The organism is Streptomyces xanthochromogenes (assembly GCF_014650455.1).
GTDB classification, from domain to species: domain Bacteria; phylum Actinomycetota; class Actinomycetes; order Streptomycetales; family Streptomycetaceae; genus Streptomyces; species Streptomyces xanthochromogenes.
The window spans coordinates 1-57,671 of record NZ_BMUZ01000018.1 but is presented as its reverse complement, the minus strand read 5'-3'; the positions used below and the strand labels follow the sequence as shown (position 1 = coordinate 57,671).

50 protein-coding genes and 1 riboswitch (1 of these 51 running past the window's edge) are annotated in these 57,671 nt (G+C 71.5%); of the genes, 15 read left to right on the top strand and 35 right to left on the bottom strand.

Going from position 1 to position 57,671, the window contains the following annotated elements:
• On the bottom strand, positions 1-379 hold the 5' end (the start) of the coding sequence (gene ribD, locus IE267_RS35600; protein WP_373304629.1) for a bifunctional diaminohydroxyphosphoribosylaminopyrimidine deaminase/5-amino-6-(5-phosphoribosylamino)uracil reductase RibD. Its footprint begins 683 nt before the window's first position; 379 of the gene's 1,062 nt are visible here — the first part of the coding sequence; the start codon lies at positions 377-379; the stop codon falls past the left edge of the window.
• 190 nt (positions 380-569) lie between these two features.
• Positions 570-700, bottom strand: a riboswitch (FMN riboswitch).
• Positions 701-985: 285 nt separating this feature from the next.
• Between ribD and IE267_RS35595 the strand changes: the two genes are divergently transcribed.
• On the top strand, positions 986-3,367 hold the full coding sequence (locus IE267_RS35595; RefSeq protein ID WP_189766066.1) for a chitinase C-terminal domain-containing protein: 2,382 nt from the start codon (positions 986-988) through the stop codon (positions 3,365-3,367).
• Between the two features lie 111 nt (positions 3,368-3,478).
• Here IE267_RS35595 and IE267_RS35590 read toward each other — a convergent pair whose 3' ends face one another.
• Positions 3,479-4,618 (bottom strand): ROK family transcriptional regulator, encoded by a 1,140-nt coding sequence (locus IE267_RS35590; protein WP_167155010.1) that lies wholly within the window; start codon positions 4,616-4,618, stop codon positions 3,479-3,481.
• A 123-nt stretch (positions 4,619-4,741) separates the two neighbouring features.
• Between IE267_RS35590 and IE267_RS35585 the strand changes: the two genes are divergently transcribed.
• The 4 genes from IE267_RS35585 (at position 4,742) to IE267_RS35570 (ending at position 9,255) form a co-directional block, all read left to right on the top strand.
• Positions 4,742-5,953 (top strand): MFS transporter, encoded by a 1,212-nt coding sequence (locus IE267_RS35585; RefSeq protein ID WP_167155007.1) that lies wholly within the window; start codon positions 4,742-4,744, stop codon positions 5,951-5,953.
• A 113-nt stretch (positions 5,954-6,066) separates the two neighbouring features.
• The gene (locus IE267_RS35580; protein ID WP_161246701.1) at positions 6,067-7,446 is read left to right on the top strand and encodes a uracil-xanthine permease family protein; all 1,380 of its coding nucleotides are present in this window, start codon (positions 6,067-6,069) and stop codon (positions 7,444-7,446) included.
• A 132-nt stretch (positions 7,447-7,578) separates the two neighbouring features.
• Positions 7,579-8,316 (top strand): DUF5995 family protein, encoded by a 738-nt coding sequence (locus tag IE267_RS35575; RefSeq protein ID WP_268251629.1) that lies wholly within the window; start codon positions 7,579-7,581, stop codon positions 8,314-8,316.
• Positions 8,317-8,325: 9 nt separating this feature from the next.
• Complete coding sequence (locus IE267_RS35570; protein ID WP_189766065.1) at positions 8,326-9,255, top strand: LLM class F420-dependent oxidoreductase; 930 nt, start codon at positions 8,326-8,328, stop codon at positions 9,253-9,255.
• A 127-nt stretch (positions 9,256-9,382) separates the two neighbouring features.
• On the opposite strand, the gene IE267_RS35565 is transcribed toward IE267_RS35570, so the two are convergent.
• From IE267_RS35565 to IE267_RS35550, 4 genes are all read right to left on the bottom strand, one after another.
• Complete coding sequence (locus tag IE267_RS35565; RefSeq protein ID WP_167155001.1) at positions 9,383-11,074, bottom strand: flavin monoamine oxidase family protein; 1,692 nt, start codon at positions 11,072-11,074, stop codon at positions 9,383-9,385.
• Between the two features lie 98 nt (positions 11,075-11,172).
• Complete coding sequence (locus IE267_RS35560) at positions 11,173-11,970, bottom strand: carbon-nitrogen hydrolase family protein (RefSeq protein WP_167154998.1); 798 nt, start codon at positions 11,968-11,970, stop codon at positions 11,173-11,175.
• A gap of 763 nt (positions 11,971-12,733) precedes the next feature.
• Complete coding sequence (locus IE267_RS35555; protein WP_053724485.1) at positions 12,734-13,189, bottom strand: Lrp/AsnC family transcriptional regulator; 456 nt, start codon at positions 13,187-13,189, stop codon at positions 12,734-12,736.
• Between the two features lie 10 nt (positions 13,190-13,199).
• Entirely contained in the window at positions 13,200-14,669 is a 1,470-nt protein-coding gene (locus tag IE267_RS35550; protein WP_161246707.1) for an amino acid permease, read from the bottom strand.
• A gap of 389 nt (positions 14,670-15,058) precedes the next feature.
• Between IE267_RS35550 and IE267_RS35545 the strand changes: the two genes are divergently transcribed.
• On the top strand, positions 15,059-16,123 hold the full coding sequence (locus tag IE267_RS35545; protein ID WP_189766064.1) for a GDSL-type esterase/lipase family protein: 1,065 nt from the start codon (positions 15,059-15,061) through the stop codon (positions 16,121-16,123).
• A 115-nt stretch (positions 16,124-16,238) separates the two neighbouring features.
• On the opposite strand, the gene IE267_RS35540 is transcribed toward IE267_RS35545, so the two are convergent.
• The 3 genes from IE267_RS35540 to IE267_RS35530 all read right to left on the bottom strand — a co-directional run bounded on the left by IE267_RS35540 (position 16,239) and on the right by IE267_RS35530 (position 18,579).
• Positions 16,239-17,681, bottom strand: a complete 1,443-nt coding sequence (locus IE267_RS35540) for a GuaB1 family IMP dehydrogenase-related protein (protein WP_161246711.1) — start codon at positions 17,679-17,681, stop codon at positions 16,239-16,241.
• Positions 17,682-17,809: 128 nt separating this feature from the next.
• Positions 17,810-18,148, bottom strand: coding sequence for a barstar family protein (locus IE267_RS35535; protein WP_189766063.1), 339 nt, complete (start codon positions 18,146-18,148; stop codon positions 17,810-17,812).
• On the bottom strand, positions 18,145-18,579 hold the full coding sequence (locus IE267_RS35530; RefSeq protein WP_189766062.1) for a guanyl-specific ribonuclease: 435 nt from the start codon (positions 18,577-18,579) through the stop codon (positions 18,145-18,147). The genes IE267_RS35535 and IE267_RS35530 overlap by 4 nt, the downstream gene beginning before the upstream one ends.
• A gap of 71 nt (positions 18,580-18,650) precedes the next feature.
• Here IE267_RS35530 and IE267_RS35525 point away from each other — a divergent pair, with 71 nt between their 5' ends.
• The 3 genes from IE267_RS35525 to IE267_RS35515 are packed head-to-tail and all read left to right on the top strand — an operon-like array spanning position 18,651 to position 22,639.
• Entirely contained in the window at positions 18,651-20,195 is a 1,545-nt protein-coding gene (locus IE267_RS35525) for an ATP-dependent DNA ligase (protein ID WP_189766061.1), read from the top strand.
• Positions 20,196-20,200: 5 nt separating this feature from the next.
• Positions 20,201-21,550: a glutamine synthetase family protein gene (locus tag IE267_RS35520; protein ID WP_189766060.1), complete on the top strand. Its 1,350-nt coding sequence runs from the start codon at positions 20,201-20,203 to the stop codon at positions 21,548-21,550.
• Complete coding sequence (locus tag IE267_RS35515) at positions 21,551-22,639, top strand: amidohydrolase family protein (RefSeq protein WP_229861615.1); 1,089 nt, start codon at positions 21,551-21,553, stop codon at positions 22,637-22,639.
• Positions 22,640-22,678: 39 nt separating this feature from the next.
• Here the strand turns inward: IE267_RS35515 and IE267_RS35510 are convergent, their stop codons facing one another.
• The 4 genes from IE267_RS35510 to fmt form a co-directional block, all read right to left on the bottom strand.
• Positions 22,679-23,728: a sugar-binding transcriptional regulator gene (locus IE267_RS35510; RefSeq protein WP_100577311.1), complete on the bottom strand. Its 1,050-nt coding sequence runs from the start codon at positions 23,726-23,728 to the stop codon at positions 22,679-22,681.
• A 92-nt stretch (positions 23,729-23,820) separates the two neighbouring features.
• Positions 23,821-24,504, bottom strand: coding sequence for a ribulose-phosphate 3-epimerase (gene rpe / locus IE267_RS35505; RefSeq protein WP_161246723.1), 684 nt, complete (start codon positions 24,502-24,504; stop codon positions 23,821-23,823).
• 269 nt (positions 24,505-24,773) lie between these two features.
• Entirely contained in the window at positions 24,774-26,231 is a 1,458-nt protein-coding gene (locus IE267_RS35500) for an RsmB/NOP family class I SAM-dependent RNA methyltransferase (RefSeq protein ID WP_167154986.1), read from the bottom strand.
• Between the two features lie 38 nt (positions 26,232-26,269).
• Entirely contained in the window at positions 26,270-27,214 is a 945-nt protein-coding gene (gene fmt / locus IE267_RS35495; protein WP_167154983.1) for a methionyl-tRNA formyltransferase, read from the bottom strand.
• A 394-nt stretch (positions 27,215-27,608) separates the two neighbouring features.
• Between fmt and IE267_RS35490 the strand changes: the two genes are divergently transcribed.
• A complete protein-coding gene (locus IE267_RS35490; RefSeq protein ID WP_167154981.1) occupies positions 27,609-28,148 on the top strand; it encodes a hypothetical protein in 540 nt (179 codons plus the stop codon).
• 70 nt (positions 28,149-28,218) lie between these two features.
• Here IE267_RS35490 and IE267_RS35485 read toward each other — a convergent pair whose 3' ends face one another.
• Positions 28,219-30,366: a primosomal protein N' gene (locus IE267_RS35485; RefSeq protein WP_167154979.1), complete on the bottom strand. Its 2,148-nt coding sequence runs from the start codon at positions 30,364-30,366 to the stop codon at positions 28,219-28,221.
• A gap of 212 nt (positions 30,367-30,578) precedes the next feature.
• Between IE267_RS35485 and IE267_RS35480 the strand changes: the two genes are divergently transcribed.
• The 4 genes from IE267_RS35480 to IE267_RS35465 are packed head-to-tail and all read left to right on the top strand — an operon-like array spanning position 30,579 to position 35,695.
• Positions 30,579-31,865 (top strand): helix-turn-helix domain-containing protein, encoded by a 1,287-nt coding sequence (locus IE267_RS35480; protein WP_189766059.1) that lies wholly within the window; start codon positions 30,579-30,581, stop codon positions 31,863-31,865.
• Positions 31,866-31,890: 25 nt separating this feature from the next.
• Entirely contained in the window at positions 31,891-32,646 is a 756-nt protein-coding gene (locus tag IE267_RS35475; RefSeq protein WP_189766058.1) for a toll/interleukin-1 receptor domain-containing protein, read from the top strand.
• The gene (locus IE267_RS35470; RefSeq protein WP_189766057.1) at positions 32,643-34,595 is read left to right on the top strand and encodes a hypothetical protein; all 1,953 of its coding nucleotides are present in this window, start codon (positions 32,643-32,645) and stop codon (positions 34,593-34,595) included. Before IE267_RS35475 ends, IE267_RS35470 begins: the two co-directional genes overlap by 4 nt.
• Before the next feature lie 23 nt (positions 34,596-34,618).
• A complete protein-coding gene (locus IE267_RS35465) occupies positions 34,619-35,695 on the top strand; it encodes a hypothetical protein (RefSeq protein ID WP_189766056.1) in 1,077 nt (358 codons plus the stop codon).
• Between the two features lie 87 nt (positions 35,696-35,782).
• Here IE267_RS35465 and metK read toward each other — a convergent pair whose 3' ends face one another.
• From metK to pyrR, 13 genes are all read right to left on the bottom strand, one after another.
• Positions 35,783-37,006 (bottom strand): methionine adenosyltransferase, encoded by a 1,224-nt coding sequence (gene metK, locus IE267_RS35460; RefSeq protein ID WP_167154976.1) that lies wholly within the window; start codon positions 37,004-37,006, stop codon positions 35,783-35,785.
• A 212-nt stretch (positions 37,007-37,218) separates the two neighbouring features.
• Complete coding sequence (coaBC, locus tag IE267_RS35455; RefSeq protein WP_189766055.1) at positions 37,219-38,451, bottom strand: bifunctional phosphopantothenoylcysteine decarboxylase/phosphopantothenate--cysteine ligase CoaBC; 1,233 nt, start codon at positions 38,449-38,451, stop codon at positions 37,219-37,221.
• A gap of 105 nt (positions 38,452-38,556) precedes the next feature.
• Positions 38,557-38,829 (bottom strand): DNA-directed RNA polymerase subunit omega, encoded by a 273-nt coding sequence (gene rpoZ / locus IE267_RS35450; protein ID WP_005319902.1) that lies wholly within the window; start codon positions 38,827-38,829, stop codon positions 38,557-38,559.
• An 84-nt stretch (positions 38,830-38,913) separates the two neighbouring features.
• Positions 38,914-39,507, bottom strand: a complete 594-nt coding sequence (gene gmk, locus IE267_RS35445; protein WP_189766054.1) for a guanylate kinase — start codon at positions 39,505-39,507, stop codon at positions 38,914-38,916.
• Between the two features lie 38 nt (positions 39,508-39,545).
• Positions 39,546-39,869, bottom strand: a complete 324-nt coding sequence (locus tag IE267_RS35440) for an integration host factor (protein ID WP_053724505.1) — start codon at positions 39,867-39,869, stop codon at positions 39,546-39,548.
• A gap of 384 nt (positions 39,870-40,253) precedes the next feature.
• Positions 40,254-41,087: an orotidine-5'-phosphate decarboxylase gene (gene pyrF / locus IE267_RS35435; protein ID WP_189766053.1), complete on the bottom strand. Its 834-nt coding sequence runs from the start codon at positions 41,085-41,087 to the stop codon at positions 40,254-40,256.
• Positions 41,084-42,196 (bottom strand): quinone-dependent dihydroorotate dehydrogenase, encoded by a 1,113-nt coding sequence (locus IE267_RS35430; protein ID WP_189766052.1) that lies wholly within the window; start codon positions 42,194-42,196, stop codon positions 41,084-41,086. The genes pyrF and IE267_RS35430 overlap by 4 nt, the downstream gene beginning before the upstream one ends.
• 94 nt (positions 42,197-42,290) lie before the next feature.
• Complete coding sequence (gene carB / locus IE267_RS35425; protein WP_167154964.1) at positions 42,291-45,599, bottom strand: carbamoyl-phosphate synthase large subunit; 3,309 nt, start codon at positions 45,597-45,599, stop codon at positions 42,291-42,293.
• A complete protein-coding gene (carA, locus tag IE267_RS35420) occupies positions 45,592-46,767 on the bottom strand; it encodes a glutamine-hydrolyzing carbamoyl-phosphate synthase small subunit (protein WP_167154961.1) in 1,176 nt (391 codons plus the stop codon). Before carA ends, carB begins: the two co-directional genes overlap by 8 nt.
• Entirely contained in the window at positions 46,764-47,351 is a 588-nt protein-coding gene (locus IE267_RS35415; protein ID WP_189766051.1) for a PH-like domain-containing protein, read from the bottom strand. Before IE267_RS35415 ends, carA begins: the two co-directional genes overlap by 4 nt.
• Positions 47,348-48,661: a dihydroorotase gene (locus tag IE267_RS35410; RefSeq protein WP_189766050.1), complete on the bottom strand. Its 1,314-nt coding sequence runs from the start codon at positions 48,659-48,661 to the stop codon at positions 47,348-47,350. The genes IE267_RS35415 and IE267_RS35410 overlap by 4 nt, the downstream gene beginning before the upstream one ends.
• Before the next feature lie 2 nt (positions 48,662-48,663).
• Positions 48,664-49,647, bottom strand: coding sequence for an aspartate carbamoyltransferase catalytic subunit (locus IE267_RS35405; RefSeq protein ID WP_161244136.1), 984 nt, complete (start codon positions 49,645-49,647; stop codon positions 48,664-48,666).
• A gap of 94 nt (positions 49,648-49,741) precedes the next feature.
• The gene (gene pyrR, locus IE267_RS35400) at positions 49,742-50,344 is read right to left on the bottom strand and encodes a bifunctional pyr operon transcriptional regulator/uracil phosphoribosyltransferase PyrR (RefSeq protein ID WP_161244137.1); all 603 of its coding nucleotides are present in this window, start codon (positions 50,342-50,344) and stop codon (positions 49,742-49,744) included.
• Positions 50,345-50,639: 295 nt separating this feature from the next.
• Between pyrR and bldD the strand changes: the two genes are divergently transcribed.
• Positions 50,640-51,140, top strand: a complete 501-nt coding sequence (gene bldD, locus IE267_RS35395) for a transcriptional regulator BldD (protein WP_014044812.1) — start codon at positions 50,640-50,642, stop codon at positions 51,138-51,140.
• A 196-nt stretch (positions 51,141-51,336) separates the two neighbouring features.
• Here bldD and nusB read toward each other — a convergent pair whose 3' ends face one another.
• From nusB to aroC, 8 genes are all read right to left on the bottom strand, one after another.
• Positions 51,337-51,765: a transcription antitermination factor NusB gene (gene nusB, locus IE267_RS35390; RefSeq protein WP_053724514.1), complete on the bottom strand. Its 429-nt coding sequence runs from the start codon at positions 51,763-51,765 to the stop codon at positions 51,337-51,339.
• A gap of 2 nt (positions 51,766-51,767) precedes the next feature.
• A complete protein-coding gene (gene efp / locus IE267_RS35385; RefSeq protein ID WP_161244138.1) occupies positions 51,768-52,334 on the bottom strand; it encodes an elongation factor P in 567 nt (188 codons plus the stop codon).
• Between the two features lie 69 nt (positions 52,335-52,403).
• Entirely contained in the window at positions 52,404-53,510 is a 1,107-nt protein-coding gene (locus IE267_RS35380; RefSeq protein WP_167154950.1) for a M24 family metallopeptidase, read from the bottom strand.
• Between the two features lie 511 nt (positions 53,511-54,021).
• Positions 54,022-54,930, bottom strand: a complete 909-nt coding sequence (locus IE267_RS35375) for a Pro-rich N-terminal domain-containing protein (protein ID WP_189766049.1) — start codon at positions 54,928-54,930, stop codon at positions 54,022-54,024.
• Between the two features lie 131 nt (positions 54,931-55,061).
• Positions 55,062-55,511: a type II 3-dehydroquinate dehydratase gene (aroQ, locus tag IE267_RS35370; protein WP_161257918.1), complete on the bottom strand. Its 450-nt coding sequence runs from the start codon at positions 55,509-55,511 to the stop codon at positions 55,062-55,064.
• Entirely contained in the window at positions 55,508-56,602 is a 1,095-nt protein-coding gene (aroB, locus tag IE267_RS35365; protein ID WP_189766048.1) for a 3-dehydroquinate synthase, read from the bottom strand. Before aroB ends, aroQ begins: the two co-directional genes overlap by 4 nt.
• Positions 56,599-57,117: a shikimate kinase gene (locus IE267_RS35360; protein ID WP_161257912.1), complete on the bottom strand. Its 519-nt coding sequence runs from the start codon at positions 57,115-57,117 to the stop codon at positions 56,599-56,601. The genes aroB and IE267_RS35360 overlap by 4 nt, the downstream gene beginning before the upstream one ends.
• Positions 57,114-57,671, bottom strand: a 558-nt coding sequence (aroC, locus tag IE267_RS35355; protein ID WP_189763786.1) for a chorismate synthase, incomplete at its 5' end; no start/stop codon positions are given. The genes aroC and IE267_RS35360, both read right to left, overlap by 4 nt.

Genomic DNA, 57,671 nt, shown 5'->3' with positions numbered 1-57,671 from the left:
CCTCGGCCTCGTCGGCGAGCAGGCCGCGCTCGGCCCGGACGCCGGCCGCGCGCAGGGTGTCGGCGCCGCCGGTGGCCTGCGGGTTCGGGTCGCCGACGGCGTAGTGGACGCGGGCGACGCCGGCCTCGATGAGCGCCTGGGCGCAGGGCCCGGTGCGGCCGGTGTGGTTGCAGGGTTCCAGGGTGACGTAGGCGGTGCCGCCACGGGCCCGCTCGCCCGCGTCCCGCAGGGCGTGGACCTCGGCGTGCGGGCCGCCGGCCCGCTGGTGGTGGCCCTCGCCCACGAGCGCGCCCGAGGCGTCGGTGATCACGCATCCGACGACCGGATTGGGGCTGGTGGAGCCGAGTCCGCGGGCCGCGAGCTCGACGGCTCGGCGCATGGCGTCTGCGTCGGCTGTGGATGCCACCGGGTCCTCCTGCCTCTTCGGGCACGGACTCCGGGGCCTGTCGATGACGACAGAGAGCGGGAAAGGACCATCGCGCACAGCTCACGCCGCGGCCGAAAGAGACCGGTGCCCTGGTGGACGACCGGTAACAGACGGCCGACGTGACCGGTCAACGGTCCGCCCGCCGCGCACTGCCTCCCATCCGGACTTTCACCGTCGGTCCAGGAATTTCACCTGGTCAACCGGCCGCTGGATGCGGACGGGTCGCGGACTATAACCGCCGGTTCGGAATTACACCGACCCCGGAGTGCGCTGCTGCTGGTACAGGGCCAGTGTGCCACGCCTGCTCGAAGGCCATGCGAGTGAGTGGATGTGGCCTGGCTCACAGATTGGCCGGATTCCAGCGGCGCCCGGCCCGGAGCCGAGCGGAACGCGACCAGCGGCATGTGCCTTTGGTCCATACCTATTGACGCACTGGTCTAGTCCTTTTAATCTCTGCGTCACCTCCGAGGAGAGGCCCGCCGGTGTGCGCACACCGGGGCCGCGCACGACCACCGCCCTGTTCGTTGTGTTCCGCCCACCTCCCAGGAGGAACTGCCCGTGTTCTCCCCCACCCGCAGACGCACCGCGCTGCTCACGGCCGCCACCGCGGTCGCCGGGCTGCTGTTCGGCGCGCTCTCCACCGGCGTCTCGCAGGCCGCCGTCGACAACGAGGCCTGTCGTCCGGACGGCCTGTACAAGACCCCGGGCGTCGACGTCCCGTACTGCTCGGTGTACGACACCGAGGGCCGCGAGAAGATGGGCGCCGACCACCAGCGCCGCGTCATCGGCTACTTCACCGGCTGGCGCACGGGAACGGACGGGACGCCCGCCTACCTCGCGTCCGACATCCCGTGGGACAAGGTCACCCACATCAACTACGCCTTCGCGCACGTCGGTTCGGACAACAAGATCTCCGTCGGCACCGACAGCGAGAAGAACGCTGCGACCGGGATGACCTGGCCGGGCGTCGCGGGCGCCGAGATGGACCCCTCGCTCCCCTACAAGGGCCACTTCAACCTGCTCAACAAGTTCAAGAAGCAGCACCCCAACGTGAAGACCCTCATTTCCGTGGGCGGTTGGGCCGAGACCGGCGGCTACTTCGGCGACGACGGCAAGCGCGTGAACTCCGGCGGCTTCTACTCCATGGCCACCAACGCGGACGGCTCGGTCAACCAGGCCGGCGTCGACACCTTCGCCGACTCGGCGGTCGCGTTCATCAAGAAGTACGGCTTCAACGGCGTCGACATCGACTACGAGTACCCGACGACGATGAAGGACGCGGGCAACCCGCTCGACCTGACCGTCTCCAACGCCCGCCGGGCCGGTCTCGTCAAGGGCTACGCGGCGCTGATGAAGTCGCTGCGCGAGAAGCTCGACCGCGCGGGGGCGGCCGACGGGAAGCACTATCTGCTTTCGGTGGCCGCGCCGTCGTCCGGCTATCTGCTGCGCGGCATGGAGACCTTCCAGGTCCAGCAGTACCTGGACTACGTCAACATCATGTCCTACGACCTGCACGGCGCCTGGAACCAGTACGTCGGCCCCAACGCCTCGCTGTTCGACGACGGCAAGGACGGGGAGCTCGCGGCCGCCGGGGTCTACTCCACGTCCCAGTACGGCGGCATCGGCTACCTCAACGCCGACTGGGCCTATCACTACTTCCGCGGTTCCATGCCGGCCGGGCGCATCAACATGGGCCTGCCGTACTACACGCGCGGCTTCGAGAACGTGCAGGGCGGCACCAACGGCCTGTGGGGCAAGGCGCCTTCGAGCAACTGCCCCGCCGGTTCCGGCCTCACGGCCTGCGGTGACGGCGCCGTCGGCATCGACAATCTCTGGCACGACCTCGACGCCAACGGCAAGGAGGCCCCGGCCGGCTCGAACCCGATGTGGCACGCCAAGAACCTGGAGAAGGGGATCGTCGGCGACTACGTCACCAAATACGGCCTCCCGGCCGCCACCAAGCTCACCGGCACCTACGTCCGCAACTACGACTCCACGCTGGTGGCGCCCTGGCTGTGGAACGACCAGAAGAAGGTCTTCCTGTCCACCGAGGACGAGCAGTCGGTGGGAGCCAAGGCCGACTACGTGGTGGACAAGGGCATCGGCGGCACGATGGTCTGGGAGCTGGCCGGCGACTACCAGTGGAACGCGGGCAAGGGCCAGTACGAGCAGGGCTCGACCCTGACGAGCGAGATGTACGACAAGTTCAAGTCGGCCACCCCGTACGGCAACAAGCGCTCCACGATCGCCCTGCCCACCCAGGCGCTGAACATCGGCGTGGACTTCGGGCAGTTCCCGCTCGGCGACTCCAACTACCCCATCAGCCCCAAGGTGACCCTGACCAACAACACCACGGCGACGCTGCCCGGCGGCACGGAGTTCCAGTTCGACTACGGCACTTCGGCGCCCGCCAACGCCAAGGACCAGTCCGGTTTCGGCACGACGATCGTGCGCAGCGACCACACCGCGGCCAACAACATCGGCGGGCTCAAGGGCGACTACAACCGCGTCTCGCTGAAGCTGCCGAGCTGGCAGTCACTGGCCCCGGGCGCCTCGGTCACCCTCGACTTCGTCTACTACCTGCCGGTTTCCACCCCCTCGAACTGGACGGTGACCTTCGGTGGCAAGACCTACGCGCTGGCCGGCGACCACACCCGGGGGGCCGTCGTGAGCGACCCGGGCACCTCGACGCCCACCCCGACTCCCTCGGGAACACCTGCCCCGACCCCGTCGCCCTCGGGCACGACCGGCCCCTCCCCGTCGCCGACACCGCCGGGCGGCACCTGCGCGGCGCCGGTCTGGTCGGCGGGTTCCGCGTACGGCGGCGGCACGACCGTCTCGTACAAGTCCCACACCTGGAAGTCCAAGTGGTGGACGAAGGGCGAGGAACCGGGTACTACCGGTGACTGGGGAGTGTGGCAGGACCTCGGCGCCTGCTGATCGAGCTCCCCGCACGAACGCCCGGCGGCGGTCTCCCGGCCCTTGGCCGCCGTCGGGTGCTGGTATGTGAAGCCACGTCAGATCTGCGGTGCCGTCAGTTTCCTTGCCACATCAGGGATTTGGCGTGAAGAGGTCGTCCTGGGCGGCATCCCGCGCGGTCAGCAGGGCGCCGCTCAGGACCGCTCCGTCACCCAGCGCGCTCGGTCTGACCTCGGCGCGGAGCGGTGTCAGGGCGTCCAGCGCGCGCTGTACGCGGGAGGCGAGCAACTGGCCGCCGGCGTGGCCCAGTTCGCCGCCGAGCACGATGAGCCCGGGGTCCAGGACCGCGACCACGGCCGCCGCTCCGATCGCGAGCCGCTGGGCCAGCGCGTCGAGGAAGGGCCCGTCGGCGTCCCGTACGGCCTCCTCCGCGCTGCCCGTCCGTCCGAACCCGGCGGCGAGGCGTGCCACCGCACCCGCGTGCACCAGTTCGTGGAAACCGCCGTCGCAGCCCGTCGAGGACGGCAGTCCGCCGGTGCCCGGCACCGGCATGAACCCGATCTCGCCCGCGCCGCCCGAGGCACCCCTGCGCAGCTTGCCGTCCAGGACGAGGGCCGAGCCGATGCCCTGGCCGAGCCACAGGAGCACGAAGGTGTCCTGCCCTCGGGCGGCACCCAGGCGCTGTTCGGCCACGGCGGCCAGATTGGTCTCGTTCTCGACGAGCACGGCGGCCGGCAGCCGCCGGGCGAGGACGCGGACGAGCTCGCGGTGCCACGCGGGCAGCCCGCTGGTGTCGCGCAGCTCGCCGCTGGCCGGGTCGATGAGCCCGGGAGCACCGACCCCGACGCTGTGCAGCCGATCCGCCCCGGCCTCCTTCGCGGTGCGCTCCAGGAGCGCGACGGCCTGCTCGACGGCGGGACCCGTCCCCGACTCCGGGTCGATCGGCAGGGTCGCCTCGGCGAGGGTGTGCCCGAGCAGGTCGGCCACGACCAGCGAGACGCTGTCGGTGCGTACGTCCAGGGCCGCCAGATGCGCCCGGTCGGCGACGATCGCGTAGAGACGCGCGTTGGGGCCGCGCCGCTCGGCGCCCGACTCCCCCACCACATGGACCAGGCCGGAGCCCTGGAGGCGTTCAACGAGGTCGGCGACGGTGGGCCGGGAGAGTCCGGTGAGGTTCTTCAGCTGGCCTGCCGTCAACGGCCCCTCGTCCTGCAGGAGGCGCAGGGCGAGCCGGTCGTTGATGGCCCGGGCGGTGCTCGGGGATGCGGGCATGCCGGGAATCCTTCCAGATCACCGAAAGCGGATCGCTACCCGTTCTATTTATCAGGCAGGCTTCCTGATAGTTTACGGCCCGGCGGCGGGAAGGCCGCCCCGAGGGAGGGAAACCCGGTCGACATGGCAGCCGAACTTGCTCTGGATCCACGGCAGTTGAGGCGGGCGCGGATCGCGATCGCCGCGGTGTTCTGTGTGCACGGCGCGGTGACCGGCAACTTCGCCACCCGGGTCCCCTGGATCCAGGAGCACGCCGGGGTCTCCGCGGGCCAGCTCGGCCTCGCCCTCGCGTTCCCGGCGATCGGCTCCTCGCTCCTGATGCCGCTGTCCGGTGCGATCACCCACCGGTTCGGGGCGCGCAACGCGCTGCGCGGGCTGCTCGCCCTGTGGACCCTGGCCCTGACGCTGCCCGCGCTCGCCCCGAACGTCTACACGCTGTGCGCGGTCCTCTTCGTGTACGGGGCCAGCGCGGGGATGGCGGACGTGGCGATGAACGCGCTCGGCGTGGAGACCGAGAACCGGCTCGGCCGCTCGATCATGTCCTCGCTGCACGGCATGTGGAGCGTGGGCGCACTGATCGGCTCCGCGTCCGGGACGCTCGCCGCGCACCTCGGGGCGGACGCCCGGCTGCACCTCACCCTGGCCGCCGCCGTCCTGACCCTGCTCGGCTTCGCCGCCTGTCAGGGCGTGCTCGACCTGCGCAGCGCCCCCGACGAGACGCCGCCGCCCCGGTTCACGCTGCCGCCCAGGTCGGCACTGATCATCGGCATGGTGGCGTTCTGCGCGGTGTTCGCCGAGGGCGCGAGCATGGACTGGTCGGCGGTCTATCTGCGCGATGTGCTCGACGCCTCGGCGGGTACGGCCGCGGCCTGCACCACCGCGTTCACGCTGACCATGGCGGTGGCCCGGCTCGCGGGCGACAAGGGGGTGGACCGCTTCGGGGCCGTGCGGACGGTCCGCGCCGGAGGGGTGCTCGCGACCCTGGGCGGTGTGCTCGTGGTGTTCGCGCCGGGCCAGGCGGTCGCGATGGCCGGGTTCGGTCTGATGGGCCTCGGGGTGGCCGTCGTGGTGCCGCTCGCCTTCGCCGCCGCGGGGCGCAGCGGCCCCAACCCGAGCCAGGCCATCGCCGGTGTGGCGACCATCACCTACACCTCGGGCCTGGTCGCGCCCTCCGCGATCGGCGGGATCGCCGATCTGACGTCCCTGGTGACCTCGTTCGGCCTGGTGACCGTGCTCGCGCTCGGCCTCGTGGCGGGGGCGCGCGTACTGCGGGCGGGGGTCCGCCCGCAGGAGGCGCCCGACACGGCGAGCACGCCGTCGGTCCGCCAGTCCTGAAGCCGCCACGCGCGCCCGTTGGGCGGGCTCGGCGAGGGAGGTCGGGATCCGGCACTAATATTTGGCCTGATCTTTCCTTGGCATCGACCCCCCACTGACGAACTGGAGCGACCATGCGCCTCGGCGTGCACTGGACCTTGCACGGCGATGGGCGGACCCCCGCTCCAGGAGCCGTCGTACGCCCCGACGAACGGCTCACCTGGCCGCGCACGATCGGCCTCGGCGCCCAGCACGTGGTGGCCATGTTCGGTGCCTCGTTCGTCTCGCCGGTCCTGATGGGCCTCGACCCCAACCTCGCGATCATGATGTCCGGCATCGCGACGGTCATCTTCCTGCTGGCCACCAAGGGCCGGGTGCCCAGCTACCTCGGCTGCTCGTTGTCCTTCGTGGGGGTCGCCGCCGCGATCCGAGCCACGGGCGGCACCAGCGCCACCGTGACCGGCGCCGTGTTCGTCGTCGGCGTGGTGCTGTTCTTCGCCGGTCTCGCGGTGCAGCGGTTCGGCGCCCGGATCATCCACGCGGCGATGCCGCCCATCGTCACGGGTGCCGTCGTCATGCTGATCGGCTTCAACCTGGCGCCGGTCACCGCCGCCACGTACTGGCCGCAGGACCAGTGGACCGCGCTGATGGTGATGCTGTTCACCGGTCTGGCCGTGGTGTGTCTGCGCGGCTTCTGGTCCCGCATCGCGATCTTCCTCGGGCTGATCTTCGGATACGGCATCTCCTGGGTGCTCGACCAGGTCTTCGGCAGGATCCACTCGGTGAACGGCGGCCCGCAGGCCGTCGACCACTGGCGCCTGGACCTCTCGGGCGTGGGCAAGGCCGACTGGATCGGGCTCCCGAGCTTCCACGCCCCGAGCTTCGAATGGTCGGCGATCCTCGTGGCGCTGCCCGTCGTCATCGCCCTGATCGCGGAGAACGCGGGTCACGTCAAGGCCGTCGGCGAGATGACGGGCACCAACCTCGACGACAAGCTCGGCACCGCGATCGCCGCCGACGGCGCCGGCTCGATGCTGTCGACCGCCGTGGGCGGCCCGCCGAACACCACGTACTCCGAGAACATCGGCGTCATGGCCGCCACCCGCGTCTACTCGACCGCCGCCTACTGGGCCGCGGCAGGATTCGCGCTGCTCTTCGGCCTGTGCCCCAAGTTCGGCGCGATCGTCGCGGCGATCCCGGGCGGTGTGCTCGGCGGCATCACCGTCATCCTGTACGGCATGATCGGGCTGCTCGGCGCCCAGATCTGGATCAACGCCAAGGTCGACCTGCGCAATCCGCTGAACCTGGTGCCGGCCGCGGCCGGCATCATCATCGGCATCGGCAACGTGACGTTGAAGTTCACCGAGAACTTCCAGCTCAGCGGGATCGCGCTCGGCACGATCGTGGTGATCACCGGCTACCACGTGCTGCGCGCGTTCGCCCCGGCCCACCTCAAGGAGCAGGAGCCGCTGCTCGATTCGGGCACTTCGTCGTACGAGAAGGACCAGGCATAGCGCGGTACGGGAAGGACGGGGCATAGCGCGCCGGGGCCGCCCGTAGCGGCGTCCCGGCACGCCGTTCATCCGATCCGGTCAAGCCCCCTTACGGCGGTGCTGGGCCGGGCCGGGGGCTGGGACGCTGCCCCCATGACGCAGACCGCATGGACCGGAACCGGACACCCCGCGCGGCACTCGACGCACACCCACCGGTTCGCCACGCCGCTCGACCCCGTGGTCCGGCGGATGCGGGCGCTGCGGGCCGACCTGCCGGCCCGGGACGGCGTCGCGGTCTTCAACCGCGTCTATCTGACGGTCACCGAGGAGATCTCCCGGCTCCTCGCGCACGACCACTTCACCGACCCCCGGGCCGCGGCGACCCTGGACGTGCTGTTCGCCGGGCGTTATCTGGCGGCGGTGGAGTCGTCGTCCCTGGGCCGGCGCCCACCGGACTGCTGGCGTCCGCTGTTCCAGTACCGGCGCCATCCCGGGGTGCGTCCGTTGCAGTTCGCGCTGGCCGGGATCAACGCGCACATCGGGCACGATCTGACGCTCGCGGTGGTCGACAGCTGCCGGGCCCTCGACTGCGAACCGGCCCTCCTGGAAAGGGACTTCGACCGCATCGGCGACACCCTGGTCCTCCTGGAGGAACGCATCCGGGAGGAACTCATGCCCGGCCCCGACCTGTTCGAGGTGGCCGACCCCATGACGCATCTGCTGGCGTCCTGGAGCCTGGACCGGGCACGGGACGCGTCCTGGTCGGCGTCGAAGGTCCTGTGGCAGTTGCGGGAACTTCCGGCCCTGGCCCAGGAGTTCACTGATCGGTTGGACGCGGGCGTGGGTCTGGTGACCCGCTGTCTGCTGACCCCCCTTTCGGTACCCGACTGAGGAGCGACCATGGCGATACGGCTCGGACTCGGCCTCCCGCAGATGAAGCAGTACGACCTCGGCCGCGATGTGCCCGCGGTGGCGCGGACGGCGGAGGAGATCGGTTTCGAGAGCCTGTGGGTCTTCGAGCGAGTGCTGTTCCCCGAGCCCGCCACCCAGGGTCTGTACGGCGTTCCGGGCCTGCCCTGGCCCGACAGCTACCGCTCGGTGGCCGACCCGCTGGTCACGCTGACCCTCGCGGCGACCGCGACCGGACGGGCCCGGCTCGGCACCAGCGTCCTGGTGGCCCCGCTGCACATCCCGTTCCAACTGGCCCGCTCGCTGGCCTCGTTGGATGCCGCGAGCGGCGGCCGGGTGGTCGCCGGGCTCGGCACGGGCTGGTCGCACGACGAGTACGCGGCGGCGGGCGTGGCGCCCTTCGAGAAGCGCGGCAGGGTCCTCGACGAGCTCCTCGATGTGTGCGCCGCGGTGTGGGGGCCCGATCCGGTCGCCTATCAGGGCGAGTTGACGACCATCGCCCCCGCCGTGGTCGGCCCCAAACCGGCCCGCCCCATCCCCGTCTACCTCCCGGCGTCGAGTCCGAAGTCCGCCCGCCGCCTGGTGGACCGGGCGGACGGCTGGCTGCCCGCGGCTCAGGGCGCGGCGCAGCTCGGCGAGCAGTGGGCGAGGCTCCAGGACCTGGCCGCGGAGCGGGGCAGGACACGCCCGATCGAGGTCTGCGTCCGCGTGAACGCCCAGCACGGTCCGAAGCCGTTCGAGGGCGCGGAACGCCCGCCGTTCACCGGCAGCGCGGCCCAGATCGTGGACGACCTGGCGGCCCACGCGCTGGACGGCATCGAGGAGTTCCTCCTCGACCTCCAGGGTTCCGCACGGGACGCGGAGGAGCTGAAGGACCTGGCGGCGGAGGTGTACGGGCTGGTACGGGCGGCGGGTCTGTAGCCCCGGGGCCGGCACCCGGCCCCGGCCCGCCGGGCTCCTCTCAGCCCGCCCGGCGTTTGAGGACGAGCGCCCTTGAGGCGCGGACGGGGGTCCGGGGACAGCGCCCCCGGCACCTCGGCTCCGGGGGCTAGTCCTCGGGAAGCTCGACCGGGGCGATCGAGTCGTACAGGTCACCCGGCCCGGGGTTGCCCGCATCCGTGGCCCCACCGAAGTGGTGCATGACCCCCCACACCGCGTTGAGCGCGGTCTGCACCGCACCCTCCGCCCAGCCCGCCGTCCAGGAGATGTCGTCTCCCGCGAGGAAGATCCCCCGCTTGTCCTCGGGCAGCGAGTCCTGCATGAAGTGGGTGAACAGCCGGCGCTGGTAGCGGTAGTGCCCCGGCAGGTTTGCCTTGAACGCGCCCATGAAGTAGGGCTCGTTCTCCCAGGACACCGTCACCGGGTTGCCGATGATGTGGCCCCGGATGTCGACCTTCGGGTAGATCTCGCCGAGCGACTTGAGCATGACCTCCATGCGCTCGCTCGCCGACAGCGGCAGCCACTTGAGGCTGTCGTCGCACCACGTGTACGAGAGGCAGATGACGGCGGGCTTGTCCGGCCCGTTGTCCAGCAGATAGGTACCGCGCGTCATGCGGTCGGTGAGCGTCATCGACATGACGTCACGGCCGGTGTCCTCGTCCTTGTCCAGCCAGAACGGCCGGTCGACCGGCACGAACAGCTTGGAGGACTCCATGTAGTGGGTCCGCTCGATCGCCGTCCAGTGGTCGATCGGGAAGAGCGAGTCGTCACAGGCGATCTTGGAGAGCAGCATCCAGGACTGCGCCGTGAAGATCGCCGCACGGAAGGTGCGGATGTCGCCGTCGGAGTCCGTCACGGTGATGCGGTTGCCCGCGGTGCGGTGCAGCCGGGTCACGGCGGGCCTGGGCGCACCGTCGTGCAGCGAGGAGAGCGAGGTGCCCTGCGCCCAGTGCACGATCTTCTCGGGCTCGCGCTCCCACAGGCGCAGCGGCAGCTGCTGGGAGCCCCCGACGATGCCGCGGTGGTGGTCGTCGGCCTCGGTGTAGACGACGCGCAGGATCTCCAGGATGGAGTTGGGGAAGTCGGTGTCCCAGCCGCCGGTGCCGAAGCCGACCTGGCCGAAGATCTCGCGGTGCCGGAAGGACTTGAAGGCCTCCGACTCGCAGAGGAAGCCGTAGAAGGTCTGGTTGTCGAGCTTGTCGACGAGCTTGGCCCAGATCTCGCGGATGCGCGGGATGTCGCGCTCGCGGATGGCCTGGTTCATGTCGGAGAAGTCGGCGCCCTCTTCGAGGCAGGCGTTCCAGGCGTCCATGACCTCGCGGTACACGGGCGGCAGCTCGTCGACCGACGTCGCGTAGTGGGACTCGCCCTTGAGGTCGACGACCGTCGAGGGGGTGTCCGGCGCGAGCGGGTTGGGGAACGGCTTGGTCTCCAGGTCCACCAGGTCGATGTAGTGCTGGAGCGCGGTGGAACACGGGGGGAACCGCATGGCGCCCATCTCGGCGGTGAGCTCGGGGTCGCAGCCCGGGAAGCCGACGGTGCGCAGCCGGCCGCCGATCTGGTCGGCCTCGTACACGACGGGCTTGAGGCCCATCTTCATCAGCTCGTACGCGGCGACGATGCCGGAGAGGCCGCCGCCGATGACCGCGACCTCGGCGCCGTGCTCGGTCGCGGGTATCTGGCCGAGCCCGGCCGGGTGCGCGAGGAAGTCGTCGTACGCGTAGGGGAAGTCCGGCCCGAACATCGTGACGGGCGGCTGCTCGTCGATGTGCTGGACGGCGGTGGGCACCGTGGACGTCATGGGGTACGGACTCCTTGCACAGTACGGAAGTTGAGGGGGCAGGCCCTCATGTCCCGGGGTGGGGACCCGGGCTCAGGGGGTCGGGTGGATCGGGGGCCTCAGACGAGGGAGGAGTAGAGGCCGGGGCGGCGGTCGCGGAGGTACGGGTTGTTCGCGCGCGAGGCGGCGAGGAACTCGGGGTCGACGTCCCCGACGACCAGCTCGGTGCCGCGGCCGGCGCGGGCCCGTGCGGCACCGTCGGGTCCGGCCAGGCAGCTCAGGCCGACGAACTCGAACTCGCCCTCGGGGCCGGTCCGGTTGACGTACGCGACGTACAGCTGGTTCTCGAAGGCGCGGACCGGGACGACGGACTCGGCGACGAACTGGAAGGGGTGCATCTGGGCGGTGGGCACCAGGAGGAGGTCGGTGCCGGCCAGCGCGTGGGCCCGTACGTTCTCCGGGAACTCCACGTCGTAGCAGATCATCATGCCGACGCGGAGGCCGTTCAGCTCGGCCTGGACGACCGGCTGGTCACCCGGCGCGAAGGCCTCCTGCTCGAAGGCGCCGAAGAGGTGGGTCTTGCGGTAGTTCGCGAGGCGGGTGCCGTCGGGGCCGATGAGCTGGGCCGCGTTGTAGACGACGTCGCCGTCGCGCTCGGGGTAGCCGTAGACGACGGCCAAGCCGTGGCGCACGGCGATGTCGGCGATCGCCCGGGCGGAGGGCCCGTCCGCGGGCTCCGCGAGCTTGGCCACGTCGTCGCCGATGGCGTACCCGGTGAGGAACAGCTCGGGGCAGACGATCAGCCCGGCGCCGGTCGCCGCCGCGCGCCCGGCCGCCTCGTCCAGTGCCGTCAGGTTCGCGGTGACGTCCGAGAGACGGCCGGAACTCTGGAGCAGGGCGGTGCGCAACGCGGGCATGGGCGGTCCTCGGCGGGGCTCAAGTGCGGGGTGGGGTCACTAGACGGTACGTTCCGCCGTTCGGCGCGGACAAGGCGCGAGCGTTGCGCATAGTCGCGCGATTCGTTGCGCAAGATCGCGGCTTGGCGGCGATTCGTTGTGCGGTTTTCCGCTGGGTGCGGTTGGGGGCGTGGTGCGGGGTGCCTACGGCTGCCCGCGCAATTCCCCTTGCCCCCTCAAGCCCGCCTTCGCCCGCGGACGTACGGGGCTGGTCGCGCCGTTCCCCGCGCCCCTCAAACCCGCCTTCGTCTGCGGACCGTACGGGGCTGGTCGCGCAGTTCCTCGCGCCCCTGAAACCCGCTTTTGCCTGCGGACCGTCGGGGCTGGTCGCGCCGTTCCCCGCGCCCCTGAAACCCGCCTTCGGCAGCGGACCGTGCGTGGCCGTTCGCGCCGTTCCTCGCGCCCCTCAAACCCGCTTTTGCCTGCGGACCGTCGGGGCTGGTCGCGCCGTTCCCCGCGCCCCTCAAACCCGCCTTCGTCTGCGGACCGTGCGTGGCTGGTCGCGCCGTTCCCCGCGCCCCCAAACCCGCCTTCGTCTGCGGGGCTTCCGTGGCCGTTCGCGGCCCTTGGTGGCACTGGGTGCATGGGCGTCTTCAGCCTGTCCGGCGTTTGAGGACGAGCGCCGTTCAGGCGCGAACGGGGTCTGGGGCGGAGCCCCAGGAGGGCCGGCACCCACCAACGCCGAGTCACGGGCGGGCGGGCGGGACAACCCCAGGGGCCCGGCCTAGGCCGGGGAGCCGGAGGTGTAGCGGCGCAGCAGGGGCGAGAGGACCAGGACCGACTTGGTGCGTTCCACGTACGGCTCGCCCGCGATCCGCTCGAGCACCCGCTCGAAGTGCCGCATGTCGGAGGCGAAGACCTGGACGATCGCGTCCGCCTCACCGGTGACGGTGGAGGCGGACGCGACCTCGGGGTACCGCTCCAGCCCGCGCTTGATCGCGTCGGGCGAGGTGTTGCGACGGCAGTAGATCTCGATGAAGCCCTCGGTCTCCCAGCCGAGCGCCGCCGGGTCCACCCGTACGGTGAAACCGGTGATGGCACCCTCGGCCCGCAGCCGGTCCACGCGCCGCTTGACGGCGGGGGCGGACAGCCCGATCAGCGAGCCGATGTCGGCGTAGGAGCGTCGGGCGTCTTCGGCGAGCGCGTGGACGATGCGTTCATCGAGGTCATTGAGTCGCACTGCGGGTGGATCACTTCTGTGAGGCGGTGGCCAGCCTGGAACGGCGGTAGCCGTAAGCGAAGTAGATCACGAGACCGGCGGCCATCCAGTATCCGAAGTACTCCCAGGTGACCCCGGAGAGGTTCCACATGAGGTAGCCGCAGCTGAGGAAGCCGAGGATCGGGACGACCCAGCCGAGCGGCACCCGGAAGGTGCGCGGCATGTCGGGACGGGTCTTGCGCAGGATGACGACGGCGACGTTGACCAGCGCGAAGGCGAAGAGCGTGCCGATGCTGGTGGCGTCCGCGAGGTTGCCGAGCGGCACCGCGGCGGCGAGCACACCGCAGAACAGGGACACGGCGATGGTGTTGGCGACCGGCGTGCCGCTGCGCGGGCTGACCTTGGCGAACACCTTGGGCACCAGACCGTCGCGGGACATCGCGAACAGGATGCGGGTCTGGCCGTAGAGCACCGTCAGGACGACGCTGGCGATGGCGATCACGGCGCAGGCGGCGAGCAGCGTGGCCCAGAAGGAGTGTCCGGTGACGTCCTTCATGATCCCGGCGAGCGCCGCCTCCGAGCCCTCGAACTGCTTCCAGGGGCGCGCGCCGACGGCGACGAAGGCGACGAGGACGTAGAGCGCGGTGACGATGACCAGCGAGAGCATGATCGCGCGCGGCAGGTCCTTCTTGGGGTTCTTCGCCTCTTCACCGGCTGTGGAAGCGGCGTCGAAACCGATGTAGGAGAAGAACAGCGTCGAGGCCGCCCCACTCACACCGGCCGTGCCCATCGGCATGAAGTTGGAGTAGTTGCCCGACTTGAAGCCCATGAAGCCGATCACGCAGAACAGCACCAGGGCGGCGATCTTCACCCCGACCATGATCGTGTTGGCGCGCGCCGACTCACGGGCGCCGCCGAGCAGCAGGCCCATCGCGAGGACGACGACGATCAGCGCGGGGAGGTTGAATATCCCGCCGTCGCCGGGCGGCGCGGACAGCGCGTCGGGGATGGTGACGCCGATCGTGCCGTCCAGGAACTCATTGAGGTACTGCCCCCAGCCGACGGCGACCGCCGCCACCGAGACGCCGTACTCCAGGATCAGGCACCAGCCGCAGATCCAGGCGACGAGTTCGCCGAGCGTTGCGTAAGCGTACGAGTACGACGAGCCGGCGACCGGGATGGAGCCGGCCAGCTCGGCATAGGACAGGGCGGAGAAGAGCGCCGTGAGGCCGGCGAGCACGAAGGAGAGCGTGACGGCGGGTCCGGCCTTGGGGACGGCCTCGCCGAGCACCACGAAAATGCCGGTGCCGAGCGTCGCACCGATGCTGATCATGGTCAGCTGCCACATGCCGAGGGAGCGCTTGAGCGAACCGCCTTCGCCCTGGCCACCCTCCTCGACCAGGCGTTCCACCGGCTTGCGCCGCATCAGACCGCTGCCGGGGCGCGGGCCCCCGGCGGCGGGTGCATCGGTTGAGGGTGGCGCTGCGCCGTGATCCAACACTGAGGTGGCTCCTTATCGCTGCCAATCGGCGGCGGGTGACCGCGACGGACCGGCCTGCCCGCACAAAAGGGGTATTTTCGGGCAGCATGGAGCCTTCCCGTGGCCGGTTCCGCCGAGCAGGCGGTCCCCGCCACTCCACGTACGGCGAGAACCCTATGGGTTTCCGCTTCCCGGTCGTAATGCAGCAACCTTGCGCATCGGCGGCTGATCATTGCGCGCGGGCGCGAGCAGTGGGTGTTTGTTGCACATCAACGTTCGATACGTGCGTATGCCCTGTTCGTGCCCCTTCTCACGGCCTCGCGCAGTGGTCCTGGTCACGGGCTCGCACGCCGGTCCTGGTCAGGCGGTCGCCTTGACACTTCATCAGGGCTGTTGCAGGGTCGCGCCCCATGGAGCTGCACGTGCCGTACGAGATCGCCGGGCCGTCGGCCACGGGCTGGCTGGATCCGGCCCCCTTCCTGCGCGGGGTGGCCTGGCTCGACGCCGACGGGCAGCCGGTACGGGCCGATCCGGACGATGTGATGCGGCTGCCGTGGGACACCGGGGAGCGGGCCGCGCTGCCCATCGGAATGCGGATCGAGTTCACCGCGCGGGAGGCGTCGGCGGTGGAGGTCCGCTATCGCGCCCGGGTACCGGAGGACGACGCGGAGCTGCACGACCTCGCGCACACCTTCGCGCTCTGGCAGGGCGGGCGGTGCATTGCCGAGGAGTCCGTGACGCCCCGTCAGGAAGGGCATGTGCGCCTTCAACTGCCGCGCTCCCCCGGCCCGTTCACCATTCATCCGCCCGAGGCGCAGGCCCCAAGGATCGTCGGCCTCCGGCCGGTCGGCGGCACGCTCGCGCCGGCCCCGCCGCAGCCGCGCTGGCTCGTGCACGGGGATTCCATCACGGAGGGCTGGTGGTCGACGCGGCCCGCACACGCCTGGCCGGCGGTCGCGGGCCGGGCGCTGGGTCTGGATACGGTGAACCTCGGGTACGCGGGCGGCGGGCGCGGCGAACTTCCCACCGCCGAACAGCTCGCGCGCCTTTCGGGCGACGTCATCACGCTCGCCTTCGGCACCAACTGCTGGTCGCCGGTGCCGTTTTCGGCCACGCTGATGCACGAAACGACGCTGGCGTTCCTGCGGCTCGTACGCCAGGGCCATCCGACGACGCCGCTGCTCCTGGTCTCCCCGCTGCTGTGCCCGGAGGCCGAGCAGACTCCGAACGCGCTGGGCGCGACGCTCTCCGAGCTGCGCGCGGCCATGGAGGGGGCGACCGAGGAGCTCATCGCCGGGGGTGATCACACCCTTCAACTGCTGCCGGGCAAGGACCTGTTGACTCCGGACCACCTCGTCGACGGGCTGCACCCCACGGACGAGGGGCACGCCGTGCTCGGGGCGGTCGTGGCGCGGGCGCTGGCCCCTCATGTACCGGCGCCCCCGGACGCGTCCGGGCCGTCCCGCCTGCCGTAGCCGGGCTGGACGTGCCCGGAAGCCCACCGCACGTGCCGGAGCCCCCGCGAGAGAAATCGCGGGGGCTCCGGGGCGTACGGCGGTCGGGCGATCGGGCCGTACCGCTGGGCGGTGACTAGCTCCAGCTGGCGTGCAGCGGCTTGCCCTCGGCGTAGCCGGCGGCGGACTGGATGCCGACGACGGCCTTCTCCTCGAACTCGGCGAGCGAGGAGGCACCCGCGTAGGTGCAGGAGGAGCGGACACCCGCGATGATCGAATCGATCAGGTCCTCGACGCCCGGCCGGGTCGGGTCGAGGAACATGCGCGAGGTGGAGATGCCCTCCTCGAACAGGGCCTTGCGGGCCCGGTCGTAGGCGGACTCGTCGCTCGTACGGTTCTTGACCGCGCGGGCGGAGGCCATGCCGAAGGACTCCTTGTAGAGGTGACCTTCGGCGGAGGTGTGCAGGTCGCCCGGGGACTCGTAGGTGCCCGCGAACCAGGAACCGATCATGACGTTGGAGGCACCGGCCGCCAGCGCCATGGCGACGTCGCGCGGGTGGCGTACGCCACCGTCGGCCCAGACGTGCTTGCCGAACTTCTTGGCCTCGGCGGCGCACTCCAGGACGGCGGAGAACTGCGGCCGGCCCACGCCGGTCATCATCCGGGTGGTGCACATGGCGCCGGGGCCCACACCGACCTTGATGATGTCCGCGCCGGCCTCGATGAGGTCGCGCACGCCCTCGGCGGCGACGATGTTGCCCGCGACGATCGGGACCTGCGGGTCCAGGCCGCGCACGGCCTTGATCGCGGCGATCATCGACTCCTGGTGGCCGTGCGCGGTGTCCACCACGATGGTGTCCGCACCGGCGTCCAGGAGCTGCTTGGCCTTGCCGGCCACATCCCCGTTGATGCCCACGGCGGCCGCGATGCGCAGCTTGCCCTCGGCGTCGGTGGCCGGGGTGTAGAGCGTCGCGCGCAGGGCGCCCTTGCGCGTCAGGATGCCGGCGAGACGGCCTTCCTTGTCCACGGCGGGGGCGTAGCGGCGGTTGGCGTTGTCGAGCTTGTTGAAGGCCTCGCGCGGGTCGATGTCCGCGTCCAGGAGCAGCAGGTCCTTGGACATGACCTCGGACAGCTGCGTGAACCGGTCCACGCCGGTGAGGTCCTGGTCGGTGACGACGCCGACCGGCCTGCGCTCGCCGTCCACGACGACGCCCGCGTTGTGGGCCCGCTTGGGCAGCAGGGCCAGCGCGTCGGCGACGGTCTGGGTCGGGTCCAGGACGATCGGGGTGTCGAGCACGTGGTGACGCGTCTTGACCCACGAGATGACGTCGGTGACGACCTCGATCGGAATGTCCTGGGGGATCACGACGATGCCGCCACGGCGGGCCACGGTCTCGGCCATGCGGCGGCCGGCGATCGCGGTCATGTTGGCGACGACGAGCGGGATGGTGGTCCCCGAGCCGTCGGGGGACGCCAGGTCGACGCCCTGGCGGGAGCCCACCGCGGAGCGGCTCGGCACCATGAACACATCGTCGTACGTCAGGTCGTACGGCGGCTTGATGTCGTTGAGGAAACGCACGTGCTGAACATCCCAGTCGTTCGAGGTGGCCCCAGGCATTTCAGCCAGGGGAAAAGCACGTAGTTCATTGTCCCATGTTCGTACGATTGCGCTGCCCGGGCCGATCGTCCAGGGACAGGACCTTGGGCCTAGTGCGATCCTCCTAGCGCGAGCACCGGGCACAGCTCCGGACCCGCCGCCTCGTCCAGGATTTCCCGGGCGATCGCCCACTCCTCGGGGCGGGCCTCGGCGTACGGCTGCCAGCCGGTGACGATCAGGAGCCGCCCGCTGCCGTTGGCCGGGAGGTCGCCCAGACAGTCGGCGAGCGCGTCCCAGTTGCGGCCGAACCAGTCGGGCAGGTCGAGGGCGCGGGCGAAGCGGTCCATCAGGGCCTGCTTGCCGGTGACGCCGGTCAGGTCGAGGACCACCGTGGTCCAGCCCTCGGCGCGGGCGCCGGCGAGCAGGCCGGCGAACGGTTGGGCCGTCATCGCAGTACCGCCTTGAACGTCTTGTAGTGGTCGCCGGTGTAGTAGAACTCGCCGCCCTGCCCGGTGATCAGGCGCCGGGCGCCGCGGTCGCGGGAGCCCGGGGTGTCGACGGTGTACTCGTGGTAGTAACCGCGCTTGTGCTGCGGCAGCAGCTTCTCGAAATTGCCGAACACCACGCCGTCCTTGCTGTACGGGAACGGGCCGCCCTTGTCGATGAGCTTGAGCGTGCTGCGCGCTTCGGGCGGCAGCTGGGCCGCCGGGACCGTGGCCATGCCCTTGGCCCAGGCGGGTGCGGAGGCGGGTGCGGACACCGGCGGGGAGGACCCCGGGCCCGTGGGTTTCGCGCTGTCCTTGCCCCCGCAGCCGACGAGCAGCACGGCGAGGCACGCGAGGACCGCGGCGAGGGCGATCCGGGCAAACCTGTTGATCATGCCTCGATGGTCCCATCCGGGAGGGGCCCGAGCGAATGCGTGGACCGATGTTTCGGGGTCACGATGGAGGCATGCTGCTCTCCGACGTGGCCAGAACCTCGGCCGAGATCGCCGCCACCGCATCCCGCTCGGAGAAGTCCGCGCTGCTTGCCCGGCTGTTCTCGGCCACCGCACCGCACGAGGCGCCGCTGGTGGTGACGTATCTCGCGGGCCGGCTGCCGCAGCGGCGCACCGGGCTCGGCTGGGCCACCGTCAAGGACCGCCCCGCGCCCGCCACTTCGGCCCGGCTGACCGTACGGGAGGTCGACGAACGGCTCGACGCGATCTCGCTGGTGGCCGGCAAGGGCGCCCAGGGCGAGCGCAAGCGGCTCGTCGGTGAGCTCATGGCGGCGGCCACCGAGGAGGAGCAGCGCTTCCTGGTCTCGCTGATCACCGGCGAGGTCCGCCAGGGCGCGCTGGACGCGGCGGCCGTCGAGGGCCTCGCCGCGGCCGCCGGAGCCCCCGCGGCGGATGTGCGGCGGGCGGTGATGCTGGGCGGCTCGCTCGGCACGGTGGCCGAGGCACTGCTGGCCGAGGGTCCCTCCGCGCTGGCCGCGTTCCGGCTCGACGTGGGCCGTCCGGTGCTGCCGATGCTCGCGCAGAGCGCGAAGGACGTGGCCGAGGCGCTCGACCGGCTCGGCCCCTGCGCGGTCGAGGAGAAGCTCGACGGCATCCGGGCCCAGGTGCACAAGGACGGGGAGTCGGTCCGGGTCTTCACCCGTACCCTCGACGAGATCACCGAGCGACTGCCCGAAGTGGTGGCCGCGGCACGGGAGTTGACGGCGGAGACGGCCGTGCTCGACGGGGAGGTGATCGCGCTCGGGCCCGACGGGCGGCCCCGCTCGTTCCAGGACATCGCCGGACGCGTCGGCTCCCGGCTCGATGTCGCGGGCGCCCAGGACCGGTTGCCGCTCTCCCCCGTCTTCTTCGACCTGCTCTTCGTGGACGGCCGTGACCTGCTCGATCTGCCCGTGGGCGAGCGCCAGGCGGAACTGGCCCGCATCGCGCCCGAGCCGCGCCGTGTGCGACGGTTCGTGGTGGCGGACCCCACGGACCCCGAACTGCGTTCCGCCGCCGAGCAGTTCGCGGCGGACACGCTGGAACGCGGGCACGAGGGCGTGGTGCTGAAGGCGCTCGACTCGCTGTACGCGGCGGGCCGGCGCGGCGCCTCGTGGCTGAAGGTCAAGCCCGTGCACACGCTGGACCTGGTGGTCCTCGCGGCCGAGTGGGGGCACGGCCGGCGCACCGGCACCCTCTCCAACCTGCACCTCGGCGCCCGCCGCGAGGACGGCACGTTCGCCATGCTGGGCAAGACGTTCAAGGGGCTCACCGACGTGCTGCTCGCCTGGCAGACCGAGCGGCTGCGGGAGTTGGCGGTGGCCGAGGAGCCCTGGGGGGTGCGGGTGCGGCCGGAACTCGTCGTCGAGGTGGCCTTCGACGGCGTACAGAGATCATCGCGCTACCCGGAAGGGGTGACACTGCGGTTCGCACGGGTAGTGCGCTATCGCGAGGACAAGAGGGCCTCGGACGCGGACACGGTCGCGACAGTCATCGCACTGCGCGGCGGGAAGGACTGAAACCGGTGGAGCAGGGGAACGACGCGGGGCGGCTCGAACAGGCACAACGGCGGAAGCAGGAGGCCGGGCTCGCGGCCGCGCGGCTGACCGCGGAGGGGGTCACGGCGGTCGCGTTGACCTGGGTGGACGTGGCGGGACTCACCCGCGTCAAGGTCGTGCCGACCTCGCGGCTCGCCCAGGTCGCCGCGCACGGCGTCGGCATGTCGCCGGTGTTCGACGTGTACCTGGTGGACGACTCCGTCACCACCAGCCCCCACATCGGGGGTCCGGACGGCGACCTGCGGCTGATCCCCGACCTCGACCGGCTCACCGTGCTCGCCGCCCAGCCCGGCTGGGCGTGGGCGCCCGTGGACCGCTTCGAGCAGTCGGGGCAGCCCTACGACGCCTGCCAGCGGCAGTTCGCCCGCCGGATGACCGAGCGGGCCGCCGAACGCGGCATCGAGCTGCGGATGGGCTTCGAGACGGAGTGGGTCGTCGACCCGCCGCTGGCGGGCGCGGCGTACGGAATGGCGCGGGTCGTGGAGCGCTCGGCGTACGTGGGCGATGTGATCGGCGCCCTGGAGGCGCAGGGCGTCGAGGTGCTGCAGATCCACCCGGAGTACACGGCAGGCCAGTTCGAGGTGTCGGTGGCCCCGGCCGATCCGGTGGGGGCGGCGGACCTCGCGGTCCTGGTGCGCGAGACGATCCGGGCGGTGTCCCTCCGGCACGGGCTCACACCCTGGTTCGGCCCGGTCGTCGACCCGGAGGGCGTCGGCAACGGCGGCCATGTGCACCTCAGCCTGTGGCAGGACGGCCGCAACCTGTGCCGGGGTGGCGAAGGACCGTTCGGGATGAGCGCGACCAGCGAAGGCTTCCTGGCGGGCGTCCTCGACGCACTGCCCGCGCTGCTCGCCATCGGCGGCCCCACCCCGGCGAGCTATCTGCGCCTCACGCCGTCCCGCTGGGCCGGCGCCTTCCAGTGCTGGGGTCTGGAGAACCGGGAGGCTGCGCTGCGGTTCGTCGCCGGGCCGCCCGGTGCGCAGGACGCGGCGAACGCCGAGGTCAAGTCGTTCGACCCGGCCGCCAACCCCTACCTCGTGGTCGGCGCGCTGATCGCGGCCGGGCTCGCCGGGCTCGACGCGGGCCTGCGCCTGCCCGAGCCCGTGACGGGCGATCCGGTGCACTCCGACGGCCCCCGTCGGCTGCCCTCCTCGCTGCCCGAGGCGGTCGGACGCTTCCTGGAGTCGGCGGTGCTGCGCGAGGCACTGGGCGACCGGCTGTTCGAGGCGATCGTGGCGGTGCGCCAGGCCGAGACCAAGCTCTTCGACGGCCGTACGCCGCAGGAGATCGCCGAGGCGACGCGCGGGCGGTACTGAGTGCTTCCGCTCGTCGACCACCACTGCCACGGCGTGCTGCGCGCCGATCCGGACGACGCCGCCTTCGAGGCGTTCCTGACCGAATCCGACGCCCCCGCCGCACCCGGCACCAGCTTCTTCGACACCCAGCTGGGCTTCGCGGTGCGCCGCTGGTGCCCGCCGCTGCTCGGCCTCGAACCGCACTGCCCGCCCGAGCGCTATCTGACCCGCCGCCGCGACCTTGGCGCCGCCGAGGCGAACCGGCTGCTCCTGCGCGCGAGCGGGATCGGCACCTACCTGGTGGACACCGGTCTGCCCGGTGACCTCACCGGCCCGGCCGAACTGGCCCGGCTCGGCGGGGCCCGGGCCCGCGAGATCGTACGCCTGGAACACCTCGCGGAACGCCGCGGTGCGGAGGAGCGGGATCCGGACAAATTCCTCGCGGTGCTCGCCGAGGCGATCGGCGCCGCCGCGGGCACGGCGGCCGGCTTCAAATCGGTGGCCGGATACCGCTACGGGCTCGACTTCGCCCCCGAGCCGCCCGGCCCGGCCGAACTCCGCGCGGCCACGGCCCGCTGGCTGTCCGCCGGGGCGGGCCGGATCACCGACCCGGTGCTGTTGCGTCATCTGCTCTGGTCGGCCGCGCACACCGGGCTGCCGCTGCAGATCCACACCGGGTTCGGCGATCCGGATCTGCGGCTGCACCGCTGTGATCCGCTGCTGCTCACCGACTTCATCCGGGCCGTACGCCCGACGGGGTGCCGCCTGGTCCTGCTGCACGGCTACCCGTACCACCGCAGCGCGGGCTATCTGGCGCACGTCTACCCGCATGTGTACGCCGACGTGGGTCTCTCGCTGGCCCACACGGGGGCGCGGGCCGAGGCGGTCCTGGCCGAGTTCCTGGAGCTGGCCCCGTTCGGCAAGCTGCTCTTCTCGACGGACGCCTACGGCCTCGCGGAGCTGTACGTCGTGGGGGCGCGGCTCTACCGGGAGGCGCTCGACCGGCTCCTGAACGGCTGGACGGGGTCCGGGGCGTGGTCGGCCGCGGACGCCGAGCGGGTGGCCGCGCTGGTGTCGGCGGGCAACGCCGAGCGGGTCTACGGGACGTGAGGCGGCCCGGTCGCCGGGGGCTGTCGGGCCCCCGGCGACTCAGATGCCGTCCGGGTCCGCGCGGTCGAGGGCGGGCCGCGGCTTGGGGCCCGTCTCGTTCAGCAGGAAGTCCGCCGCGGCCGTGTCGGTCACCAGGCTGGTGACCAGGCCGGAGCGCAGCACCGCGTCGATCGCGGCGGCCTTGCGCTGGCCCCCGGCGATCGCGACGACCTCGGGGATGCGGCGCAGCCGGTCCGCCTCGACCGTGATGCAGCGCTCCCCCAGGTCGCGGCCGACCCGGCGGCCCTCGGCGTCGAAGAGGTGCGCGGACATCTCGGCGGCGACCCCGAGCGAGGCGTAGTGCGCCCGCTCCTCGTCGGTGAGCATGTCGTGGACGGTGGAGATGCCCGGCTCCCAGGAGCCGATGGACACCGCGGCGACGGTGACCTTGTCGAAGTACTCGAAGGCGCGGGCGATCCCGGTCTGGTTGCGCAGCGCGGCGGCCGTCGCCGGGTCGGGCAGCAGCATCGGGGCGTAGATGGGGTGCGCCTCGCCGCCGGAGACCTGGGCGGCCCGGCGCACCGCCTCGACGGAGCCGCGCTCGGCGGTGCCCGCGTCGTACACCCCGGTCAGCTGGACGACCGTGCAGGGCGGCAGGCGGTCGAGGGCCGCGGCCATGTGGATGGTGGAACGGCCCCAGGCGAGGCCCAGGACATCGCCCTCGCTGACCAGCTCGCCGAGCAGGTCGGCGGCGACCTCGCCGAGGTTCTCCGGGTCGGGCGAGGTCTCCTCGCCCTCCGCCGGGGACTCGACGACGACCGCGTGCCGCAGTCCGTACCGGGCGCGCAGGGCGTCGGAGCGCTCCGCGTCCAGTTCGGCGGGGACGCGGATCTCGATCCGTACGAGATCGCGCTCCAGGGCGGTCTCCAGGACCCGGGCCACCTTGAAGCGGCTCACGCCGAACTCCTCGGCGATCTGGATCTTGGACTTGCCCTCCAGATAGAAGCGGCGGGCCATCGCCGCCGCCTGCACCAGCTCCGCGGGTCCCATCCGCAGGGCTGACCGACCCGCCGACATTGCAGACACCGCGATCTCCTCACTGCTGTTCACAACTGCTGTTCACGCACCGGACTCGCTGTTCATCCTGTCAGATCCAACGGTCCTTGATCAGCCCCGAAGGGTTCCGTTCATTCAGTGGCGGCTCAGTGTGCGCACGCCCAGGGTGCGTCCGCCGTCGTCCGTTCAGCCATGGAGCGCAGGGAGCGCACCGCTTCGGCCGGGTCGTCGGCCCCGTAGACGGCCGAACCGGCGACGAAGACATCGGCTCCGGCCTCCGCGCAGCGCTCGATCGTGGACGCCGAGACGCCCCCGTCGACCTGGAGCCAGAGTTCAAGTCCGTGTTTGGCGATCAGCTCACGGGTCCGGCGGATCTTCGGCAGCATGATGTCGAGGAAGGCCTGGCCGCCGAAGCCGGGCTCGACCGTCATGATCAGCAGCATGTCCAGCTCGGGGAGCAGGTCCTCGTACGGTTCGATCGGTGTAGCGGGCTTCAGGGCCATCGAGGCGCGGGCGCCCTTGGCCCGGATCTCGCGGGCGAGCCGCACGGGGGCCGCCGCCGCCTCCGCGTGGAAGGTGACCGAACCGGCTCCGGCCTCCACGTACTGCGGGGCCCAGCGGTCCGGGTCCTCGATCATCAGATGGCAGTCCAGCGGGGTGTCCGTCGCCCGGGCCAGGGATTCCACGATGGGCACGCCGAGCGTCAGGTTCGGCACGAAGTGGTTGTCCATCACATCGACGTGCAGCCAGTCGGCACCTTCGACGGCCCTGGCCTCGTCGGCCAGTCGGGCGAAGTCCGCGGAGAGGATGCTGGGGTTGATCTGAGCCATGCCCCAAGCCTGCCATGCCCCGGGCCACTTGCCTGCCACGGTGCGGGCCCCAGCCCTGCCGGATCGGGGCGGACCGGGCGATCCGGCCGGATCGGCGGGCCGCGACCGGTGATCCTCCGCCCGCGGCCCGGGCCGGCCGGAATCCCTGCGGAGCGCGGGCGGACCAAACCGTGATGCGCCCAAGTCCCTTGCGGTGTGGGCGAGTTGGAGCTCGTCGCGCTGGGCGCACGGGAGACGACGCCCCGCGTTCACGGGGCGTCGCGCGCCGGTCAGGCGGTGCGCCTCAGGAGCGCGAGGTACATCGCGTCGGTGCCGTGCAGATGCGGCCACAACTGGACGTCGGGGCCCTCGCCGAGGCCCGCGACCCCGGGCATCAGGGGGCGTACGTCGATCCACTCGGCCTCGACGGGCTCGGCGCCGCCGCGGCCCTTGAGCACGTCGTCGACGACGATCCGGGTCTCGGCCAGGTGCGGCGAGCAGGTGGCGTACCCGACCACACCACCGACGCGGACCGCCGACAGGGCCTCACGCAACAGCCCGCGCTGGAGCGGAGCGAAGCCCTCCAGGTCCTCGGGGCGCCGGCGCCAGCGGGCCTCCGGGCGGCGGCGCAGGGCGCCGAGACCGGAGCAGGGCACGTCGACCAGGACCCGGTCGAAGGACCCCGGCAGCCACGGCGGGCGGGTGCCGTCGGCCGCGATGACCTGGTACGGACCCGGGTTGCCGGCCAGCGCCCGCTCGACCAGACGGGCCCGGTGCGGCTGCTTCTCGGAGGCGAGCAGGGCCGCGCCCCGCCCGGCCGCGAGCGCGGCGAGCAGGGCGGCCTTGCCACCGGGGCCCGCGCAGCCGTCCAGCCAGCGCTCGTCCCGGCCTTCGAGCGGGGCGTTGGCGAGGGCGGCCGCCACGAGCTGACTGCCCTCGTCCTGGACCCCGGCGCGGCCGTCGCGCACCGCGTCCAGTGCGCCGGGCTCGCCGCCCTCGGCCATCCGCACCGCGTACGGCGACCAGCGGCCGGGCAGGCCGCCGTCCTCGCCGAGCGCGTCGAGGAGCTCATCGGTGGTGGAGCGGCCGGGACGGGCGACCAGGGTCACCTCGGGGCGCTCGTTGTCGGCCTCCAGGAGGTCCTCGATGCCGGCCCGGCCGCCGCCGAGCGAGTCCCAGAGCGCGGAGACGACCCAGCGCGGGTGCGAGTGCACGACCGCCAGGTGGTCCTCGGCGTCGTCCTCGTAGGAGGGGGCGACCTTCTCCAGCCAGCCGTCGAGGTCGTTCGCGGAGATCTTGCGCAGGACGGCGTTGACGAACTTGGCCCGCCCGTCGCCGAGCACCACCCGTGCCAGCTCGACGCTCGCGGACACCGCGGCATGGGTGGGGATGCGGGTGCCGAGCAGCTGGTGCGCGCCGAGCGCGAGCACGTCGAGCACCGGCGGGTCGACCTCGCGCAGCGGCCGGTCGATGCAGGCCGCGATGACCGCGTCGTAGGTGCCCTGACGGCGCAGTGTCCCGTAGACGAGCTCGGTGGCCAGCGCCGCGTCCCGGGTGTCGAAGTTCCCGCCCTCGCGCGCCTTGCGGAGCAGCGGGGGCAGGACCAGGTTGGCGTAGGCGTCGCGCTCGTCGACGGCCCGCAGGGCCTCGAAGGCGAGGATGCGGACCGGGTCCTTCTTGGGACGGCGGTACGGCTTGCCGCCCTTGCCCGCGTTGGGGTTCGGGCTGCGACGTGGCGAATCGTTCACGTGAAAGGTGCTCCGCGGATCAGATGGGGCGAACCCTCTCAGCGTACGTCCGGCGCTCCCAGGCGCTCACCCGGGGCGATCCGGACCCCGCGGGCCCAGTCGGCGCCGCGCATCGGCTTCTTTCCCTGCGGCTGGACCCAGAGCAGCTCCACGGCGTGCGAGCCGGTGCCGACGTACACGTTGTTCTTGGCGGCGGAGATCTCGCCGGGCGCGAGCTCGGTGCGGTCGGTGACGAGGGCGGCCTGGACGAGCTTGAGGCGCTCGCCGCGGAACACCGTCCAGGCGCCGGGCGCGGGGGTGCAGCCGCGCACCACGCGGTCGACCCGCAGCGCCGGGGCCGCCCAGTCGATGTGCGCCATCTCCACGGTGATCTTCGGGGCGAGCGAGATCCCGTCGGCGGGCTGCGGAACGGCCTTCAGGGAGCCGTCCTCGATGCCGTCCATGGTCGCGGCGAGCAGTCCGGCGCCCGCGAACGCGAGCCGGGTGAGCAGGTCGCCGCTGGTGTCCGTGGGCCGGACCTCCTCGGTGACGGTGCCGTACACCGGGCCGGAGTCGAGCCCCTCCTCGATGAGGAAGGTGGCGGCGCCGGTGATCTCGTCGCCCGCCATGACGGCGTGCTGCACGGGCGCGGCCCCGCGCCAGGCGGGCAGCAGCGAGAAGTGCAGGTTGACCCAGCCGCGCGCCGGGATGTCGAGGGCAGCCTTGGGCAGCAGGGCGCCGTACGCCACGACCGGGCAGCAGTCCGGGGCGATCTCGCGCAGCCGGGCCAGGAACTGCTCGTCACGCGGCTTCGCGGGCTTGAGCACCTCGATGCCCGCCTCCTCCGCGCGCTCGGCGACCGGGCTCGCCACCAGGCGGCGGCCGCGCCCGGCGGGCGCGTCCGGCCGGGTGACGACCGCGGCGACCTCGTGCCGGCCGGAGGCGATCAGGGCGTCCAGGGCGGGGACGGCGACCTCGGGGGTGCCTGCGAAGACGAGCTTCACTGGGGGTTACCTCGCTTTGTCGAGAGCAGCGTCCCAGTCTATGGGCCGCCGCCCCGGGTCCCGACGCGGAGGTGGCCGGGGCCCCGCGCGGACCTGCTGCCGGGTCCCGCACGCCTCCCGTGCGCGTCCCGTACGGCAGGGGCGTACGGGGAGTTGCGCGCCCTGTGCATATGCCCATACGCCCCCGCAGCGTGACCACAACAGGAGGTGGCGCGTTGGTCAAGAGAGATTGACCGAATCGGGCCGCTTGTGCGTCCCGCGCCTTTTCAGCACCCGCTCCACGTCAACACGGCAACCGCACCACGCAGTACCAGCACCACCACCAGCACCACCCAGAGCTCCGACTGCACCATCCCTTCTGTCCCTTTTCATCGCCGGTTCGAGAGGCTTGCTCATGGCCGACCACGCAACCCACGACGCCCAAGCGCGGGCCAGCCTGCACCTGTTGGTGCGGGACATCGAGCGGGTCCGCCGGCAGGTGGACGCACTGCGCACCCTCACCGCGCAGCTGGGCAACGTCTACCGCCCGCGGCGCTCCGGTCCCTCCACGGGCTTCGTCGTGTACGGACGCGCTCCGGCCCCGACCGTACGGCTCGCCCAGGAGCTGCGGGACAGCGTCGAGACGCTGGTCACCGCGGCCGTCGACTTCGACCGCTCCCTCGGCTTCTCCTGGGACGCCGTGGGCTCCGCGCTCGGCGTCACCAAGCAGGCGGTGCACCGCCGTTACGGGTCGCGCCGGGCGGGCGCCCAGGCCCCGGGTCAGGTCGACGCCGAGCGTCCGGCCGAGGCCGCCACGACCCGCACCCTGCCGCCGCTGCCCACCATGCCCGCGGTCCCCGCCGCCCGTTCGATGCCGCCGCAGCCGACGGCGAGCAGCCAGTCCCTTCGCGAGGAGGTCCGCACCAGCGCCTTCCCCGGCCCCCGCAACGGCTGACCCGCTTTCGCCCCTTCGTGCCCTCGCGCCTGTACGCATCGCGGGGGCACACCCATGTCCGGGCCGACCCTCAGCCGATGTCCGGCGGGTCGATCCTCAGCCGCACCGGGTCACCACCGCCCCGGGCCAGCCGGGAGGCCTGGGCCGCCTTGAGCGCCGCGGCGAGCGCGGCGCCGGAGCCCGGCGGGACCCTGACGAGGGCCCGCTCCCAGCGCTCGCCCACCGGCGGGTCGCCGGGCCTGCGCGGCCGGCCCGGGTCGGACACCGGCAGTGGCACCGGGCCCAACACCTGTGCCTCGGGCGGCAGTTGGGCCGCGTTCAGGAAGGCCTCGACCGCCTCGGGGCGGCCGATGGCCTCGGCCATGCGGGAGACCGGGGGGAAGTTGAGCTCGGCCCGCTCGGCCAGTTCACGCAGCGCGTGGCCCACCGGGTCCCAGCGGACCAGCGCCTGCACCGGGCGCAGCGTGGGCTCGGCGACCACGACCACGGTGCCGCCCGCGTCCTGCCCGCGCACCAGCGAGGACGCCGAGATCCAGCGCCGCAGCGCCTCCTCGCCGGCCCGGATGTCGGGCCGGCTGAGCATGGCCCAGCCGTCGAGGAGCAGCGCCGCCGCGTAGCCGCCCTCGGCGACCGGCTCGGCGCCGGGCGTGGACACCACGAGAGCGGGCTGTCCTGGCACGCTGTCCAGGATGTGGTCCCGCCCCGAGGTGCGCACCGGCACCGCGGGAAAGGCCCGGCCGAGCTCCTCCGCGGTCCGGCGCGCGCCGACGACCTGGGCCCGCAGCCGGTTCGCCCCGCACTCCGCGCAGTGCCAGTCGCGCTCCGCCGTACCGCACCAGGCACACGTCAACTCCCGCTCGTCCGGCGCCTCCAGGGGCCCGGCGCACTTCCCGCAGCGGGCGGGCGTCCGACAGCGGGCGCAGGCGAGCCGTGGCGCGTAGCCACGGCGGGGCACCTGCACGAGCACCGGGCCGCTCTTCAGGCCCTCGCGCACGGCCTTCCAGGCCAGGCTGGGGAGGCGGGCCGCCCGGGCCGCCTCGTCGCGCGCCAGCTCGCCGTCGCCGACGGTGCGTACGAGGGGGGCGGCGGCCCTGACCACCGTGCGGTCGGCGACCAACGGGGCGGCCCAGCCGCTCTCCACGAGCTGGGCGGCCTCGACCGTACAGCTCGTGCTCCCGAGCAGGAAGCCGCACTTGTCGTGCGCGGCGCGCAGTTCGAGGACCTCGCGCACGTGCGGGAAGGGGGCGTTGTCGTCGCTGTGGCTGGAGTCCCCGTCCTCCCACACCACGACGAGCCCGGGATTCTCGACGGGGGCGAACATCGCGGCCCTGGTGCCGACCACCGCCCGTACCGCGCCGCGCCGCACCGCGAGCCACTGCCGGTAGCGGCGCTCGGGGCCCGACTCGGCGGTGAGCAGGGCGTGCCGGCCCTCGCCGAGCAGCGCGGTCAGCGCCGCGTCGACCCGGGCGGCGCTGCGGCCGTCCGGCACCACGACGAGGGCGCCGCGCCCCGAGGCGAGCGTCGCCCCGACGGCCCGGGCGATCTCCGCCGCCCAGTGCGGCCCGGGCAGCGCGGTCCACACCGCGCGGGGTGCGCCGCCGGTGCCCAACGCCCGCAGGAACGCGGGCCCTTGCTGGTACCGCTCCCAGGTGCCGGGCTCCGGCGGGGCGGGCGGCGGAGGCGGTTCGGGGGACGGCTTGGACTCGGCGCGGGCGTTCCTCGGCGGGACCGCGAGCTGGAGCACATCGGCGAGGCTGCCCGCGTACCGGTCCGCGACCGCGCGGGCGAGCGACAGCATCTCGGCGCTGAGCACCCGCTCCGGCGAGACGACACCGGCCAGCGCGGCCAGCGGACCCGAGTAGTCCGACTCGGCCCGGCGCTCCACGAGGAACCCGTCGATGAGCCCGCCGCCCTCGCGCCGCCCGTCGCGCACATTGCGCGACCCGGCCCCGAACCGCACCCGCACCCGCACCCCGGGCTGCGCGTCGGCGTCCAGCTCCTCGGGCACCGCGTAGTCGAAGAACTGGTCGAGGTGCAGCACCCCCTTGTTCACCACGACCCGGGCGACCGGCAGCTCCTTGGCGAGCGCGGCCCCCCGCCACGTCCGCGGCTTGGCCTTGGGCACCTTGGCCTTGCGCACCGTCTCCCGAATGAGCGCAAGCTGCTCCGGCCCCGCGCCCTCGGCGCCCCCGCCCTGCCGTTCGTTCTCGCTGCTCACAGCCAAATTCCTACCAGACGGGACTGACAGCGGGGGCCGGCCCTGGTCGTCGGCCGGTTCCCGCCATGCTCCCTCGACAGCCAGGAAGGGGTGCGATTCCCTCCGGTTGAGGAAACGGGAAACGTCCCCATTCGCCTTGTTCCGCTCGATCCGCTGCCGCACTCTGATTCGCGTCGCAGCCGACCGTGCGCAGGGCAGCGACGGAGGTTCACATGCAGCACCACATGTACCGCTTCGGGGAGGAACTGCGGCGGCGACGCCTCGCGGCGGACCTCTCACTGGAACAGCTCGGAAAGCGTGTGCACTACAGCAAGGCACAGCTGAGCAAGGTGGAACGCGGCCTCAAGCGGCCGAGCGCCGAGCTCGCCCGCCTTTGCGACACCGAACTCGCTGCCGATGGCGCCCTGGCTCGGCTGCTCGACACGGCGGATTCGCCCCTGTTCCTGCCCGATCCCGGGCGCGACGACGAGGTGTGGTTGATGTACCTGGACAAGGACGGCACCAGCACGCTCCAGCCCATGAAACGCCGCAGCCTGATCGCCGTCGGCGCGGCATCGGCTCTTTCGCTCCCGCTGGCCGGCAGCCCCCTGCCGGTGGACACGGGGGCCGGGACGCTCGTGGAGGCAAACCGAGTTCTGTTCGACCAGTTCCGCAGGATCGGGCAGGCCGCGGCTCCCCGCAGTCTCGTGCCTGCCCTGATCGCCCAAATCCACGCGCTGGAACAGCTGGCCCGTCTCGCAGGACCCCGGTCAAGGGGCGAGCTGCTGGTCCTCGCCTCGCGGTATGCCGAATACACGGGATGGATGGCCCAGGAGGCAGGGGACGACCGTACCGCCCTGTGGTGGACGGACCGCGCCGTGCAACTCGCGGACAGCTGCGGCGACGAAGCGCTGGCCGCCTACGCCCTGGTGCGACGGTCCCTGATCTGCCTGCTGGGCGGTGACCCGGTCCAGGCCACCGAACTGGCTGAAAGGGCGCTGCGCAGTGCGGCAGTGCCACGGGTGCGCGGACTTGCGGCGCAGCACCGCGCGCAGAGCCTGGCGGTGGCCGGCGATCACAGCGCGGCAATGCGGAGTCTCGACGAGGCGCGCGAGCTGCTCTCGATGGACACGGCCCGGTCCGACGCCCCCACTCTCGGCGCCTCGCACGTGCCTGATGTGGTGGAGATGTACACCGGTTGGTGCCTGTACGAACTCGGCAGGCCGCGACAAGCAGCGGAGCTGCTCGACCGGGAGACCTCCCGGCTCTCCCCCCATGCCTTGCGGGCGCAGGCCCGCCACGGTGCGCGCCGCGCCCTCGCCCACGCTGCCGCCGGCGACATCGACCAGGCATGCACCGTCACCACGGAACTGCTCTCCTGCGCCGCGGCCGTCGAGTCGGCGACCATCTCCACCGACCTGCGACGGCTGGCCCGTCTGCTCGGCCGACACCCTCGCAACGCCCGGGCGCGCGAGGCGGCGCGTCGGCTCATCACGGTTCTGCCGCACCCATCCTCCTGACACAACCCAGCGAAGGGACCGAGCCATGCACGAGTTCTTCATCAACTACCGCACCCAGGACGGCAAAGAAGCCGCCCGCACCTTCGACGCCGAGCTGTCGAACCGGTTCGGCACGGACAGCGTCTTCCGCGCGCAGAAGTCCATCGCTCCCGGGACCAAGTGGGTCGACATGCTGGTCGGGGGCGTGCGCCGGTGCCGGGTGCTGCTCGCACTGATCGGGACCGACTGGGTCGACGCTCCACACCAGAAGCGGCCCGACCGCAGGGCACTGACCGACCCGAAGGACTGGGTGCGCCGCGAGATCGAGGAGGCGTTCGCGGCCGGGGCGCTGGTGGTGCCGGTCCTTCTCGGACGGCAGATGGCGCAGCTCGACCCGCTGCGTCTCCCCGCATCCCTCAAGCCGCTGGCCGACTGCCAGTACGAGCGGTACACGACGCGTACCGCCGAAGCCGATCTGACCCGGCTCGGCGACAGGCTGGTCCGCCAAGTCCCCGACCTCGGCTCCTTGGATCGACGCGTCAGCGGCGCCGAGGCCGAGGCCAAACAGCCCTCCGGCTCCTCGGAGACCCGCACCAGCCGACAGAGCGGCGGCATCGGTACGGTCAACGGCGATCTGGGCTCGTTCGTCAACGAAGCACACGGCCCGCTGCACACCGGCTCCGGCGACCAGCTCAACGGACCCCGGATCACCGGCGACGGAACCAACTACGTCGCCGGTGACAACCGTGGAGGCATCCGCCAGCGGTTCGGCGGTTCGCAGCGCCCGGGGAACGACAGGTGAGCGACTCGTCCGGTGCGTTCATCAACGAGTCCCACGGCCCCGTGCACACCGGTGAGGGAACCCAGTTCAACATCTCCCTCGCCCTCGCCGCGGCTTCGGACCGGCTGCGTCACAAAACGGGCCCGAAGCTGCTCAGCATCACCGACAGGGACGGCGACTGGCTCGACCAGAGGTTCGTCGCGCCGGGCGGCATGCAGCGAGCCCGCACTCTGCTCCAGGCGAATTCCTTGGTACTCCTCTCGGCACCGCCCGGATCCGGTAGACGGGCCTCCGCATTGAAGCTCCTGCATGAACTTGCCGACGGCTCGGGCGGGTTGTACGAACTCCCCGACACCGAGGACGACAGCAGCTCGGTCCTCGACGCGGAAGAGGTGAGCGAGGGCGACCGCCTGATGCTCGACCTGTCGGCCGTCGACGAGGCCCGTTACCTCTCCCTCCAGAACCGCCTGCTGGACTTCCGGGCCAGGCTGGTGGAGCGCGGAGCCCGGCTCGCCGTAGTACTGCCCCGGCATCACGGCTACCTGCAGCGGGCCGAGCTCAAGCCCTACACCGCCGAACTGACCAAGCCCTGGCCCCGGGATGTACTGAGCCGGTATCTCCAACTCGCCAACATCCGCCCGACGCCTGCGGAGCTGGGCGTCCAGACCTTCGCCAACCATCTGGGCCGCATCCCCCTGCGGGAGGTCGCCGAACTCGCGGACCGTATCCGTTCTCTGCGCGACAGCGGCACTCCCGGCGGCTTCCCCAGCTGGCGCGACGGGGCGGTCAAGACACTGGCCGACCGGAGCGCCGAGGTCGCCGCGGACCTGGCCGCCCACGACTCGGGCCGCAGACGGGCGCTGCTCCTCGCCCTCGCCCTGTTCCACGCATCCTCGCCGGGCACCGTGTTGCGCGCGGCCTCGGCGCTTCTCTCCACCCTGTCGCACCCTCCCGATCAACGCCCCCGGCTCGAACAGGTGGACCTGAACCGGGAGTTGACCGAGCTGGGCGCGGAGACCAGCGCGGACGGGCTGGTGCGGTTCAGGACGCACAACTACGACCAGGGTGTCCGGGACCACTTCTGGACGTACTTCCCGGACCTCGCCGAGCAGCTGCGACGCTGGATGCATGAGTGTCTGGCTCGGCCTGGAATCGGGGAGGACGACCACGGCCGCGCCATCGAGCGCTTCGCCGAGCAGTGCCTCAAAGCCGACCGCCCCGACGACCTGATCCGGCTCGCCGACTCTTGGACCGGCCGCCACGGCCAGGTCCGGCTCATTCCGGACGCTGCTCAGGCCCTCAGCCTCGGCTTGGCCCACGAGCGTCATGGTCAGCGCTTCCGCCGGCAGATCTACGAGTGGTCCCTCACCAGAAATCTGCCGCAGAACCTCAAACAGGCACTCGTACTCGTCTGCTCGGAAACCATGCGGCAGAGCCACCCGCACCAGGCGCTGGTACGGCTCCATCACTTGGACCGTCGAGCGGACGGACGGGTCGCCGACACCGCGCGCAACGCACTGCTGGCCCTCGCGTTGGACGACAGCCGTATGTACCGCCTGCTGCTTCAGCGGATCCGCCGCAGGTTGGGGGAACCCGACGGGGGCAGGGACCTCGATCTGTTCCTCGCGCTCAGCCAGTCCACCCGTCTGATCGCCTCAAGGGATGTTCGCGCGGGACTGGAAGCGGGATGGGGCGCCGTCTTCGAGCGGCTGCCGCCGCAGCGGTGGCGCCCGTACTCGGCCCGATGGTTCACAGCGGTGGCGACCGGCTCGGCTCCCGAGCGGCTGCTCGATGTGCTCGTCGACGGTTGCCACGGCGATGCCTCACTGCTCGGTGGCCTCTACCAGGCCGCCAACGACTGGGGGCGGCCGAGTCCACCGGGATCCGGCAACCGGCCGGCGATCACCGGTCTGCTCATCCAGAAGATCAACGCCGCCCAGGGACTCGATTCCCTGGCATCCGCCGTCTGACATCCACTTCCTCGGGGGAGCACATGAGCGGTTCAGGCCGTCACACCATGACCGTCTTCGTCACCCTTCTGCTCGGGCTGCTGTGCGTCATCGCGGGGGTGGCCCTGCAGTGGCCACGATGGGCCTGGCCTGTTCTGGCTGCCGTGCTGGTCACGGCGGCCGTGGTGGTCAACCGGCTGATGTCCCGGGACGACGACGGGTTCCCGGCCCACCTCACTCTGGAACCCGATCTGCCGTTGCCGCCCGCACCCCGTCGGGAAGTGCGCGTCCATGGTGTCGCCCTGCCCAGTGCTGTCACCGACTACGACTTCCTGTTCTCGGCCACGGTGCGCTGGAGCGTTCTCGACTCGCCCGACGGAGCGATGCTCGGAAACCCCTCCGGCCTCGCCGTGGACACCATCCTGCAGCGGGCCCGCGAGATCACCGCAGGGCAACCCCCTTCGCGGAGCGCACTGCTGCAGCACCAGCTCGACGGCGCTCTTGCGATCATGCTCCCGGACCCCGGCGGACGGTTGCAGGCCATGGCGTTGGAGGTCTCGCTCGACCTCCCGGGGCCGGACCTGGAACGCCTGGCCAAACTCTCGGCCGTACGCAAGGAGCAGGACGTCTGGGAGCACGAGCGCAACCATGAGCGCAACAAACGCGACTACCTGGGCGGTGACGTCCTGAAGGACACCGGCAGCGCCGTGGTGTGGTGGCTGGCCCGCAACGAGGACCGGATCGAGGAGACCGTGGACCGGATCGGTGTCCTGGCCCGACTCACCGCCGCAGCCAACAACGACGAAGTGGCACCGGAGTTCCAACACTTGGTGCCGCCTCCGGTCCTTCCGCCGGAGCCCGGCCTCCATGCCCAGGCCCCCTTCACGTCCGAGGCCACGCCGCATCACGGCGAGGAACCATCGGGTACGGGCAATCGCCTGGACGATGTGATCGCGTGGTTCGGCTTCGGGCCGGACGATCCAGACCTGGCCCTGTTCGGGAAACGGCTGCTCCAGGTGGCTGAGGGTCACAACAAGACCGAGGCCGCTGAAGAGATCAGGGCCCGCTTCGAGGGGCCGGGTCTCGAAGACCCCGCCGGGCAACCGGCTACGGAGGAATGACCAGCATCCGCACGGGCGACATCCCCTCCCCAGAACATGAGGGCCCCGGACCGATCCCGGTCCGGGGCCCTCATGGGGTGCTGGGGCCTACAGACCCGCGGCGGCGCGCAGCGCCTCCACGCGGTCCGTGCGCTCCCACGTGAAGTCGGGGAGCTCGCGGCCGAAGTGGCCGTACGCCGCGGTCTGGGCGTAGATCGGGCGGAGCAGGTCGAGGTCACGGATGATCGCGGCCGGACGCAGGTCGAAGACCTGGGTGATCGCGGTCTCGATCTTCTCGTTGTCCACCGTGTTGGTGCCGAACGTCTCGACGAACAGACCCACCGGCTCGGCCTTGCCGATTGCGTACGCGACCTGGACCTCGCAGCGCGCGGCGAGGCCGGCGGCCACGACGTTCTTGGCGACCCAGCGCATCGCGTAGGCGGCCGAGCGGTCGACCTTCGACGGGTCCTTGCCGGAGAAGGCGCCGCCGCCGTGACGGGCCATGCCGCCGTAGGTGTCGATGATGATCTTGCGACCGGTCAGGCCGGCGTCGCCCATCGGGCCGCCGATCTCGAAGCGGCCGGTCGGGTTCACCAGGAGGCGGTAGCCGTCGGTGTCCAGCTTGATGCCGTCCTCGACGAGCTGCTTGAGGACCTGCTCGACGACGAACTCGCGGATGTCGGGCGCGAGCAGCGACTCCAGGTCGATGTCGCTGGCGTGCTGCGTGGAGACGACGACCGTGTCGAGGCGGACGGCCTTGTCGCCGTCGTACTCGATGGTGACCTGGGTCTTGCCGTCGGGGCGCAGGTAGGGGATGGTCCCGTTCTTGCGGACCTCGGTCAGGCGGCGCGAGAGGCGGTGCGCGATGTGGATCGGCAGCGGCATCAGCTCGGGCGTCTCGTCGCAGGCGTAGCCGAACATCAGGCCCTGGTCGCCGGCGCCCTGCTTGTCCAGCTCGTCGCCCTCGTCACCTGCGGCGGACCCCTCAACCCGCTTCTCGTACGCGGTGTCGACACCCTGGGCGATGTCCGGGGACTGGGCGCCGATGGACACCGAGACGCCGCAGGAGGCGCCGTCGAAGCCCTTCTTCGAGGAGTCGTAGCCGATTTCCAGGATCTTGTCGCGCACGAGCTGGGCGATCGGCGCGTACGCCTTGGTGGTGACCTCACCGGCCACGTGCACCTGGCCCGTGGTGATGAGGGTCTCCACGGCGACGCGGGAGGCCGGGTCCTCGCGCAGAAGCGCGTCGAGGATCGTGTCGCTGATCTGGTCAGCGATCTTGTCGGGGTGACCCTCGGTCACAGACTCCGAGGTGAAGAGACGACGGGACACAACGCTCCCTGGGGTTGCAGCGGCTGCTGGCTGATCATGGTAGGTCGCGCCGGGAGCTGCGCCCGGCTGCGGATCCGAGACCAGTTTATCGGTCGGTTCTGCTCAATGGACCACGTGTCTCGACACGTGGAGTCCGGAGATCTCCGGATCTGGTCGTTCCGGTATGCCGCATGCGCGGCGACGGACGCCCCGGCGGGCCCTGACCGGGGGGTTCAGGGACGGTCTCCGGAGGTGGCCCCGGTTTGTCCGAAACGCCGGCCCACCAGATCCCACACCGTGTCGGCGAGGGCTTCCTTGGGACCGTACGGCACCGGCGTCTCGGAGCCGTCGGCGCCGAGCACGACGGCCTCGTTCTCCTCGGAGCCGAACGTCTTGCGCTCACCGACCTCATTGACGACGAGCAGGTCGCAGCCCTTGCGCCGGAGCTTGAGACGGCCGTTGGCCAGCACGTCGTCGGTCTCGGCCGCGAAGCCGACGACCAGTTGGCCGGGCCGGGCGCGCTCGGCGGAGATCTCGGCGAGGATGTCCGGATTGCGGACGAGGGTGAGCGGCGCGGGCTCCTGTCCGTCCTTCTTCTTGATCTTCCCGGCGGCGTACGACTCCGGCCGGAAGTCGGCGACGGCGGCCGCCATGACCACCGCGTCCGCGTCCGCCCCGGCCTTCAGGACGGCCTCGCGCAGCTGTACGGCGGTGCCGACGTGGACCACATCGGCACCCGCCGGGTCCGGGAGCCCGGTGTTGGCCTCGATCAGGGTGACCCTGGCCCCGCGCGCGACGGCGGTACGGGCGAGCGCGTAGCCCTGCTTGCCGGAGGAGCGGTTGCCGAGATAGCGGACGGGGTCGAGCGGCTCTCGCGTGCCGCCCGCGCTGACCACCACGTGCCGCCCGGCCAGGTCCCGCTCGGCACTCCCCCGCGCGAGCACCCGGCGGCACACCTCGAACAGCTCGCCCGGGTCGGGCAGCCGACCCTTGCCGGTGTCGACACCGGTGAGCCGCCCGACGGCGGGCTCGACGACGATCGCGCCCCGGCGGCGCAGGGTCGCGACGTTCTCCTGGGTGGCGGGGTGCTCCCACATCTCGGTGTGCATCGCGGGCGCGAAGACGACCGGGCAGCGCGCGGTGAGCAGGGTGTTGGTCAGCAGGTCGTCGGCCAGGCCGTGGGCGGCCTTGGCGAGCATGTCGGCGGTGGCCGGCGCCACGATCACGAGGTCGGCGCCCTGTCCGATGCGGACGTGGGGCACCTCGTGGACGTCCGACCAGACCTCGGTCGAGACGGGGTGTCCGGACAGCGCCGACCAGGTGGCGGCTCCGACGAAGTGGAGCGCCGCCGCGGTCGGCACCACTTGGACGTCGTGCCCCGACTCGGTCAGCCGGCGCAGCAGCTCGCACGCCTTGTAGGCGGCGACGCCGCCGCTGACCCCCAGAACGACCTTCGGCTTGGCCATCGAAAGAACTGCCTCTCCCCGTGCGCCTGATGCGTGTACGTACCCATGACACACCACAGGCCCGGCAGTCGCGCTGCCGGGCCTGTGGTGGAAACGTATCGGTGCCTACTGGGCGGGGCCCTCGATGGCCTCGGAGGTCAGCAGACCCGCGTTGATCTCGCGCAGCGCGATCGAGAGCGGCTTCTCGTGGACGTGGGTGTCCACCAGCGGGCCGACGTACTCGAGCAGGCCCTCACCGAGCTGCGAGTAGTACGCGTTGATCTGGCGGGCACGCTTGGCCGCGTAGATCACCAGGCTGTACTTCGAGTCGGTTGCTTCGAGGAGCTCATCAATCGGAGGGTTGATGATGCCCTCGGGCGCGGTAATGGAAGAGGACACTCTCTGCCTTCCGATGGGGATCGAAGATGTGAGCGGAACCGAGCGGATCGGAGGACGCCGGGTGAATGACGTCATACGACTCGATCAAACAACTCGCATCAAGGCTAGCAGCTCGCGGGCCACGTCCTCGACCGAGGTGTTGACCAGGGTGGTGTCGAACTCCGACTCGGCGGCCAGTTCGACCTTCGCGGCGGCGAGCCGGCGCTCGATGACCTCGGGCGCCTCGGTGCCCCGGCCGGTGAGCCGGCGGACGAGTTCGTCCCAGCTGGGCGGCGCGAGGAAGACGAGCTGCGCCTCGGGCATCGACTCGCGGACGAGCCGGGCGCCCTGGAGGTCGATCTCCAGGAGGACGGGCTCACCGGCTTCGAGCCGTTCGAGCACGGCCGTGCGCGGGGTGCCGTAGCGGTTGCCCGCGAACTCGGCCCATTCGAGCAGTTCGCCGTTGGCGACGAGCTTGTCGAACTCCTCGTCGTCGACGAAGAAGTACTGCACGCCGTGCCGCTCGCCGGGGCGCGGCTTGCGGGTCGTCGCCGACACCGAGAGCCAGACCTCGGGATGAACCTTGCGCATATGAGCGACGACCGTGCTCTTGCCGACCCCGGAGGGGCCGGAGAGCACGGTCAGCCGCGGACGTGCGTCCGGGGGTACGGGGGTGGTCCCCCGGGGTGTTGCTGCCATGCGGCGATTATTCCAGCTTCTCGGGCATGCCCGAGACGTCAGGCCCCGGAGCCGCCGAACTCGCGCTCAAGGGACGCGATCTGATTGGAGCCGAGCCCCCGCACGCGGCGGCTCTCGGAGATCCCGAGCCGCTCCATGATCTGCTTGGCGCGGACCTTGCCCACGCCGGGCAGGGACTCAAGGAGGGCGGAGACCTTCATCTTCCCGATGACGTCGTTCTCCTGGCCCGACTTGATGACCTCGTGGAGCGAGGCGCCGGAGTGCTTGAGTCGATTCTTGACCTCGGCCCGCTCCCGGCGAGCCGCGGCGGCCTTTTCGAGCGCGGCTGCGCGCTGTTCAGGGGTAAGGGGCGGAAGAGCCACGCCTACGTCACCTCGGATGTCGAACTGTCGGATACGGACCGGTGAGGAACCTAATCGCCCCACACCAGGCGAGCAACGAACAACGCACTCGCGCACGTGCTCGTCTGCTCTCGTCGGAGACTAGCGGCCAAGGCCGCTCCAGTCAGCGAGAACAGACGAAAAGTCCTGGTCAGCCTCAGCCGACCAGGACTTTTCGGACAAAACCCCCCGGTTTTGAGTAAGGAATTTGTCAACGTTCGGTGCCCGGGCGCCGAACGGCCCCCCGCGGCCGGCCGTTTCCCCGGTGCGCGCGAGGCCCCGGCGGCCGTCGCCGCACGTCCGCCGCGTGTCCGGAAAGCACGCCGCCCCGGTGCGACGCATGTCACACCGGGGCGGCACCGTCGATCACACCCGCGGAATCGCCGCGCGGACCTCGTCGGCATAGCGGGCCGCGGCCTCGCGCAGGGCGCTCGCGTCGGGGCCGCGGCGCAGCACCCCGCGGCTGACGCTCGGGACGACGTTGCGCACGGCCGAGCCGAACACGCCCGGCAGATCGGCCGGGGTCGCGCCCTGCGCGCCGATCCCCGGGGCGAGCAGCGGGCCGTTGATGTCGAGGTCCACCCCGGCGTCGCCGAGCGTGGCGCCGACCACGGCACCGACCGAGCCCAGGGGCGAGGCGCCCGTGTTCTCCGCCTTCATGTGGTCCAGCATCAGCTGGGCGAGGGGACGGCCGTCGGCCGCGGTCGAGCGCTGCACCTCGGCGCCCTCCGGGTTGGAGGTGAGGGCGAGCACGAAGACGCCCGAGCCGGACTTGGCCGCCAGGTCGAGCGCCGGGCGCAGCGAACCGAAGCCCAAGTACGGCGAGACGGTGACCGCGTCCGAGAACAGCGGGGAGGCGGGGTCCAGATAGGTGGCCGCGTACGCCGCCATCGTGGAGCCGATGTCGCCGCGCTTGGCGTCCATCAGGACCAGCGCCCCGGCCGCGCGGGCCTCCTCGACCGCCTTCTCCAGGACGGCGACGCCGCGCGAGCCGAACCGCTCGAAGAACGCCGACTGCGGCTTGAGGACGGCCACCCGGTCGGCGAGGGCCTCCACGGTGATGCGGGTGAAGCGCTCCAGACCCGCGATGTCGTCGTTCAGGCCCCAGTCCGCGAGCAGGGAGGCGTGCGGGTCGATGCCCACGCACAGCGGTCCGCGGGTGTCCATCGCCTCGCGCAGACGGGTACCGAAGGGGATCATGCGGCGGCCTTCTTCCGGGTCTCGGCGCCGACGGCCTGGGCGAGCGTCGCGTACGGGGAGGTGGCGAGCCGGGCCGCGAGGCCCTTGTGGATCGCGCGGGCCCAGAAGGGGCCCTCGTAGATGAAGGCGCTGTAGCCCTGGACGAGGGTGGCGCCGGCCAGGATGCGCTGCCAGGCGTCCTCGGCGTTCTCGATGCCGCCGACCCCGATCAGGACGAGACGGTCGCCGACGCGGGCGTACAGGCGGCCGAGTACCTCCAGGGAGCGCTCCTTGAGCGGCGCGCCGGACAGGCCGCCGGTCTCCTTGACGAGGCCGGCGGAGGACTTCAGGCCGAGCCCGTCGCGGGCGATCGTGGTGTTGGTGGCGATGATGCCGTCCAGGCCGAGCTCGACGGCGAGGTCGGCGACCGCGTCGATGTCCGCGTCGGCGAGATCGGGGGCGATCTTGACGAGCAGCGGGACGCGGCGGCCGGTCACGCTGCGGTCGGCGGCCTCGCGCACGGCGGTCAGGAGCGGGCGCAGCGACTCGGTGGCCTGGAGGTTGCGCAGGCCCGGGGTGTTCGGCGAGGAGACGTTCACCACGAGGTAGTCGGCGTGCCGGGCGAGGCGCTCGGTCGACTTCACGTAGTCGGCGGCGGCCTCGGCCTCCGGGACCACCTTGGTCTTGCCGATGTTGACGCCGACCGTCGTGCGGAAGACGGCCTTGCGGGCCGCCAGGCGCTCGGCCACGGCCGCCGAGCCCTCGTTGTTGAAGCCCATGCGGTTGATGAGGGCGCGGTCCGGCACGAGGCGGAACAGCCGCTTCTTGGGGTTGCCGGGCTGGGGCTCGCCGGTGACCGTGCCGATCTCGATGTGGTCGAAGCCCAGCATCGACATGCCGTCGATCGCGACGGCGTTCTTGTCGAAGCCGGCCGCGAGGCCGAAGGGGCCGTGCATGCGCAGGCCGAGGGCCTCGGTGCGCAGCTCCTTGTGGCGGGGCGCGAGCACGGCGGCGACGAAGGTGCGCAGGACGGGGACGCGGGCCGCGAGACGGATCCAGCGGAAGGCCAGGTAGTGGGCCTGCTCGGGGTCCATCCGCTTGAAGACGAGGTTGAAGAAGAGCTTGTACATGTTCGTTGTCCTCAGGGGCTCTGGGTGGGGGCTCATGAAGGGGACTCATGAAGAGGGGGACACCGTTTCCGGTGTCCCCCTGCTTCCCCGCCTGCTAGTCGCGGGCCGCGGTCAGATGCTCCGCGTGTTCCTGGAGGGAACGCACCCCCACGTCACCGCGGTTGAGCGCGTCGATGCCCTGGACGGCGGCGGCGAGCGCCTGGACCGTGGTCAGGCAGGGCACGGAGCGGGCGACGGCCGCCGTGCGGATCTCGTAGCCGTCGAGACGGCCGCCGGTGCCGTACGGCGTGTTGACGATGAGGTCGACCTCGCCGTCGTGGATCAGCTGGACGATGGTCTTCTCGCCGTTCGGCCCCTCGCCCTCGCTGAGTTTGCGCACCACGGTGGCGTTGATGCCGTTGCGGCGCAGCACCTCGGCGGTGCCGGAGGTGGCCATCAACTCGAAGCCGTGGGCGACCAGTTCACGTGCCGGGAAGATCATCGTGCGCTTGTCCCGGTTGGCGACCGAGATGAACGCGCGGCCCTTGGTCGGCAGCGGACCATAGGCGCCCGCCTGCGACTTGGCGTACGCGGTGCCGAACACCGAGTCGATGCCCATGACTTCACCGGTGGAGCGCATCTCCGGGCCGAGCACGGTGTCGACGCCGCGCCCGTGGACGTCGCGGAAGCGGCTCCACGGCATCACGGCCTCCTTGACGGAGATCGGCGCGTCCAGCGGCAGGGTGCCGCCGTCGCCCTCCTTCGGCAGCATGCCCTCGGCACGCAGCTCGGCGACGGTGGCGCCCAGCGAGATGCGGGCGGCGGCCTTCGCGAGCGGCACCGCGGTCGCCTTCGAGGTGAAGGGGACGGTGCGCGAGGCACGGGGGTTGGCTTCGAGGACGTACAGGATGTCGCCCGCCATCGCGAACTGGATGTTGATCAGTCCGCGGACGCCGACTCCCTTGGCGATGGCCTCCGTCGAGGCGCGCAGGCGCTTGATGTCGAAGCCGCCGAGGGTGATCGGGGGCAGCGCGCACGCCGAGTCGCCGGAGTGGATGCCGGCCTCCTCGATGTGCTCCATGACGCCGCCGAGGTAGAGCTCGGTGCCGTCGTAGAGGGCGTCCACGTCGATCTCGATCGCGTCGTCGAGGAAGCGGTCCACCAGGACCGGCCGGGTGGGGCTGATCTCGGTGGACTCGGCGATGTACGAGGCGAGCCGCTCCTCGTCGTACACGATCTCCATGCCGCGTCCGCCGAGCACGTACGACGGGCGTACGAGGACCGGGTAGCCGATCTCGTCGGCGATGGCCTTGGCGCCCTCGAAGGTGGTGGCGGTGCCGTGCTTGGGCGCGGGCAGGCCGGCCTCGGCGAGCACCTGGCCGAAGGCGCCGCGGTCCTCGGCGGCGTGGATCGCCTCGGGCGGGGTGCCCACGACCGGGACGCCGTTGTCCTTGAGGGCCTGCGACAGACCCAACGGGGTCTGTCCGCCGAGCTGGACGACGACACCGGCGACGGGGCCCGCGAGGGTCTCGGCGTGCACGATCTCCAGGACGTCCTCAAGGGTGAGCGGCTCGAAGTACAGCCGGTCGGAGGTGTCGTAGTCGGTGGAGACGGTCTCCGGGTTGCAGTTGACCATCACGGTCTCGTAGCCGGCGTCGCTCAGGGCGAAGGAGGCGTGGACGCAGGAGTAGTCGAACTCGATGCCCTGGCCGATGCGGTTGGGGCCCGAACCCAGGATGATCACGGCGGGCTTGGTGCGCGGCGCGACCTCGCTCTCCTCGTCGTACGAGGAGTAGAAGTACGGGGTCTTGGCGGCGAACTCGGCGGCGCAGGTGTCGACCGTCTTGTAGACCGGGCGCACCCCGAGGGCGTGCCGGACCTCGCGGACGACGTCCTCGCGCAGGCCGCGGATGTCGGCGATCTGGGCGTCGGAGAAGCCGTGCCGCTTGGCCTCGGCGAGCAGCTCGGGGTTGAGCTTCTCGGCGGCGGCCAGGTCGTCGGCGATCTCCTTGATGAGGAAGAGCTGGTCGACGAACCAGGGGTCGATCTTCGTGTACTCGAAGACCTCTTCCTGGGTGGCGCCCGCGCGGATCGCGTACATGACGGTGTTGATGCGCCCGTCGGTCGGCCGCTTGGCCTCTTCGAGCAGGACGTCCTTGCTTCCGACCGGGCCCGTGAAGTCGAACTGCGAGCCCTTCTTCTCCAGGGAGCGCAGGGCCTTCTGGAGGGCCTCGGTGAAGTTCCGGCCGATCGCCATGGCCTCGCCCACCGACTTCATGGTGGTGGTGAGGGTGGAGTCGGCGGAGGGGAACTTCTCGAAGGCGAAGCGCGGGGCCTTCACCACGACGTAGTCGAGGGTCGGCTCGAAGGAGGCCGGCGTCTTCTCGGTGATGTCGTTGGGGACCTCGTCGAGCGTGTAGCCGATGGCGAGCTTGGCCGCGATCTTGGCAATCGGGAAACCGGTGGCCTTCGAGGCGAGCGCGGAGGACCGCGAGACGCGCGGGTTCATCTCGATGACGATGACGCGGCCGTCGTCGGGGTTGATCGCGAACTGGATGTTGCAGCCGCCGGTGTCGACGCCGACCTCGCGGATGATCGCGATGCCGATGTCGCGCAGGCGCTGGTACTCGCGGTCGGTCAGCGTCATGGACGGGGCGACGGTGATGGAGTCGCCGGTGTGCACGCCCATCGGGTCGAAGTTCTCGATGGAGCAGACGACCACGACGTTGTCGTTCTTGTCGCGCATCAGCTCCAGCTCGTACTCCTTCCAGCCGAGGATGGACTCCTCCAGGAGCACCTCGGTGGTCGGCGAGAGCGTGAGGCCCTGTCCGGCGATGCGGCGCAGCTCCTCCTCGTCGTGCGCGAAGCCGGAGCCGGCGCCGCCCATGGTGAAGGAGGGGCGCACGACGACGGGGTAGCCGCCGAGCTCGTCGACGCCCTTGATGACGTCGTCCATGGTGTGGCAGATGACCGAGCGGGCGGACTCGCCGTAGCCGATCTTCTCCTTGACGGCCGCGACGACGCCCTTGAACAGGTCGCGGTCCTCGCCCTTGTTGATGGCCTCGACGTTGGCGCCGATCAGCTCGACGCCGTACTTCTCCAGGACACCTTGCTCGTGCATGGAGATCGCGGTGTTGAGCGCGGTCTGGCCGCCGAGGGTGGGCAGGAGCGCGTCGGGGCGCTCCTTGGCGATGATCTTCTCGACGAACTCGGGGGTGATCGGCTCGACGTACGTGGCGTCGGCGATCTCCGGGTCGGTCATGATCGTGGCCGGGTTGGAGTTGACCAGGATGACCCGCAGGCCCTCGGCCTTGAGGATGCGGCAGGCCTGGGTACCGGAGTAGTCGAACTCGGCGGCCTGGCCGATGACGATCGGTCCGGAGCCGATGACCAGAACGGACTGGATGTCGGTGCGCTTAGGCACGCTCGGCCTCCATCAGGGATACGAAACGGTCGAAGAGGTACGCGGCGTCGTGCGGGCCCGCGGCCGCCTCGGGGTGGTACTGGACGCTGAAGGCCGGCTGGTCGAGCAGCTGGAGACCTTCGACGACCTGGTCGTTCAGGCAGACGTGGGAGACCTCGGCGCGCCCGAAGGGCGTCTCGGAGACCTTGTCGAGCGGCGCGTCGACGGCGAAGCCGTGGTTGTGCGCGGTGACCTCGACCTTGCCGGTGGTGCGGTCCTGCACCGGCTGGTTGATGCCACGGTGGCCGTACTTGAGCTTGTACGTGCCGAAGCCGAGGGCGCGGCCCAGGATCTGGTTGCCGAAGCAGATGCCGAACAGCGGCGTCCGGCGTTCGAGCACCGCCCGCATCACGGCGACGGGGCCGTCGGCGGTGGCCGGGTCGCCCGGGCCGTTGGAGAAGAACACGCCGTCGGGGTTGACGGCGTACACGTCCTCGGCGGTGGCGGTCGCGGGCAGCACGTGCACCTCGATGCCGCGCTCGGCCATGCGGCGCGGGGTCATGCCCTTGATGCCGAGGTCCACGGCGGCGACGGTGAACTTCGCGGTGCCGAGCGGGACGGCTTCGCCGTCGGGGCCGATCGCGGGGACGACGTAGGTCTCCTTGGTGGCGACCTCGGCGGAGAGGTTCGCGCCCTGCATCTGCGGGGCTTCCTTGACGCGGGCCAGCAGGGCCTCGTCGCGGACGCCCTTCCACGCCTCGCCGGAGAAGATGCCGACGCGCATGGCGCCGCGCTCGCGCAGGTGGCGGGTGAGGGCGCGGGTGTCGATGCCGGAGATCCCGACGACGCCCTGCTTGACGAGCTCGTCGTCCAGGGAGCGGCGCGAGCGCCAGTTGGAGGGGAGGCGGGCGGGGTCGCGCACGACGTACCCGGCCACCCAGATCTGCCCGGACTCGGGGTCCTCGTCGTTCACGCCGGTGTTGCCGACGTGCGGGGCGGTCATCACGACGACCTGGCGGTGGTACGACGGGTCGGTGAGGGTCTCCTGGTATCCGGTCATGCCGGTGGAGAACACGGCCTCGCCGAAGGTCTCCCCCACGGCCCCGTAGGCGCGGCCGCGGAAGATGCGGCCGTCCTCCAGGACGAGTACGGCGGGAGCCTTGGCGGCTCCCCGGGTGGAGGTGGTCATCGTGCGGCGCCTTCCGTCGTGGTGGGTTGTGCAGAGGTCTTGGTCATGGAGTTGATGGCTGCGACCCAGGCCGGGTGCTGTTCGGCCCGGTCGGAGCGGAAGCCCGAGTCGATGAGCTTGTCGCCGTGGCTCCAGGTGACGACGAGCAGGCCGCCCTCGGTGAGGACCTTGCCCGCGATGCCCTTGTCGAGCCGGGCCTCGCGCAGCTGGGCGGCCGGGACGAAGAAGTCGTTCGCCCCGGGGCGTACGACGTCCAGGCCCGCGTCCGTCAAGGTGAGCTCGGCCTTGCTGCGGACGCCCAGGCCGTGCGCCACGATGCGGTCGAGCCACTGCCCGGCGGTGGTGGAGCCGTGGTAGCGGCCGCTCAGCTCCAGTTTCGCCTCGCCCGGCGTCTCGGGCGCGGTGGGCAGGTCGGGCAGGTCGGCCTGGAGACGGCCGCGCCACTGCCAGCCCTGGCGCATCAGCCAGTAGACGAGCGCCACGAAGAGCAGGAGTCCGACGACCCAGCCGATGCGTCCGCCCCAGTTGGTCACCTCGGCGGACTTCTCCTCGGCTGCGAGATTGATCAGTGATGCGTACGTCACGCCAGCTTCCCGTCCACGACCGTTGCCCGGCCCCGCAGGAAGGTGTGCGTGATGCGTCCGGGCAGCTCGCGGCCCTCGTAGGGGGTGTTGCGGCTGCGGGATGCGAAGCCCGCGGGGTTCACCTCACCACGGTATGCCGGATCGACGAGCGTCAGGTTGGCGGGTTCGCCTGCCGAGATGGGGCGGCCGTGGCCGGTCGCCTGCCCGATCTCGGCGGGCTTGTGGGACATGCGGTCGGCGACACCGGCCCAGTCGAGCAGGCCGGTCTCCACCATCGTGTGCTGGACGACGGAGAGCGCGGTCTCCAGGCCGACCATGCCCATGGCGGCCGCGGCCCACTCGCAGTCCTTGTCCTCGTGCGGGTGCGGGGCGTGGTCGGTGGCGACGATGTCGATCGTGCCGTCCGCGAGGGCCTCGCGCAGCGCCATGACGTCGCGCTCGGTGCGCAGCGGCGGGTTCACCTTGTAGACCGGGTTGTAGGAGCGGACCAGCTCGTCGGTGAGGAGCAGGTGGTGCGGGGTGACCTCGGCGGTGACGTCGATGCCGCGCGACTTGGCCCAGCGGACGAGCTCTACGGAGCCGGCCGTCGACAGGTGGCAGATGTGCACGCGGGAGCCGACGTGCTCGGCGAGCAGCACGTCGCGCGCGATGATCGACTCCTCGGCGACGGCGGGCCAGCCGCCGAGGCCGAGCTCGGCCGAGACGATGCCCTCGTTCATCTGGGCGCCCTCGGTCAGGCGGGGCTCCTGGGCGTGCTGGGCGACGACGCCGCCGAAGGCCTTCACGTACTCCAGGGCGCGGCGCATGATCACGGCGTCGTCGACGCACTTGCCGTCGTCGGAGAAGACGGTGACGCCGGCGGCGGAGTCGTGCATGGCGCCGAGCTCGGCGAGCTTCTTGCCCTCCAGCCCGACGGTGACGGCGCCGATGGGCTGCACGTCGCAGTAGCCGGACTCCTTGCCGAGCCGCCACACCTGCTCGACGACGCCCGCGGTGTCGGCGACGGGGAAGGTGTTGGCCATGGCGAAGACCGAGGTGTAGCCGCCGCGGGCGGCGGCCTGGGTGCCGGTGAGGACGGTCTCGGAGTCCTCGCGGCCGGGCTCGCGCAGGTGGGTGTGCAGGTCGACGAGGCCGGGCAGCAGGATCTGGCCCTCGGCGTCGATGACGGTCGCGTCCCCCGCGTCCAGGCCGGTGCCACTGATGTCGATTTCGCCCTTCCGGGCGGTGGCGGCGATGGTCTCGCCGTCGATCAGGACGTCCTGGACGTCACCGCCGAGGACCTTCGCACCACGGATGAGGATCTTGCTCATGGTTACTTGTTCTCCGAATCGGTGGGACGGGCGTGGCTGACGGCGGGCTCGTTGCCGCCGAGCAGCAGGTACAGGACCGCCATGCGGGTGTGGACGCCGTTGGCGACCTGCTCGACGACCGTGCAGCGGTCGGAGTCGGCGACCTCGGCGGTGATCTCCATGCCGCGCACCATCGGGCCCGGGTGCATCACGATGCCGTGCTCGGGCATCTTGGCCATGCGCTCGCCGTCGAGCCCGTAGCGCCGCGAGTACTCGCGCTCGGTCGGGAAGAAGGCGGCGTTCATGCGTTCGCGCTGCACCCGCAGCATCATCACCGCGTCCGACTTCGGCAGCACCGCGTCCAGGTCGTAGCTGACGTCGCAGGTCCAGTGCTCGACGCCGACGGGGAGCAGCGTCGGCGGTGCCACCAGGGTGACCTCGGCGCCGAGCGTGTGGAGCAGGTCGACGTTGGAGCGGGCTACCCGGCTGTGCAGGACGTCGCCGACGAGGGTGATGCGCTTGCCCGCCAGGTCCTGGCCGAGCGCGTCCTTGCCGACCAGGCGGCGACGCATGGTGAAGGCGTCGAGCAGGGCCTGCGTGGGGTGCTGGTGGGTGCCGTCGCCGGCGTTGATGACCGGGGCGTCGATCCAGCCGGAGGTGGCGAGCCGGAAGGGTGCGCCGGAGGCGCTGTGCCGGATGACGACGGCGTCGACGCCCATCGCCTCCAAGGTCTGTGCGGTGTCCTTGAGGGACTCGCCCTTGGAGACCGAGGAGCCCTTGGCGGCGAAGTTGATGACGTCGGCCGACAGGCGCTTCTCGGCGGCTTCGAAGGAGATCCGGGTGCGGGTGGAGTCCTCGAAGAACAGGTTGCAGATGGTCCGGCCGCGCAGGGCGGGGAGCTTCTTTATCGGCCGGTCGGAGACGCGGGCCATCTCCTCCGTGGTGTCGAGGATGAGCACGGCGTCGTCGCGGGTGAGGTCGGCGGCCGAGATGAGGTGACGCATCATCTGGGGGTTCTCCAGGTGTGGTGGAGGTTTTGGGCGTGCGGGCGCGCAGAAGCAGCCCGTACGGGTCGGTGCGGTCCGTACGGGGTGGTGGGAGCTACTGCTCGCCGGCCGGAGCGGTCTGCTTGACGCCGAGCAGCACGGCGTCGCGGCCGTCCTCCTCGGCGAGCTGGACCTTGACCGTCTCCCGCAGCGACGTGGGGAGGTTCTTGCCGACATAGTCGGCACGGATCGGGAGTTCGCGGTGGCCGCGGTCGACGAGGACCGCGAGCTGGACGGCGCGCGGGCGGCCGATGTCGCCGAGCGCGTCGAGGGCGGCGCGGATGGTGCGGCCGGAGAAGAGGACGTCGTCGACGAGGACGACCAGGCGTCCGTCGATGCCGTCGCCGGGGATCTCGGTGCGGCCGAGCGCGCGGGCGGGCTTCATCCGCAGGTCGTCGCGGTACATGGTGATGTCGAGGGAGCCGACCGGGGTCTTGCGTCCGGTGATGCCTTCGAGCTTCACGGCCAGCCGCTCGGCGAGGAAGACCCCGCGGGTCGGAATGCCGAGGAGCACCACGTCGTCGGCGCCCTTGGCGCGTTCGACGATCTCGTGGGCGATACGGGTCAGGACGCGCGCGATGTCGGGGCCTTCGAGAACGGGCCGCGCCGCATCGGGGTGCGTCTGATCCTGCGGGTGGTGCGGGTGCTGCGTGTCCATATGAAACGGACCTCCTTCTCCGCCTCACGGGACGGACCTTAAAGGACGTCGGAATTGCGTCACCAACGGTACCAGGGGCCTGGAGCCGTCCGACACCGGGCCATCACTCGAACGGGTGAGCCGGGCCGGGGAATCGCCGTGACCTGTACGGCCCGCCGCACGCGGAGCCTGTCACTCCTGCGGGGCGGGGGTGTGGACCATTCGGCTTGACGCGGCCAAGTAACGCTGCGTAACCTCACAGTGAGTTACAGCCGCGCGGCGGAGCCGCACGTTGTCACAGCGTCCGGGGAGCTATATGTCCAGCGAATACGCAAAACAGCTCGGGGCCAAGCTCCGCGCCATCCGCACCCAGCAGGGCCTTTCCCTCCACGGCGTGGAGGAGAAGTCCCAGGGCCGCTGGAAGGCCGTCGTGGTCGGCTCGTACGAGCGCGGCGACCGCGCCGTGACCGTACAGCGCCTTGCCGAGCTGGCGGACTTCTACGGCGTTCCGGTGCAGGAGCTGCTGCCGGGCACCACGCCGGGCGGGGCCGCCGAGCCGCCGCCGAAGCTGGTCCTCGACCTTGAGCGCCTCGCGCACGTGCCGCCGGAGAAGGCGGGCCCGTTGCAGCGTTATGCGGCGACCATTCAGTCGCAGCGCGGCGATTACAACGGCAAGGTCCTTTCGATCCGCCAGGACGATCTGCGCACGCTGGCCGTCATTTACGACCAGTCCCCCTCGGTGCTGACCGAGCAGCTGATCAGCTGGGGTGTCCTGGACGCGGACGCCCGCCGTGCGGTCGCCCACGAAGAGGGCTGACCCCCCTTCAGCAGAAACGTGCCGTCGGGCCCGTCGGGAGCATGCGCTCCGGGCGGGCCCTTCGGCGTTCTGCAGGGCCGGCGTTTCAACAGGGCCGGCGTTTTGGCGTGCGGCCGCCCGAGTACGCCGAAGGGCCCGCGGCACGGATCGTGCTGCGGGCCCTTCGGCGTACTCGGGGCGCCGGCCCCGCCGGGTACTAGTCCCGGCGCAGGCTCGGCTTGAGGTCCTTGAAACGGGCGAGCAGGCCGTTCACGAAGGCCGGGGAGTCGTCCGTGGAGAACTCCTTGGCCAGCTGGACGGCCTCGTCGATGACGACCGCGTCGGGCGTCTCGTCCTCCCAGACCAGCTCGTACGCGCCGAGGCGCAGGATGTTCCGGTCCACGACCGGCATCCGGTCGAGCGTCCAGCCCACCGCGTACGTGGAGATCAGGTCGTCGATGCGGTCCACATGGTCCGCGTAGCCCTCGACGAGCTGCATCGTGTACTCGGCGACCGGCGGCTGACGGTCGTCGGACCGCGAGTGCCGCACCCAGTCCGCGAGGACCGTCTGCACGGACTCGCCGCGCTGGTCGGCCTCGAAGAGGATCTGGAAGGCGCGCTTGCGGGCCTTGTTCCGGGCAGCCACGGTTAGCTGTTCACCCGGCCGAGGTAGTCGCCGGTGCGGGTGTCGACCTTGATCTTCTCACCGGTGGTGATGAAGAGCGGGACACCGATCTCGTAACCGGTCTCCAGGGTGGCCGGCTTGGTGCCGCCGGTGGAGCGGTCGCCCTGGACGCCCGGGTCGGTGTGCTGGATGACCAGCTCGACGGCGGCGGGGAGCTCGACGTAGAGCACCTCGCCCTCGTGCTGGGCGACCGAGGCGGTGAAGCCCTCGATGAGGAAGTTGGCGGCGTCGCCGACGGACTTGCGGTCGACCATCAGCTGGTCGTAGGTGGCCATGTCCATGAAGACGAAGTACTCGCCGTCCATGTACGAGAACTGCATGTCTCGGCGGTCGATGGTGGCCGTCTCGACCTTCACACCGGCGTTGAAGGTCTTGTCGACCACCTTGCCGGAGAGCACGTTCTTGAGCTTGGTGCGCACGAAGGCCGGGCCCTTGCCGGGCTTGACGTGCTGGAACTCGACGACGGACCAGAGCTGGCCTCCGTCGAGCTTGAGCACCAGGCCGTTCTTGAGGTCGTTCGTGGAAGCCACGGTTGCGGAATCTCCTGGACTGAAAGCTGGTGGACGACCGAGGGTACGCACACGGGGCACGTACGCGTGCTAGAGCGCTAGCAGCTCCTTGGTCGTGATGGTGAGTAGCTCGGGGCCGCCGTCCGCCTCGGGGCGTACGACGAGCGTGTCATCGATCCGGACGCCGCCCCGGCCCGGGAGGTGGACCCCCGGTTCGACGGTGACCGGCACGCAAGTGTCCAGTTTACCCATGGCTCCAGGTGCGAGCTGCGGCTCCTCGTCGATTTCGATCCCGACACCGTGTCCGGTGAGCGGTCCGACGGCCTCCGCATGGCCCGCGGCGTCCAGTACCTGACGGGCCGCGCGGTCCACCGCACGGTACTCGGCGCCCGGTACGAGGGCCTCCCGGCCGGCCCGCTGGGCTGCGAAAACAGCGTCGTAGAGCTCGATCTGCCAGTCCGCGGGAGTGGTGCCGATCACGAAGGTACGGCCGATCTCGCAGCGGTATCCACGGTAGGTGGCGCCGAGGCAGACCGAGAGGAAGTCGCCCTCCTCGACCCGGCGGTCGGCCGGACGGTGGCCCGCCCGCCCGGAGTTGGGCCCGGTGCCGACCGAGGTCATGAAGGCCGGCCCGTCGGCGCCGTGGTCGACCAGGCGGCGCTCCAGCTCCAGGGCGAGGTGCCGCTCGGTGCGGCCCACCAGGATCGACTCCAGCAGCTCGCCCAGGGCCTGGTCGGCGATCTCGGCGGCGATGCGCAGACAGGCGATCTCGTCCTCGTCCTTGACCAGGCGGCGCTGCTCCACGGCGCCGCCCAGATCGCTCAGGAGGAGCCCGGGCGCCACCGAGCCGATCGCGCGGTGGCGGGCCACGGAGAGGTGGTGCTCCTCCACGGCCAGCGAGTCCGCGCCGGTGGCGAGCGCCAGGTCGGCGGCGGCGACGGCGGGGTCGCCGCCGGGGGCGGGCAGCACGGTGAGCCGCAGCTGCTCGTCCAGGTGTCCCTCGATGAGGTCGCCGGAGGGCGTGCGCGGGCACAACAGGACGTCCTCGGCGGGGCCGAGCAGCAGGACGGCGCCCGGCGGCGCGCCGCCGGAGAGATAGCGGACGTTGGCCGGGCGGGAGACCAGGGCGGCCGCGCTGCCTGCGGCCGCGCAGCGGTCCCGCAGCCAGCCGCGGCGTACCGCGAACACCTCTGACATGCCCCGAGCGTATGAGCGGGGGAGCGGGTCGGCTGTCTCAGCGCGTCCGACCGGGGGCCGCCCCGGTGGTCGGTCCGTCCTTGTCCTCAAGCGCCGGACCGGCTCAAGGGGCTGCTCCCCCGGCTGCCCGTCCAGGTGCCCCACGCGCTGTCCTCAAGCGCGGGACCGGCTCAAGGGGCTGCTGCCCGTCCAGGTGCCCCACGCGCTGTCCTCAAACGCCGGACGGGCTCAAGGGGCTGCTCCCCGGCTTCCTCGGCTGCGGGCCGTCCCGGGCCGGTCGCGCAGTTCCCCGCGCCCCTTGGCGGGGCCGGGGTCGCACAGTTCCCCGTGGCCCTGGCGGACTGGTCCGGGCCGGAGGTGGTTCCCGTAAGGGGGCCCACCAGGGCGCGAGGAACTGCGCGACCAGCCACCCTCGGCCCGCACCCGAAAACCAGCCCCCTCAGGGGCGCGAGGAACCGCGCGAACGGCCAGCCACGGCCCGCGCCAGCCGAACGCCCCCGGACGGGAAGCGCTACCAGTTCGGGGGGCTGGCGATCGTGCGGGCCAGGACGTCGTCCAGGAGGCGGGCCGTGGTGGGGACGTCGTACTGGGAGTTGTCGATGATCGGGAGGCCCGAGCCGTACCAGCCGGCCATGCGGCCGTGGATGCCCGCCACCTCCTCGTCCGACAGGCGCCGGTTGCCGCTGCGCTCCGCGTTGCGCTCCAGGACGACCTCCAGGCCCGGCAGGAGCACGACCGGCAGCAGGCCGGGGCCCACGTGCCGCTTCCAGCCGCCGAGGCCGACGACCGGCCGGTCGGGGAAGACAGCGTCGTCGAGGATGCAGGAGATCCCGTTGGCCAGGAAGTTGCGCGCGGCGAAGCCGCAGGTGCGGCGGGCCAGGCGGTACTGGGCCTCGGAGTGGTCGTTCCAGCCCGACTGGGGGTCGGCGAACCCCGAGCACACCCATTCGCGTACGTCGTCGAGGCTGATGTGCGCGGTGGGCACCCGGCGGTGCTGCGCCCAGTACCGGGCCACGGTCGTCTTGCCGGCGCCGGCCGGGCCGATGAGCAGCACCGCGAGCGTGGTCGCGCCGGTCCCCTCGGGGGCCTGCGGCATCGGTACCGGGCCGCCGGGCGGCAGCGCGACGTGCCCGGTGGTGTCCCGGGACGGTGGCCGGGCCGAGGCGTGCTGGGGCGCGGGCCCCTGCCAGCCCTGGCCGGGCGGCTGTTGGGTGGCGGGGTGGTGCGGGGCCTGGGTGGGCGCCGTCGGCGGGTGGGCCGGGAGTTGGCCCGCCGCGGGCCCCGGCTGGTACGGCGGGGTACCCGGCGCGCCGGGCCTCAGCGGAGCCGTGCCCTCCGGCTCGATTCCCTGGGCCCAGTCGTGCGGGGGCTGCCCCGGGGCGTGGGGCGGCGGCAGTGGAGCCCCCCCTGCGTGCTGCATCCGGTGCCACTCCGTCTCGTACAGGCAACTGGCGCTGGTCGGGCGCCCGTCGGTGTGGGGCGGCCCGGTGCAGAACCGTACCTCTCCCGGCCGTCACAGTGTGAACGGCCGGGGGGCGGCAACAGTGCCCGTCAGCCGAGTTCGTCGGCCAGCTCGTCGGCGAGCGCGCGCAGTGCGAGCCGGTACGAGCCGATGCCGAAGCCCGCGACGGTGCCGGTGGCGACGGGGGCGATCACCGAGGTGTGGCGGAATTCCTCACGGGCGTACGGGTTCGAGATGTGCACCTCGATGAGCGGCGCGGTGCGCTGGGCGGCCGCGTCGCGCATTCCGTACGAATAGTGGGTGAAGGCGCCCGGGTTGATGACGACCGGAATTCGACCGTCCGCAGCCTCGTGGAGCCAGCGGATGAGTTCGCCCTCGTCGTTGGTCTCGCGGACCGAGACCTCGAAGCCGAGCTCCTTGCCCAGCCCTTCGCACACCTCGACGAGGCCCGCGTAGGTGGTGGCGCCGTACACGTCGGGCTCGCGGGAGCCCAGGCGGCCCAGGTTGGGGCCGTTGAGGACGAACACCCGCCGGGTCACGCGGAGACCTCACCGTAGGCGGCCAGCAGCACCGCCGGGTCCGGACCCTCTAGGACGGTCGGCTTGGCGAGGCCGTCCAGGACGATGAAGCGCAGCAGGTTGCCGCGGGACTTCTTGTCCAGCTTCATGTTCTCCAGGAGCTTGGGCCACTGGTCGCCACGGTAGGTGAGCGGCAGCCCGACGGACTCCAGGATCGCGCTGTGCCGGTCGGCCGTCGCGTCGTCCAACCGCCCTGCCAGACGGCCGAGTTCGGCCGCGAAGACCATGCCGACGGAGACGGCCGCGCCGTGCCGCCACTTGTAGCGCTCGTTCTTCTCGATGGCGTGGGCGAGGGTGTGGCCGTAGTTGAGGATCTCGCGCAGACCCGATTCCTTCAGGTCGTTGGAGACCACTTCGGCCTTGACCCGGATGGAGCGCTCGATCAGCTCGGCGGTGTGCGGGCCCTCGGGGGTGCGGGCACCGGCCGGGTCGGACTCGATGAGGTCGAGGATGGCCGGGTCCGCGATGAAGCCGGTCTTGATGACTTCGGCCATGCCCGACACGTAGTCGTTGACCGGCAGCGAGTCGAGCGCGGCCAGGTCGCACAGAACGCCGATGGGCGGGTGGAAGGAGCCCACCAGGTTCTTGCCCTCGGCGGTGTTGATGCCGGTCTTGCCGCCGACCGCCGCGTCCACCATGCCGAGCACGGTGGTCGGCACCGAGATCCAGCGCACCCCGCGCAGCCAGGTGGCCGCGACGAAGCCCGCGAGGTCGGTGGTGGCGCCGCCGCCCACGCCGATGACGACGTCGGTGCGGGTGAAGCCGGACTGGCCCAGCGCCTTCCAGCAGTAGGCGGCGACCTCGGCGGTCTTGGCCTCCTCGGCGTTGGGCACCTGGATGGCGATGGCCTCGTAGCCTTCGGCGGCGAGGTCCAGCCGGATCGCGTCGCCGGTGCCGGCCAGGGCCTCCGGATGGATGATCGCGATCCGCTTCACCGTCTCGCCGATGAGCCCGGGCAGTTCGCCCAGCAGGTTGCGGCCGACGAGCACTTCGTACGGGTCATTGCCGGCGGTGCCGCCGACCTGGATCCGGGTGGGTGCCTGCTCCGTCATGCGTCCTTCAACTCCAGTGCGTCGAGGACCGCCTGCGCGACCTCTTCGGGGGTGCGCTCGTCGGTCGCGACGACCGCACGGGCGACTTCGGTGTACAGATGGCGGCGCGCCTCCATCAGCTCGCGCCACTGCCGGCGCGGGTTGACGGCGAGCAGCGGCCGGGCCGTGTTCAGGCCGACGCGCTTGACCGCCTCGTCGACGTCCATCGAGAGGTAGACGACGGGGTGCGCCGCGAGCAGCGCACGGGTGTCGTCGTCGAGGACGGCGCCGCCGCCGAGCGCGAGCACACCCGGGTGTTCGGCGAGCGCAGCGCTCACCGCGGCCCGCTCCAGGGCGCGGAAGTGCGGCTCGCCGTCCTCGATGAAGATGTCCGAGATGGGGCGGCCCTCGGCGGCGACGATGTCGGCGTCGGTGTCCCGGTAGGGCGCGCCGAGCCGCTCGGCGAGCAGCGCGCCCACGGTGGACTTGCCGGAGCCCATCGGGCCGACCAGGACGACCAGCGGTCCGGTGCTCACCGGATCTGGAGGTTGTCGAGGTAGGAGGTGACGTTGCGGCGGGTCTCGGGCACGCTGTCACCGCCGAACTTCTCGGCGACCGCGTCCGCGAGGACGAGCGCGACCATGGCCTCGGCGACGATGCCCGCGGCCGGCACGGCACACACGTCCGAGCGCTGGTGATGCGCCTTGGCCGCCTCACCCGTGACGACATCGATGGTGGCCAGCGCACGCGGCACGGTCGCGATGGGCTTCATCGCAGCCCGCACCCGCAGCAGCTCACCGGTGGTCAGGCCGCCCTCGGTGCCGCCGGAGCGGCCGGAGGTGCGCCTGACGCCGTCGGCGGTGTTGACGATCTCGTCGTGCGCCTGCGAACCGGGCACCCGGGCAAGGTCGAAGCCGTCACCGACCTCGACGCCCTTGATCGCCTGAATACCCATCAGCGCGGCAGCAAGCCGCGCGTCCAGACGCCGGTCCCAGTGCACATGCGAACCAAGCCCCACCGGCACCCCGTAGGCCAGCACCTCGACCACACCGCCCAGCGTGTCACCGTCCTTGTGGGCCTGATCGATCTC

Coding starts and splice junctions, on each gene's coding strand:
- IE267_RS35590 (WP_167155010.1), bottom strand. CDS start 4,618: ATGCCCGCATCCCCGAGCACCGCCCGGGCCATCAACGACCGGCTCGCC.
- IE267_RS35585 (WP_167155007.1), top strand. CDS start 4,742: ATGGCAGCCGAACTTGCTCTGGATCCACGGCAGTTGAGGCGGGCGCGG.
- IE267_RS35580 (WP_161246701.1), top strand. CDS start 6,067: ATGCGCCTCGGCGTGCACTGGACCTTGCACGGCGATGGGCGGACCCCC.
- IE267_RS35575 (WP_268251629.1), top strand. CDS start 7,579: ATGACGCAGACCGCATGGACCGGAACCGGACACCCCGCGCGGCACTCG.
- IE267_RS35570 (WP_189766065.1), top strand. CDS start 8,326: ATGGCGATACGGCTCGGACTCGGCCTCCCGCAGATGAAGCAGTACGAC.
- IE267_RS35565 (WP_167155001.1), bottom strand. CDS start 11,074: ATGACGTCCACGGTGCCCACCGCCGTCCAGCACATCGACGAGCAGCCG.
- IE267_RS35560 (WP_167154998.1), bottom strand. CDS start 11,970: ATGCCCGCGTTGCGCACCGCCCTGCTCCAGAGTTCCGGCCGTCTCTCG.
- IE267_RS35545 (WP_189766064.1), top strand. CDS start 15,059: ATGGAGCTGCACGTGCCGTACGAGATCGCCGGGCCGTCGGCCACGGGC.
- IE267_RS35535 (WP_189766063.1), bottom strand. CDS start 18,148: ATGACGGCCCAACCGTTCGCCGGCCTGCTCGCCGGCGCCCGCGCCGAG.
- IE267_RS35530 (WP_189766062.1), bottom strand. CDS start 18,579: ATGATCAACAGGTTTGCCCGGATCGCCCTCGCCGCGGTCCTCGCGTGC.
- IE267_RS35525 (WP_189766061.1), top strand. CDS start 18,651: ATGCTGCTCTCCGACGTGGCCAGAACCTCGGCCGAGATCGCCGCCACC.
- rpe (WP_161246723.1), bottom strand. CDS start 24,504: ATGGCTCAGATCAACCCCAGCATCCTCTCCGCGGACTTCGCCCGACTG.
- IE267_RS35490 (WP_167154981.1), top strand. CDS start 27,609: ATGGCCGACCACGCAACCCACGACGCCCAAGCGCGGGCCAGCCTGCAC.
- IE267_RS35480 (WP_189766059.1), top strand. CDS start 30,579: ATGCAGCACCACATGTACCGCTTCGGGGAGGAACTGCGGCGGCGACGC.
- IE267_RS35475 (WP_189766058.1), top strand. CDS start 31,891: ATGCACGAGTTCTTCATCAACTACCGCACCCAGGACGGCAAAGAAGCC.
- IE267_RS35465 (WP_189766056.1), top strand. CDS start 34,619: ATGAGCGGTTCAGGCCGTCACACCATGACCGTCTTCGTCACCCTTCTG.
- coaBC (WP_189766055.1), bottom strand. CDS start 38,451: ATGGCCAAGCCGAAGGTCGTTCTGGGGGTCAGCGGCGGCGTCGCCGCC.
- gmk (WP_189766054.1), bottom strand. CDS start 39,507: ATGGCAGCAACACCCCGGGGGACCACCCCCGTACCCCCGGACGCACGT.
- pyrF (WP_189766053.1), bottom strand. CDS start 41,087: ATGATCCCCTTCGGTACCCGTCTGCGCGAGGCGATGGACACCCGCGGA.
- IE267_RS35430 (WP_189766052.1), bottom strand. CDS start 42,196: ATGTACAAGCTCTTCTTCAACCTCGTCTTCAAGCGGATGGACCCCGAG.
- carA (WP_167154961.1), bottom strand. CDS start 46,767: ATGACCACCTCCACCCGGGGAGCCGCCAAGGCTCCCGCCGTACTCGTC.
- IE267_RS35410 (WP_189766050.1), bottom strand. CDS start 48,661: ATGAGCAAGATCCTCATCCGTGGTGCGAAGGTCCTCGGCGGTGACGTC.
- IE267_RS35405 (WP_161244136.1), bottom strand. CDS start 49,647: ATGATGCGTCACCTCATCTCGGCCGCCGACCTCACCCGCGACGACGCC.
- pyrR (WP_161244137.1), bottom strand. CDS start 50,344: ATGGACACGCAGCACCCGCACCACCCGCAGGATCAGACGCACCCCGAT.
- bldD (WP_014044812.1), top strand. CDS start 50,640: ATGTCCAGCGAATACGCAAAACAGCTCGGGGCCAAGCTCCGCGCCATC.
- IE267_RS35380 (WP_167154950.1), bottom strand. CDS start 53,510: ATGTCAGAGGTGTTCGCGGTACGCCGCGGCTGGCTGCGGGACCGCTGC.
- IE267_RS35375 (WP_189766049.1), bottom strand. CDS start 54,930: ATGCAGCACGCAGGGGGGGCTCCACTGCCGCCGCCCCACGCCCCGGGG.
- aroB (WP_189766048.1), bottom strand. CDS start 56,602: ATGACGGAGCAGGCACCCACCCGGATCCAGGTCGGCGGCACCGCCGGC.